59 protein-coding genes and 1 riboswitch (1 of these 60 cut by a window edge) are annotated in these 56,592 nt (G+C 67.5%); of the genes, 55 read left to right on the forward strand and 4 right to left on the reverse strand.

Going from position 1 to position 56,592, the window contains the following annotated elements; genetic code table 11:
- Positions 1–111 precede the first annotated feature (111 nt).
- The 33 genes from rpsL to map all read left to right on the forward strand — a co-directional run bounded on the left by rpsL (position 112) and on the right by map (position 24,423).
- A complete protein-coding gene (gene rpsL, locus O9271_RS10980; protein WP_291263176.1) occupies positions 112–522 on the forward strand; it encodes a 30S ribosomal protein S12 in 411 nt (136 codons plus the stop codon).
- Positions 519–989 carry a 30S ribosomal protein S7 gene (rpsG, locus tag O9271_RS10985; protein WP_291263175.1) on the forward strand — a complete coding sequence of 157 codons (471 nt, stop codon included), beginning with the start codon at positions 519–521 and terminating at the stop codon, positions 987–989. Before rpsL ends, rpsG begins: the two co-directional genes overlap by 4 nt.
- Positions 990–1,267: 278 nt before the next feature.
- Positions 1,268–1,357: riboswitch (cyclic di-GMP riboswitch) on the forward strand.
- A gap of 69 nt (positions 1,358–1,426) precedes the next feature.
- On the forward strand, positions 1,427–2,200 hold the full coding sequence (locus O9271_RS10990) for a hypothetical protein (protein ID WP_298269464.1): 774 nt from the start codon (positions 1,427–1,429) through the stop codon (positions 2,198–2,200).
- Positions 2,201–2,452: 252 nt separating this feature from the next.
- Complete coding sequence (locus tag O9271_RS10995) at positions 2,453–3,769, forward strand: hypothetical protein (protein WP_298269467.1); 1,317 nt, start codon at positions 2,453–2,455, stop codon at positions 3,767–3,769.
- Entirely contained in the window at positions 3,766–5,310 is a 1,545-nt protein-coding gene (locus O9271_RS11000) for a glycosyltransferase (RefSeq protein WP_298269469.1), read from the forward strand. The genes O9271_RS10995 and O9271_RS11000 overlap by 4 nt, the downstream gene beginning before the upstream one ends.
- Positions 5,307–6,503, forward strand: a complete 1,197-nt coding sequence (wecB, locus tag O9271_RS11005) for a UDP-N-acetylglucosamine 2-epimerase (non-hydrolyzing) (RefSeq protein WP_298269471.1) — start codon at positions 5,307–5,309, stop codon at positions 6,501–6,503. Before O9271_RS11000 ends, wecB begins: the two co-directional genes overlap by 4 nt.
- A 259-nt stretch (positions 6,504–6,762) precedes the next feature.
- Positions 6,763–7,563 (forward strand): PEP-CTERM sorting domain-containing protein, encoded by an 801-nt coding sequence (locus O9271_RS11010; RefSeq protein WP_298269473.1) that lies wholly within the window; start codon positions 6,763–6,765, stop codon positions 7,561–7,563.
- A gap of 398 nt (positions 7,564–7,961) precedes the next feature.
- Positions 7,962–10,082: an elongation factor G gene (gene fusA / locus O9271_RS11015; RefSeq protein WP_291266635.1), complete on the forward strand. Its 2,121-nt coding sequence runs from the start codon at positions 7,962–7,964 to the stop codon at positions 10,080–10,082.
- A 39-nt stretch (positions 10,083–10,121) separates the two neighbouring features.
- On the forward strand, positions 10,122–11,324 hold the full coding sequence (gene tuf, locus O9271_RS11020; protein ID WP_291263168.1) for an elongation factor Tu: 1,203 nt from the start codon (positions 10,122–10,124) through the stop codon (positions 11,322–11,324).
- Positions 11,325–11,438: 114 nt separating this feature from the next.
- Positions 11,439–11,747, forward strand: coding sequence for a 30S ribosomal protein S10 (gene rpsJ / locus O9271_RS11025; protein ID WP_012682361.1), 309 nt, complete (start codon positions 11,439–11,441; stop codon positions 11,745–11,747).
- A 185-nt stretch (positions 11,748–11,932) separates the two neighbouring features.
- Complete coding sequence (gene rplC, locus O9271_RS11030) at positions 11,933–12,613, forward strand: 50S ribosomal protein L3 (RefSeq protein WP_298269474.1); 681 nt, start codon at positions 11,933–11,935, stop codon at positions 12,611–12,613.
- Positions 12,614–12,615: 2 nt separating this feature from the next.
- On the forward strand, positions 12,616–13,257 hold the full coding sequence (gene rplD, locus O9271_RS11035; protein ID WP_298269475.1) for a 50S ribosomal protein L4: 642 nt from the start codon (positions 12,616–12,618) through the stop codon (positions 13,255–13,257).
- Between the two features lie 3 nt (positions 13,258–13,260).
- The gene (locus O9271_RS11040; protein WP_291263165.1) at positions 13,261–13,545 is read left to right on the forward strand and encodes a 50S ribosomal protein L23; all 285 of its coding nucleotides are present in this window, start codon (positions 13,261–13,263) and stop codon (positions 13,543–13,545) included.
- 5 nt (positions 13,546–13,550) lie between these two features.
- On the forward strand, positions 13,551–14,381 hold the full coding sequence (rplB, locus tag O9271_RS11045; protein ID WP_298269478.1) for a 50S ribosomal protein L2: 831 nt from the start codon (positions 13,551–13,553) through the stop codon (positions 14,379–14,381).
- Between the two features lie 24 nt (positions 14,382–14,405).
- Entirely contained in the window at positions 14,406–14,702 is a 297-nt protein-coding gene (rpsS, locus tag O9271_RS11050; protein ID WP_291263163.1) for a 30S ribosomal protein S19, read from the forward strand.
- 27 nt (positions 14,703–14,729) lie between these two features.
- A complete protein-coding gene (gene rplV, locus O9271_RS11055) occupies positions 14,730–15,083 on the forward strand; it encodes a 50S ribosomal protein L22 (protein WP_291164293.1) in 354 nt (117 codons plus the stop codon).
- A complete protein-coding gene (rpsC, locus tag O9271_RS11060; RefSeq protein ID WP_291263162.1) occupies positions 15,083–15,742 on the forward strand; it encodes a 30S ribosomal protein S3 in 660 nt (219 codons plus the stop codon). The genes rplV and rpsC overlap by 1 nt, the downstream gene beginning before the upstream one ends.
- Positions 15,743–15,753: 11 nt before the next feature.
- Positions 15,754–16,182, forward strand: a complete 429-nt coding sequence (gene rplP / locus O9271_RS11065) for a 50S ribosomal protein L16 (protein WP_298269480.1) — start codon at positions 15,754–15,756, stop codon at positions 16,180–16,182.
- Positions 16,172–16,375, forward strand: coding sequence for a 50S ribosomal protein L29 (gene rpmC / locus O9271_RS11070; protein ID WP_291263160.1), 204 nt, complete (start codon positions 16,172–16,174; stop codon positions 16,373–16,375). The genes rplP and rpmC overlap by 11 nt, the downstream gene beginning before the upstream one ends.
- A gap of 14 nt (positions 16,376–16,389) precedes the next feature.
- The gene (gene rpsQ, locus O9271_RS11075) at positions 16,390–16,686 is read left to right on the forward strand and encodes a 30S ribosomal protein S17 (RefSeq protein ID WP_291263159.1); all 297 of its coding nucleotides are present in this window, start codon (positions 16,390–16,392) and stop codon (positions 16,684–16,686) included.
- A gap of 12 nt (positions 16,687–16,698) precedes the next feature.
- Positions 16,699–17,067, forward strand: a complete 369-nt coding sequence (gene rplN, locus O9271_RS11080; protein WP_012682372.1) for a 50S ribosomal protein L14 — start codon at positions 16,699–16,701, stop codon at positions 17,065–17,067.
- A 64-nt stretch (positions 17,068–17,131) separates the two neighbouring features.
- Positions 17,132–17,473 (forward strand): 50S ribosomal protein L24, encoded by a 342-nt coding sequence (gene rplX, locus O9271_RS11085; protein WP_343213902.1) that lies wholly within the window; start codon positions 17,132–17,134, stop codon positions 17,471–17,473.
- A 191-nt stretch (positions 17,474–17,664) separates the two neighbouring features.
- A complete protein-coding gene (gene rplE / locus O9271_RS11090; RefSeq protein ID WP_343213903.1) occupies positions 17,665–18,261 on the forward strand; it encodes a 50S ribosomal protein L5 in 597 nt (198 codons plus the stop codon).
- Between the two features lie 15 nt (positions 18,262–18,276).
- Positions 18,277–18,582 (forward strand): 30S ribosomal protein S14, encoded by a 306-nt coding sequence (gene rpsN, locus O9271_RS11095; protein ID WP_298269485.1) that lies wholly within the window; start codon positions 18,277–18,279, stop codon positions 18,580–18,582.
- Between the two features lie 204 nt (positions 18,583–18,786).
- Positions 18,787–19,188: a 30S ribosomal protein S8 gene (rpsH, locus tag O9271_RS11100; protein ID WP_298269488.1), complete on the forward strand. Its 402-nt coding sequence runs from the start codon at positions 18,787–18,789 to the stop codon at positions 19,186–19,188.
- A gap of 14 nt (positions 19,189–19,202) precedes the next feature.
- On the forward strand, positions 19,203–19,742 hold the full coding sequence (gene rplF, locus O9271_RS11105; RefSeq protein ID WP_298269490.1) for a 50S ribosomal protein L6: 540 nt from the start codon (positions 19,203–19,205) through the stop codon (positions 19,740–19,742).
- Complete coding sequence (rplR, locus tag O9271_RS11110; protein ID WP_291263154.1) at positions 19,742–20,098, forward strand: 50S ribosomal protein L18; 357 nt, start codon at positions 19,742–19,744, stop codon at positions 20,096–20,098. Before rplF ends, rplR begins: the two co-directional genes overlap by 1 nt.
- Positions 20,099–20,100: 2 nt before the next feature.
- The gene (rpsE, locus tag O9271_RS18465) at positions 20,101–20,883 is read left to right on the forward strand and encodes a 30S ribosomal protein S5 (RefSeq protein ID WP_343213898.1); all 783 of its coding nucleotides are present in this window, start codon (positions 20,101–20,103) and stop codon (positions 20,881–20,883) included.
- Positions 20,884–20,960: 77 nt separating this feature from the next.
- Entirely contained in the window at positions 20,961–21,137 is a 177-nt protein-coding gene (gene rpmD / locus O9271_RS11120) for a 50S ribosomal protein L30 (RefSeq protein ID WP_343213904.1), read from the forward strand.
- 33 nt (positions 21,138–21,170) lie between these two features.
- Positions 21,171–21,617: a 50S ribosomal protein L15 gene (gene rplO, locus O9271_RS11125; protein ID WP_298269643.1), complete on the forward strand. Its 447-nt coding sequence runs from the start codon at positions 21,171–21,173 to the stop codon at positions 21,615–21,617.
- Positions 21,618–21,634: 17 nt separating this feature from the next.
- Positions 21,635–22,984 (forward strand): preprotein translocase subunit SecY, encoded by a 1,350-nt coding sequence (gene secY, locus O9271_RS11130; RefSeq protein ID WP_298269495.1) that lies wholly within the window; start codon positions 21,635–21,637, stop codon positions 22,982–22,984.
- Between the two features lie 9 nt (positions 22,985–22,993).
- Positions 22,994–23,644, forward strand: a complete 651-nt coding sequence (locus tag O9271_RS11135) for an adenylate kinase (RefSeq protein ID WP_298269497.1) — start codon at positions 22,994–22,996, stop codon at positions 23,642–23,644.
- On the forward strand, positions 23,644–24,423 hold the full coding sequence (map, locus tag O9271_RS11140; protein ID WP_298269500.1) for a type I methionyl aminopeptidase: 780 nt from the start codon (positions 23,644–23,646) through the stop codon (positions 24,421–24,423). Before O9271_RS11135 ends, map begins: the two co-directional genes overlap by 1 nt.
- Positions 24,424–24,444: 21 nt before the next feature.
- Here the strand turns inward: map and ftcD are convergent, their stop codons facing one another.
- The gene (ftcD, locus tag O9271_RS11145; protein ID WP_298269503.1) at positions 24,445–25,977 is read right to left on the reverse strand and encodes a glutamate formimidoyltransferase; all 1,533 of its coding nucleotides are present in this window, start codon (positions 25,975–25,977) and stop codon (positions 24,445–24,447) included.
- A gap of 121 nt (positions 25,978–26,098) precedes the next feature.
- Positions 26,099–26,914: an inositol monophosphatase family protein gene (locus O9271_RS11150; protein ID WP_298269506.1), complete on the reverse strand. Its 816-nt coding sequence runs from the start codon at positions 26,912–26,914 to the stop codon at positions 26,099–26,101.
- 117 nt (positions 26,915–27,031) lie between these two features.
- Here O9271_RS11150 and trpS point away from each other — a divergent pair, with 117 nt between their 5' ends.
- From trpS to O9271_RS11195, 9 genes are all read left to right on the forward strand, one after another.
- A complete protein-coding gene (trpS, locus tag O9271_RS11155) occupies positions 27,032–28,024 on the forward strand; it encodes a tryptophan--tRNA ligase (protein ID WP_298269508.1) in 993 nt (330 codons plus the stop codon).
- 149 nt (positions 28,025–28,173) lie between these two features.
- Positions 28,174–29,475 (forward strand): type IV pilus twitching motility protein PilT, encoded by a 1,302-nt coding sequence (locus O9271_RS11160; RefSeq protein WP_298269511.1) that lies wholly within the window; start codon positions 28,174–28,176, stop codon positions 29,473–29,475.
- A gap of 117 nt (positions 29,476–29,592) precedes the next feature.
- Positions 29,593–30,495 carry a dihydrodipicolinate synthase family protein gene (locus O9271_RS11165; protein WP_298269514.1) on the forward strand — a complete coding sequence of 301 codons (903 nt, stop codon included), beginning with the start codon at positions 29,593–29,595 and terminating at the stop codon, positions 30,493–30,495.
- Positions 30,496–30,622: 127 nt separating this feature from the next.
- Positions 30,623–31,141, forward strand: a complete 519-nt coding sequence (locus O9271_RS11170) for a DUF456 family protein (RefSeq protein ID WP_298269517.1) — start codon at positions 30,623–30,625, stop codon at positions 31,139–31,141.
- 136 nt (positions 31,142–31,277) lie between these two features.
- Positions 31,278–32,564 carry an adenylosuccinate synthase gene (locus O9271_RS11175; RefSeq protein ID WP_298269520.1) on the forward strand — a complete coding sequence of 429 codons (1,287 nt, stop codon included), beginning with the start codon at positions 31,278–31,280 and terminating at the stop codon, positions 32,562–32,564.
- Between the two features lie 27 nt (positions 32,565–32,591).
- Positions 32,592–33,620: a YpdA family putative bacillithiol disulfide reductase gene (locus tag O9271_RS11180; protein WP_298269523.1), complete on the forward strand. Its 1,029-nt coding sequence runs from the start codon at positions 32,592–32,594 to the stop codon at positions 33,618–33,620.
- 55 nt (positions 33,621–33,675) lie between these two features.
- Positions 33,676–35,019, forward strand: a complete 1,344-nt coding sequence (locus tag O9271_RS11185; RefSeq protein WP_298269526.1) for a glycine--tRNA ligase — start codon at positions 33,676–33,678, stop codon at positions 35,017–35,019.
- Positions 35,020–35,369: 350 nt separating this feature from the next.
- Entirely contained in the window at positions 35,370–38,558 is a 3,189-nt protein-coding gene (locus tag O9271_RS11190) for a glycosyl hydrolase (RefSeq protein ID WP_298269529.1), read from the forward strand.
- A 125-nt stretch (positions 38,559–38,683) separates the two neighbouring features.
- On the forward strand, positions 38,684–39,019 hold the full coding sequence (locus O9271_RS11195) for a hypothetical protein (RefSeq protein WP_298269531.1): 336 nt from the start codon (positions 38,684–38,686) through the stop codon (positions 39,017–39,019).
- Between the two features lie 192 nt (positions 39,020–39,211).
- Here O9271_RS11195 and O9271_RS11200 read toward each other — a convergent pair whose 3' ends face one another.
- Entirely contained in the window at positions 39,212–42,058 is a 2,847-nt protein-coding gene (locus O9271_RS11200; protein WP_298269533.1) for a TonB-dependent receptor, read from the reverse strand.
- 77 nt (positions 42,059–42,135) lie between these two features.
- On the reverse strand, positions 42,136–43,320 hold the full coding sequence (locus O9271_RS11205) for a phytase (protein ID WP_298269535.1): 1,185 nt from the start codon (positions 43,318–43,320) through the stop codon (positions 42,136–42,138).
- A 113-nt stretch (positions 43,321–43,433) separates the two neighbouring features.
- On the opposite strand from O9271_RS11205, the gene O9271_RS11210 reads away from it, so the two are divergent.
- From O9271_RS11210 to O9271_RS11270, 13 genes are all read left to right on the forward strand, one after another.
- On the forward strand, positions 43,434–44,144 hold the full coding sequence (locus O9271_RS11210; protein ID WP_298269538.1) for an SDR family oxidoreductase: 711 nt from the start codon (positions 43,434–43,436) through the stop codon (positions 44,142–44,144).
- A gap of 10 nt (positions 44,145–44,154) precedes the next feature.
- Positions 44,155–45,429: a GAF domain-containing protein gene (locus O9271_RS11215; protein ID WP_298269541.1), complete on the forward strand. Its 1,275-nt coding sequence runs from the start codon at positions 44,155–44,157 to the stop codon at positions 45,427–45,429.
- A gap of 67 nt (positions 45,430–45,496) precedes the next feature.
- Complete coding sequence (locus O9271_RS11220) at positions 45,497–45,844, forward strand: hypothetical protein (protein WP_298269544.1); 348 nt, start codon at positions 45,497–45,499, stop codon at positions 45,842–45,844.
- A 7-nt stretch (positions 45,845–45,851) separates the two neighbouring features.
- On the forward strand, positions 45,852–46,199 hold the full coding sequence (locus tag O9271_RS11225) for a hypothetical protein (RefSeq protein ID WP_298269547.1): 348 nt from the start codon (positions 45,852–45,854) through the stop codon (positions 46,197–46,199).
- Between the two features lie 2 nt (positions 46,200–46,201).
- Entirely contained in the window at positions 46,202–47,221 is a 1,020-nt protein-coding gene (locus O9271_RS11230) for a MoxR family ATPase (protein WP_298269645.1), read from the forward strand.
- A gap of 7 nt (positions 47,222–47,228) precedes the next feature.
- Complete coding sequence (locus O9271_RS11235; RefSeq protein WP_298269550.1) at positions 47,229–48,155, forward strand: DUF58 domain-containing protein; 927 nt, start codon at positions 47,229–47,231, stop codon at positions 48,153–48,155.
- 10 nt (positions 48,156–48,165) lie between these two features.
- Positions 48,166–49,542 carry a BatA domain-containing protein gene (locus tag O9271_RS11240; protein WP_298269552.1) on the forward strand — a complete coding sequence of 459 codons (1,377 nt, stop codon included), beginning with the start codon at positions 48,166–48,168 and terminating at the stop codon, positions 49,540–49,542.
- Positions 49,539–51,707 carry a hypothetical protein gene (locus O9271_RS11245; protein ID WP_298269555.1) on the forward strand — a complete coding sequence of 723 codons (2,169 nt, stop codon included), beginning with the start codon at positions 49,539–49,541 and terminating at the stop codon, positions 51,705–51,707. Before O9271_RS11240 ends, O9271_RS11245 begins: the two co-directional genes overlap by 4 nt.
- Before the next feature lie 11 nt (positions 51,708–51,718).
- Positions 51,719–52,342 carry a DUF4159 domain-containing protein gene (locus O9271_RS11250; RefSeq protein ID WP_343213905.1) on the forward strand — a complete coding sequence of 208 codons (624 nt, stop codon included), beginning with the start codon at positions 51,719–51,721 and terminating at the stop codon, positions 52,340–52,342.
- Positions 52,339–53,802, forward strand: coding sequence for a hypothetical protein (locus O9271_RS11255; RefSeq protein WP_298269561.1), 1,464 nt, complete (start codon positions 52,339–52,341; stop codon positions 53,800–53,802). The genes O9271_RS11250 and O9271_RS11255 overlap by 4 nt, the downstream gene beginning before the upstream one ends.
- Positions 53,803–53,869: 67 nt before the next feature.
- Positions 53,870–54,802 carry a histone deacetylase gene (locus O9271_RS11260; protein WP_298269563.1) on the forward strand — a complete coding sequence of 311 codons (933 nt, stop codon included), beginning with the start codon at positions 53,870–53,872 and terminating at the stop codon, positions 54,800–54,802.
- Between the two features lie 9 nt (positions 54,803–54,811).
- On the forward strand, positions 54,812–55,831 hold the full coding sequence (gene corA, locus O9271_RS11265) for a magnesium/cobalt transporter CorA (RefSeq protein ID WP_298269566.1): 1,020 nt from the start codon (positions 54,812–54,814) through the stop codon (positions 55,829–55,831).
- Positions 55,832–55,932: 101 nt separating this feature from the next.
- A protein-coding gene (locus tag O9271_RS11270; RefSeq protein WP_298269568.1) for a serine/threonine-protein kinase crosses the window boundary here: on the forward strand, positions 55,933–56,592 show its 5' portion. It continues 276 nt past the right edge of the window; 660 of the gene's 936 nt are visible here — the first part of the coding sequence; it begins with the start codon at positions 55,933–55,935; its stop codon lies beyond the right edge, outside the window.

Consider the following 56,592-nt stretch of genomic DNA (forward strand, 5'->3'; position numbering starts at 1 on the left):
AAGATTCCGTTCCGTGCCGTCGTCCGTAGCTGCACCTCGGGCAACGATCCACGTAGAAGTCGGAGTACGAACTCCCCGTCGGCCGACCAGCCGTCGGGCCACCAACATCTGATGCCTACGATCAACCAGCTGGTCCGCCGCGCCCGAAAGGACGTGGTGGAGAAGTCCAAGGCGCCCGCGCTCAAGAGTAATCCGTTCAAGCGTGGCGTGTGCACCCGCGTCTACACCACGACGCCCAAGAAGCCCAACTCGGCGCTGCGCAAGGTTGCGCGTGTTCGTCTCACGAACCAGCTCGAAGTCACGGCCTACATCCCCGGCGAAGGCCACAACCTTCAGGAGCACTCCATCGTGCTCGTGCGCGGCGGTCGTGTGAAGGACCTCCCGGGTGTGCGTTACCACATCGTGCGTGGTACGCTCGACGCATCGGGCGTCAACGGCCGTAATCAGAGCCGTTCCAAGTACGGCACCAAGCGTCCCAAGAAGGGTGCGGCGGCTGCCGCCGCCGGAGGTAAGAAGAAGTGAGCCGTCGCAAGAGTGCCGTGAAGCGTACCGTGCTGCCTGATGCACGCTACGACAGCCAGACCGTCTCGAAGTTCATCAACAACTTGATGATCCAGGGCAAGAAGAGCACTGCCGAAGGCATCTTCTACTCGGCCATGGACATCGTCGAGGCGAAGACCAGCCAGCCGGGGGTCGGGGTGTTCAAGCAGGCGCTGAACAACCTCAAGCCGGTGGTCGAGGTGAAGAGCCGCCGCGTCGGTGGTGCCACCTACCAGGTGCCGGTCGAAGTCCGTCAGGACCGGCGGACTGCGCTCGCCATGCGCTGGCTCATCTCGTATTCGCGTGATCGCAACGAGAAGAGCATGCCCGAAAAGCTGGCTGCCGAAGTGCTGGCTGCCGCCCGCGGCGAAGGCAACGCGGTGAAGAAGAAGGAAGACACGCACCGTATGGCCGAAGCCAACAAGGCGTTTGCCCACTACCGCTGGTAAACGGTCGCGACACGCGACAACCAGCCGGCCGGTCGACCGGTCTGCACGCCCCGGATGCCAACGCATCCGGGGCGTTTGCGTTGGCGGATCGACCAAAGGGCCGTGTCACACCCACGGCACCGCCGTAACGCCCCTGACTCGCTTTCCGACGGCGTCCGTGTTTCAATCCCGGCACTCGTTACGGCGCGGGACGGATCGTTTCGGCCGCGGCCTGCGGCGTTGCGCGCACGACGTGCTCGCGTCACCTTTCTGAGAGTACGCGGCACGCCCTCGGGGTGCTCGCGAAAAGGCAAACCCGGCGAAAGTCGGGGACGCAAAGCTTCAGGGCTTCCATGCACTGCACGTGCATTGCCGGCTGGGCTACCGAACGACCATGAGGAGGCGCGCAGACGATGCGTAGAGCGTGGCGGCAGGTGATGAGTCGAGGCAGGCGGCGCATGGGAGTGTCTGCCACTGGCGGTGCCCTGCTGTTGCTCGCCTCCTGTCGGCCCGCCGCCGCGTCACTGGAACTCGCGCCCGGTGCAGGGGCAGCCTCGACCGCCAACGCGATTCTCGCCACTCCGCCGCGCTCGGATGATGCCAGCCGCGTTCGCCTGCTGCGCACTGCCAACCGGCTGCCCAAAGTGGCCTTTCCGCGCCTCCGTGCCGACTGTCTGACCCAGGGGGAAGAGTTCGGAGCGTGGACCGTGCGTTTCGATGGGTACGGCTGCGTGACCGTCACCGGCAACGGCGACCAGGGGGCGCTGGCCATGGGCCCCAAGGCCGCCGCCAAGGACTGGCATACGCACGCACCGCTGGTGCTCGGCCCTACTTACGCCAGGCATCTGCTGCTGCACGCGCGCGTGGAAACCATGGCGCAGCTGCGAGACGGCGCACCCAACCCCTGGGAAGTGGCCTGGGTGATCTGGCAGTACGAAGACGACACCCGCTTCTACTACTTCATCCCCAAGCCCAACGGGTGGGAACTTGGCAAGCGGGACCCATCGTACCCGGGGGGGCAGCGCTTCCTTGCCTCGGGCACGACCGAGCGGTTTCCCATTGGTAGGGTGCACGATGTGACCATCGTGCAGGACGACGACCGCATCGCCGTGTTCGTGGATGGACGGGAGATCGTGCGTACCCGCGACGTCGAGAAGCCCTATCGTCGGGGGCGCATCGGCATCTATGCCGAGGATGCCGCCATCAAGGTGCACGCGGTGCGGGCCCTCTAGCGCGGGGCGTGCCGACGGCGCCGCGCCGTTTTCCGTCGAGCGGTCTCGATCACACGCCACCCGGGCCTCGCCACGGGTGGCGTTGTGCATCCGGTACTCCGCTGGCACACCGGTGACCGGGGGCCCCGTCACGGCGTCTATCGCGAGAGTCACACCACCGGTAAGCTTCACTCCGCCAGCGGTTGCTCTCGGGGTCGCCAACAGGACGTGAGTGGTGCCCGAGGTCGGCCGACGCTTCCCTCACCCGTCACTGTGCTGCTCATCCTTCGTCATCCGCTGCGCCGCCTGTGGTCGCAGCCCTGGTGCGCGCTTTTCGTGCTGATGGTTGGCCTGCTGCTTCCCGCCGCCGCACGTGCTCAGGGGAACGAGCGGCATGCCAGTGCCATGAATGTGGCGTACGCGGCCAAGCAACGGGGCGACACCGCGGCGGCCCGCGAGTACTTCCGGCGCGCCATCGATGCCGACAGCGCTGCGCCATCCCCGTACATCGAGTTGGGCTATCTCGACCTTGCCGGGGGCAACAAGGCGTCGGCGGCACGCTGGTTCGCGCTGGGGGCAGGGCGCGCACCGCAGAACGCCGACGTGCGACGGCAGTTGGGCTACGTTCTGATCGACCTGCGCCGCACCGACGAGGCCATTGCCGCCCTGGAGAGCATCGCGACGACGCCGTCGGGCTTCGTGGACCGCGATCGGCTTGCCCTGGCGTACTTGTACGATGGCGCCGCGCGCAACCGTGATGCCATGACGGCGTTCCGGGCCGCCGCAGCCAGCCGCGACACCGGGGTGGCCAACCCCGCTCGCCGCGCGCTGCGCGTGAAGGGCAACGTGGGGACGGTACTCTTCTCCGAAGGCTACCTCGCTCCGTTCTACCAGTCGCGCTTCGAGAACACCATCGGCTTCGGCTTCATCAGACAGGGGATCGAGAGCGGAAGCGCCTGGGCGCCGGCGGCCTACACGTCGCTGCGTGTCACCCGCGATTCGCGGTCAAGTGGCGCGCAGTCGCGCGTCCTTTCCGACAACGCCGCCATTGCGGCCGGCGGTGTGCGTGTCCGCCCGTGGCATGGACCCGTGTGGCTGTACGCGGAAGCCGGCGGCGCCTACTCGTTGCTTCCCGACGACTCGGTGTCGTGGCGGCGGGACATTCGTACCGGTGCGTATCTCATCGCCCAGGACGACCGGCGGCTCATGCCGACGGCGCGGTGGACGCTGCTCACCGATGTCGTGGCCGACGTGAGCTGGTACGAGCGGTTTGATCGCAACGTCATCGGGTACGCGCAGCTCCGGGAAGGCATTCGCGTGGGCACCCCAGGTACGCTGGCCCTTGATCTGTTCGGGCGCGGGTGGTTGGGATACGACAGCCGCGGCGACTTCTTCAACCGCGCCGCAGAAATCGGGGGCGGTGTGGCAGTACGAGTCGGCCCGAACTTTGTGTTCTTCGGTGAAGGCATCCAGGGGCGCTTCCTGCCCGCGCCGCCCCGGGGCGTCGACCAACAGTATCAGGAGTGGCGCGTCACCGCCGTGTGGGGGTGGCGTGCGCTCAGGCCCGTGCGGGCGGAGGACCGGCCATGACGACACTCGAGATGGGCGTGGTCGCCATTGCCGCGCTGTACCTCATCTTTGCCATCGACGACCTGCTCTTCGACGTCACCTTTTGGCTTGGGGCGATCTTCGGCTGGTGGAAGCGCCCGGTCGTGACGCTGCGCGAGTTGCAGGAGGTGAGCGAGTGGCGCATCGCCATCGTCACGCCGGCGTGGAAGGAAGACGACGTGATTGCGCGCATGCTGCTCTACAACCTGCCGCGTCTCGATTACCAGCGATACGACTACTGGATCGGTACCTACCAGAACGATCCGGATACGCGGCGCGAGGTGGACAAGGTGCGCGCGGTGTATCCGAACGTACGCAAGGTGACCACCGACCACGACGGCCCCACCTCCAAGGCCGACTGCGTGAACACGGTGCTGCGGGCCATCGTGGAGCACGAGCAGCGCGCCGGGCTGCGCTACGACCTCATCGTCTTCCACGATGTCGAGGACCTCGTGCATCCCCTGGAGCTGCGGTTGCTGAACTGGTACTTCCGCGGCGACTCCGTGGACTTTGTGCAGTTGCCGGTCCTCAGTACGCCCCCGTTCTGGTACGACTTCGTGGCCGGCACGTACATCGACGAGTTCGCCGAGCAGTACACGAAGAACATGTTCGTGCGCGAGAAGATCTGGGGCTTTGTTCCCTCGGCAGGCGTGGCCACCTGCGTGCGGCGGTCGGTCATCGACCAGCTGATGGAAGAGCGGAACGGAACGCCCTTCGCGACCAACTCGCTCACCGAGGACTACGACCTGGGGCTTGGCCTCACCGTGCAAGGGCGTCCGACGCGGTACCTGCACCAGTACGTGCAACTCGAGGAGCATGACCGCAACAGCGAGGAGCTGGTTGCCACCTGGGCGCCGTTCCCGCAGACGTTTCGCACGGCGGTGCGTCAGCGCACCCGCTGGATGGCCGGCATCGTGTTTCAGGGATGGGAGCACTGGGGGTGGCCGAAGGGGCTGGCCTGGCTGCTCGCGCACGACCGCCGCGGTCCGCTGGGGTATCTGGTGGTGCTCGCGGGGTACCTGCTGCTGCTGTACTTCGTGCTCTACGAGTGGGTGCGGGTCTTCTACGATCGCTCGCTGCCGGCCGTGCTCGAGGAGCCCTGGTTCGTGTGGCTCTTCTGGATTGGCCTGTTCTTCATGGTCAACCGCCTGCTGCAGCGCGCCATCAGCACCGGCAAGCTCTATGGCTTCGGGCAGGCGCTGCTCGCGATCTTCCGGACGCCGTTCTCCAACCTGGTGAACATGGTGGCCACCTTCCGCGCCGCGAATCAGTACTTCGCGTCACGCCGCGCCGGCATTCCCATGAGCTGGGACAAGACCGAGCATTCGTTGCCGCCTCAGGTGGGCGCCCAGATGCGTCTGGGTGAACGGCTCATCGAGGAGAAGAAGCTCACTACGCAGCAGCTGGTGCTCGCTCTCAAGGAACAGCGTGAGAAGGGCGGTCAGCTGGGGGCCATTCTGGTCAAGCAGGGGGCCGTCTCGCGCGATGATGTGGAGACGATCGTGAGGAGTACCGGCGCATGAGCCGCCCCCAATGGTTGACGCCACTACGGGGCGTGCCGGTCGTGCCGGGCACACCAAGCGTGGCCGTGGTGGTGGGCACCCGTCCGGAAGTCATCAAGATGGCGCCAGTGGTGCGTGCCTTGCGGAGCGCCGAGAGCCGCGTGGCGTGTACCGTGGTGAGTACCGGACAGCATCGCGACCTGCTGGCCCGTGCCTTTCACGATGTGGGGATGGCGCCCGACATCGAGCTGGGGTTGATGACCGACAACCAGTCGCCCAGCGGTTTCGTGGCGCGGTGCATCGCCGCGCTCGACGAGGTTCTTGCGCAGTGCGGGCCCCAGGCAGTGCTGGTGCAGGGCGATACGAGCAGCGCCTGTGCGGGCGCGATGGCGGCCACCTGGCGCGCGATCCCCGTGGGGCACGTGGAAGCCGGATTGCGTTCCTTCAACTTCCAGGAACCGTTCCCTGAGGAGTTTCATCGGCGGGTGGTGGGGGTGGCGGCCCAATGGCACTTTGCGCCAACGCCGGAAAGCCGCGACAACCTGTTGCGCGAGGGAGTGCCGGTGCATCGCATCTTCGTGACGGGCAATACGATCGTGGATGCGGTCCGGCAGATGGACGTGTCGCGTGCGTTCGAGAACCCAGCGATCGATCGAATTCCCCCGGGGCGTCTGGCGCTGGTCACGGCCCACCGGCGCGAGAACCAGGGGGAGTCGATGCGCGACATTGCGCGCGCGGTGAAACGGCTCGTCGCGGCGGTGGCGGACCTGCAGGTTGTGCTGCCGTTGCATCCGAATCCAAACGTGCGTGGTCTCCTCGAGCAGGAACTCGTGGGGGTGGAGCGCGTGCACCTGCTGGAGCCGCTGAGCTACCCCGACCTGCTCAAGGTGCTGTGCGCCAGCACGATCATTCTGTCCGACAGTGGTGGCCTGCAGGAGGAAGCGCCGAGCGTGGGGCGCCCCATCCTCATCCTGCGGGACCGTACCGAGCGGCCGGAGGTGGTGCAGGTGGGGGCGGGCATTCTGGTGGGCACAGACCCCGATCTGATCGTGAAGGAGGCGCTGGCCATTCTGTGCGATCCCGTGGTGTACGAGCGCATGGTGACGGTGCCCAACCCCTTCGGCGATGGTCGGGCGTCGTGGCGGATCGCGGAGATTCTCGCCAGCTCCTTGGTGGACGAGGTGGAGTCGCCGTCGATATCGATGGTGTTGTAGCGCTGGTGCTGTAGCGCTGGTGCTGTAGCGCTGGTGCCATGATCCGGGTGGTGGCCCGGTTCCCGTCGCTGTTGCATGAATGCAGCACCCTGTTGCATTATGTCGGTGTCATGTGCCACACAACCTGATTCCTCTGTCCGTGCGGGGGCTCTTGCGCCCCGCGCAGGCCGTGTCGCTCCCATAGGCGCACTGAGCCGTTGGCACGGCTTGTGCTGGTGAGAGTGGCAGCAGCAGGGATCACAACTACCCGGAACCGACAATGCTTTCCCCCGTCGCTCGCGCCGCCCTGACCGTAGCCCTGGTTGGAAGTTCCGCGTCCCTTGCTGGTGCGCAGACCTTTGCGGATCTGGCGTACAACAGCCCGACCAACCCGAGTTTCCCGACGCAGTGGAACTCCCACCTCTGCCAGTGGGGGGGACAGGCGATCGGGCCGAACTACGCGGGATCGACCTGGACCGGTTTTGCGGCGCTCGACCTCCGCGACTATCTCTTCTCCGGGGGGCAGAGCACGCAGGGGCGCTGCTTCGTGAACGGTCGGAGCTCGGCGACGGGCTTCTATCAGGGCGTTTCGTCGGCCGAGTCGCTCACGGGGTATCAGCAGCAGTATGCGGCCTACAACCCCAGCGCCACGAATGTGGTAGCGGTCGGGTCCGGCACGGCCTCGATTCAGCGGTCGACGGCGTTCACCCTCGAGTCGATGCTGGTGGGCGCCGGGTGGGGCAACGTGTCCAATCTGAACATCACCGGCTGGCGGAGTGGCACACAGGTGTGGTTCCGCGATTTCAGCTTTCTGGGGACCGGCGGCATGACGCAGGCGTTCGGTATGGCGGGGCTGATCGATGAGATCCGCTTCGCGGCCACCTACGATGCCGGCGCCTTTGCCGATCCGTACGATTCGGTGAACGAGCAGCTCGGCTACGGTATCGCCAATCCCACCCCGTACCGGACGTACTTCATCGACAATGTCGCGGTGGCGGTGCCGGAGCCGGCGTCGCTGGCGCTGGTGGCGGTCGGTCTGGCAGGATTGGCGGGCGTGGCGCGCCGTCGCCGGGTCCGCTGAGCGGCCCAACGGGTGGGGCGCGGCCTCGGCCACTGAGCCGGGGGAGCCCAGCGGTACACGGTTGTGGGGCAGCACTCTTGGCGGCTCGGTCCGGGTTGACTTCCAGGACCGAGCCGTTCATGTTGAAAGTCTGTCGGAAACGGCTCCGGAACCTCGGATCAGACGGAATTGATCGCGGGGCCTGGTGCCGCCTCCCGGATAGCCAACTCAACGTCGTGTCTGGAGTCCGCAGTTCTCCGGATGTGGCGCGCCAGGGTCCCCACTCGCGCAGCAGCGGCGAGCGTACCCGGCGACAGCGGATGGATACCGCTCCCTCATGGGAGGTCTGGTCCAGCCGTTTTTTTGCTGGTTCACTTTGTACACTCACTGCGTCGCTCTGGCGGCGCTGACCGAGAACTATGCCGCGTACGACCCCGCTCGAGCATTACCGCAATATCGGCATCATGGCGCACATCGATGCCGGCAAGACGACGACCACCGAGCGCATCCTCTACTACACGGGGAAGTCGCACAAGATCGGTGAAGTCCACGATGGCGCCGCCACGATGGACTGGATGGAGCAGGAGCAGGAGCGCGGCATTACGATCACGTCGGCCGCGACGACCTGTTTCTGGATGCGTCACGGCCAGTCGCACGAAAAGGGGAACGGCCCCGAGTTCCGGATCAACATCATCGACACGCCGGGGCACGTGGACTTCACCGTCGAGGTGGAGCGTTCGCTGCGCGTGCTCGACGGCGCGGTGACGCTGCTCGATTCGGTGGCCGGTGTTGAGCCACAGACCGAAACGGTGTGGCGTCAGGCCGACCGTTATCGCGTGCCGCGCATGATCTTCTCGAACAAGATGGATCGCGTGGGCGCGAACTTCGATCGCTGCCTCGCCATGATCCGTGACCGCCTGAGCAAGCGCGCGTTCCCGCTGCAGCTGCCGGTCGGTTCGGGTGAGACGTTCACGGGGCACATCGACGTGCTCGAGCGCAAGCAGTACATCTTCCACGACGAGACGATGGGCAAGACGTTCTCGGTGGTCGATGTGCCGGCCGAGTTCCGGGACGCGTGTGAAGCGGCGCGCCACGAGGCCATCGAAGCGGCCGTGGAGCACGACGAAGCGCTGATGGAGAAGTATCTGGCGGGCGAGGAGCTCTCGATGGACGAGATCCGTCGCGCGATTCGTCAGGCGACGATCGCGATGGAGTTCGTGCCGGTGCTTTGTGGGGCCTCGTTCAAGAACAAGGGCGTGCAGGCGCTGCTCGACGCGGTGATCGACTATCTGCCGGCGCCGATCGACGTGCCGGCCATCCAGGGACACCTGCCGCATCACGACGAGACGTTCATCGATGCGCCGATCAAGGACGAGGCGCCGTTCGCGGCGCTGGCGTTCAAGATCGCGACCGACCCGTTTGTGGGGAAGCTGACCTTCTTCCGCGTGTACTCGGGCGTGCTCAACTCGGGCAGCTACGTGTACAACAGCACGAAGGACAAGCGCGAGCGCGTGGGTCGTCTGTTGCAGATGCACGCCAACAAGCGTGAGGAGATCGAAGAGGTGCGCGCTGGCGACATTGCCGCGGCGATCGGTCTCAAGGACACGCGCACGGGCGACACGCTGTGCACGGAAGACAACCCGCTCATCCTCGAGGCCATGAAGTTCCCGGCCCCGGTGATCGACGTGGCGATCGAGCCGAAGACGAAGGCGGACCAGGACAAGCTCGCCATCGCGCTGCAGAAGCTGGCCGAAGAGGATCCGACGTTCCGCGTGCGTTCCGACGCCGAGACGGGGCAGACGATCATTGCCGGCATGGGCGAGCTGCACCTCGAGATCATCGTCGATCGCATGATGCGCGAGTTCAAGGTCGACGCGAACGTGGGGCGCCCGCAGGTGGCCTATCGCGAGACGATCAAGAAGCGCGTCGAGAAGATCGAAGGCAAGTTCATCCGTCAGTCGGGTGGTAAGGGTCAGTTCGGCCACGTGGTCATCAACATGGAGCCGTCCGAGCAGGGGCAGGGCTTTGTGTTCGAGGACAAGATCGTGGGCGGTGTCATTCCGCGCGAATACATCGGCCCCGTGGAAGCGGGCATCAAGGAGGCGCTGGAGAACGGTGTGCTGGCCGGCTACCCGGTGGTGGACATCAAGGTTCAGCTGACCTTCGGCTCGTACCACGAAGTCGACTCGTCGGAAATGGCGTTCAAGATTGCCGGCTCGATGGCGTTCAAGGAGGCGGCCCGTCAGGCCAGCCCCTGCCTGCTGGAGCCGGTGATGAAGGTCGAGGTCGTGAGCCCGGAAGCGTACATGGGCGACGTCCTCGGCGACCTCTCCTCGCGTCGCGGCAAGATCGGCGGCATGACGCAGCGTGGTGAGGCGCAGGTCATCTCGGCCACGGTGCCGCTGGCGGAGATGTTCGGCTACTCGACGCGCCTGCGCAGCATGTCGCAGGGGCGCGCGGTCTACTCGATGGAGTTCTCGCACTACGAAGAAGTGCCGAAGTCGAAGGCCGAAGAGATCATCAGCAAGGTGAAGGCGTAAGCCTCACCCCTCATTCACTACCCAAGCACAGACAGAACCATGGGCAAGGCAAAGTTCGAGCGGAACAAGCCGCACGTGAACGTGGGTACGATCGGCCACGTCGACCACGGCAAGACGACCACGACCGCGGCGCTCACGAAGATCTCGGCGGACAAGGGCTACGGCACCAAGTACGTCGCGTACGACGAAGTCGCCAAGGCGTCGGAGTCGCAGGGGCGTCGTGACAGCACGAAGATCCTCACGATCGCCACGTCGCACGTCGAGTACGAGACGGCGAACCGTCACTACGCGCACGTTGACTGCCCGGGTCACGCCGACTACGTGAAGAACATGATCACGGGTGCCGCGCAGATGGACGGCGCGATCCTGGTGGTCTCGGCGGTGGACGGCCCGATGCCGCAGACGCGTGAGCACATCCTGCTGGCGCGCCAGGTGAACGTGCCGAAGGTCGTGGTGTTCCTCAACAAGTGCGACCTCGTGGAAGACGAAGAGCTCCTCGACCTCGTCGAGCTCGAAGTGCGCGAGCTGCTCTCGAAGTACAACTACGACGGTGACGATGCCCCGGTGATCCGTGGCGCGGCCTACCCGGCGATCCAGGGCGAGCAGAAGTGGATCGACAAGATGCAGGAGCTGTACGACGCGCTCGACAGCTACATCCCGGAGCCGGTGCGTGAAGTCGACAAGCCGTTCCTCCTCCCGGTCGAAGACGTGTTCTCGATCACGGGTCGTGGCACGGTGGCGACGGGTCGTATCGAGCGCGGCATCATCAAGGTCGGCGAAGAAGTGCAGGTCGTGGGCTACAACAGCGAGAAGAAGACGACCGTCACGGGCGTCGAAATGTTCCGCAAGCTGCTCGACGAGGGCCAGGCCGGTGACAACGTCGGTCTCCTCCTCCGCGGCATCGCGAAGGAAGACATCGAGCGCGGCATGGTGCTCGCCAAGCCGAACTCGATCAAGCCGCACACGAAGTTCACGGCCGAGGTGTACGTCCTCACGAAGGAAGAGGGTGGCCGCCATACGCCGTTCTTCAAGGGCTACCGCCCGCAGTTCTACTTCCGCACGACGGACGTGACGGGCAACATCGAGCTCCCCGAGGGGATGGAGATGGTGATGCCGGGCGACAACGTGACGATGACGATCGATCTCATCATTCCGATCGCCATGGAAGAGCAGCTGCGCTTCGCCATCCGCGAGGGTGGCCGTACGGTCGGCGCCGGCGTCGTGACCAAGATCCTCGCCTAACACTGCGAACCGATCGGTTCCGGGTTTTGGGTTCGGGTTCCGAGTACTGAGTGACTCGGAACCCGCAACTCGAACTCACGACCCGCGACTGATTCGTTCCGAACCGAGATACAGATGGCTGGCCGCATTCGCATTCGCCTCAAGGCATTTGACCACGCCGTGATCGACCAGGCTTCGGCGGACATCGTCCGCACGGCCGAGAAGACCGGCGCGTCGGTATCGGGCCCGATCCCGCTGCCCACGAAGACGCAGCGTTGGACGGTGCTCCGTTCGCCGCACGTCGACAAGAAGTCGCGTGAACAGTTCGAACTGAAGACGCACAAGCGCGTGATCGACATCCTCGATTCGCGGGCCGGCACGGTGGACGCGCTGACGAAGCTCGATCTTCCGGCGGGCGTGGACGTCGAAATCAAGGTCGAGTAGTCGACCGGCGGGACGCAGGATGCAGGACGCAGGACGCAGGACGCAGGACAGCGAGAGTTCACGTCGCGGCAGGGCCTCTTCGGGGGCGGCGACGCGTACTGATGGTGCTGCACAGGGCGGCACCATCCACAGTCCAACGGTGATCCATGGGGGATCACCGCGACTCGTACGGAGTGAGTTCATTCATGATCGGCATCATCGGCAAGAAGCTGGGGATGACCCAGCTGTTCAACGAGCAGGGGCAGCAAGTGCCCTGCACCGTGGTGGAGGCCACGCCCAACCCCGTCACGAAGGTGATGACGGCGTCGGAGGCGGGCTTTGCCGCCGTGGAGCTCGGATATGGCGCGCAGCGGACGGCGCGCCCCAACAAGAAGGGTGAGCGCACGCCCAAGGGCGATCGCGCTACGAAGGCGGAGCTGGGCCACGCGAAGAAGGCCGGCCTCGAGGCCGCGCCTGCCGTGCTCAAGAGCTTCCGCCTCGACGACGCGCCGGCGAACGGCGACGTTCCCGCGTACAGCGTGGGCGACGTGATCAAGGTGGACATCTTCACCCCCGGTGAGCGGGTGAAGGTCACCGGCACGTCGAAGGGTCGCGGGTTCCAGGGTGTCGTGAAGCGCCACGGTTTCGGTGGCGGTCCGAACACCCACGGTAACACCAAGCACCGCAAGCCCGGCTCCATTGGCGCGGGCACCGACCCGTCGCGCGTCATCAAGGGCAAGAAGATGCCCGGCCAGTACGGCAACAAGCAGCACACGGCGATCAGCATCCGCGTGGAGAAGGTGGATGCCGAGCGTAACCTCATTTATCTGCGCGGCAGCGTGGCGGGGCCGACGAACGGCATCGTCTTCGTGCGGAAGCAGGGCTGATCATGACGACGGAAACCAAGACCTTCGAGGCGCCGGTGTACTCGGCGCAGGGGAAGCAGGGCGGCATGCGCCAGCTCCCCGAGGGCACGTTCGACGGCATCGTGAACGTGCCGGTCATGCACCAGGCGGTGAAGGCGTACCTCGCCAACCAGCGTCAGGGCACGGCCAAGACCAAGACGCGCGGGGAAGTCACCGGCGGCAACCAGAAGCCGTGGAAGCAGAAGGGCACCGGTCGCGCCCGTCAGGGCTCGACGCGCGCGCCGAACTGGCCGGGCGGTGGCACGGTGTTCGGCCCGCAGCCGCGCAGCTACACGCAGATCGTCCCGAAGCAGGTGCGGCAGCTGGCTCGCAAGAGCGCGCTGAACGCTCGCGCCCGTGAGCAGGCCGTACTCCTCGTTGACGCGCTGTCGTTCAGCGCGCCGAAGACCAAGGCCATGACGCAGCTGCTCGCGTCGCTCGGGGTGGCCGAGAAGAAGGTGCTGCTCCTCACCGACGGCGTGAAGTCGAACGTGTACCTGAGCGCCCGCAACCTCGGTCGCGTGATGGTTCTGCCGTACTCCGACGCCAGCACGTACCACATTCTCTGGTCGGATGTGGTCGTGATCGAGTCGGCCGCGCTCACCCACAACTCCGCGGAGGGCTAAGCGATGAGTCTCTATCGTACCATCGTGCGCCCGATTGTCACGGAGCGCACCTCGGCCGCGTACCAGGATCGCGGCGAGTACACGTTCGAAGTGGCGCCGAGCGCCACGAAGCACGCCATCAAGGCGGCCGTCGAGCAGCTGTTCGGCGTGAAGGTCACTGGCGTGTGGACGTCGAATGCGCGCGGGAAGGCGCGCCGCGTCGGCCAGTCGATCGGTCGCCGCCCCCACACCAAGAAGGCGATCGTGAAGCTGCGTGACGGCGACACCATCGCGATCTTCGAGGGCTGAGACCAATGGGTATCCGTCAGTTCAAGCCGGTCACGAAGGGCACGCGCTTCCGCTCGGTCTCCGATTTCGCCGAGATCACGCGCAGCACGCCCGAGAAGTCGCTGGTCGAGCCGCTCAAGAAGTCGGGCGGGCGCGACAACCACGGCCACATCTCGATGCGGCGCATCGGTGGCGGCCACAAGCGCATGTATCGCGTCATCGATTTCAAGCGCGACAAGCACGGGGTGCCGGCGACCGTCGCGCACATCGAGTACGATCCGAACCGCTCGGCGCGCATCGCGCTGCTCGAGTACGCGGACGGTGAGAAGCGGTATATCCTGCACCCGAAGGGGCTGAAGCAGGGGGATACGGTGGTGTCGGGTCCGGGCAGCGACGTGCGCACGGGCAACGCGATGCCGCTGAAGGAAGTGCCGCTCGGCACGTCGGTGCACAACATCGAGCTGAAGATCGGCAAGGGCGGCCAGATGGCGCGCTCGGCCGGGACCTTCGCCCAGGTCGTGGCGAAGGAAGGCGATTACGTCACGCTGCGCCTGGCCTCCACGGAGATGCGCCTCGTGCACGGCAACTGCGCGGCGACGATCGGTGAAGTGGGCAACGCCGAACACGAGCTGCAGTCGCACGGCAAGGCAGGCAAGAGCCGTTGGCTCGGCAAGCGCCCGAAGGTGCGTGGTGAAGTCATGAACCCGGTGGATCACCCGCATGGTGGCCGCACGCGCGGCGGCCGGAACGTGGTGAGCCCGTGGGGCAAGAAGGAAGGCGTCAAGACGCGCAACAAGAAGAAGGCGTCGACGCGTCTCATCGTGCGCGGCCGCAAGCGCGGCCGGGCCACGCAGTAACCGCCAGGCGAGACGAGAACCGATATGTCGAGAAGCATCAAGAAGGGTCCGTTCGTCAGCGAGCGCCTGGAGGCGAAGGTGGTTGCGATGAACGCCAAGAGCGAGAAGAAGGTCGTGAAGACCTGGTCGCGCGCGAGCACGATTCTGCCGGAGTTCGTGGGGCACACGTTCGCGGTGCACAACGGGAACAAGTTCATCCCGGTGTACGTGACGGAAAACATGGTGGGCCACAAGCTGGGCGAGTTTTCGCCAACGCGTCTGTTCCGCGGTCACGCGGGGCAGAAGACGGACGCGAAGAAGTCCGGCAAGGGAGGCAAGTAATCCATGGCCAAGACCATGAAGGCCGGCATCGAGGCGCGGGCCATCCAGCGCACCACGCGGCAGTCGCCGTACAAGATGCGCCTGGTGATCGACCAGATCCGGGGTCAGCGCGTGAACGACGCGCTGGCACTGCTGAAGTTTTCGAAGAAGCACGCGGCTGAGCAGATCGAGAAGACGCTCAACAGTGCCGTGGCGAACGCGGAACAAGCGGCCCGTGCCGCCAACACGTCGCTCGATGTCGACGCGCTGGTGATCACGAAGGCCATCGTGAACGAGGGGCCGAAGCTCAAGCGTTGGACGCCGGCGGCCATGGGCCGTGCGACGCCGATGCTGAAGCGGACGAGCCACGTGGAGATCGTCGTGACGGAGGCGGTGCGCTAATGGGACAAAAGACCAATCCGATCGGCTTCCGCCTCGGCGTCACGAAGAACTGGCGTTCGACGTGGTATGCCAAGAAGGAGATGCCGGCGCTGTTGAAGGAAGACGCGCTGCTGCGCAAGTACCTGAAGGCGCGTCTGGACAACGCGGCGATTGCCGACGTGACGATCGAGCGCAAGCCGGGGAAGGTCGTGGTGACCGTCCACACGGGGCGTCCGGGCGTGGTGATCGGGAAGAAGGGCGCGGAAGTCGACAAGCTGCGTGACGAGCTCGCTCAGCTGACGGGGAAGGAAGTCGGCATCAACGTCGAAGAGATCAAGCGCCCCGAGGTGGAGGCGCAGCTGGTCGCCGACAACATCGCCGCGCAGCTGTCGCAGCGCATTTCGTTCCGCCGCGCCCTCAAGCGCGCGGTGCAGAGCGCGATGCGCATGGGTGCGCTGGGGATCAAGGTGAAGGCCGGCGGCCGCCTCGGTGGCGCCGAGATCGCGCGCGTGGAAGGGTACATGGAGGGCCGGGTGCCCCTTCACACGCTGCGCGCCGACATCGACTACGCGACGAGCACCGCGAAGACCACCTACGGCACCATTGGTGTGAAGGTGTGGATCTTCAAGGGCGAGATCGTGGAAGATCGTCGCGGCAAGACCTACTCGACCGGCAACTGAGGAACTGAGAGATGCTGAGTCCGAAGCGGGTCAAGTTCCGCAAGATGTTCAAGGGCCGCACGACCGGCCTGGCGTACCGGGGGAGCGATCTCTCGTTCGGCACGTTCGGCCTCCAGGCGCTGGAGCCGGGGTGGGTGACGAGCCGGCAGATCGAAGCGTGCCGCGTTGCGATGACGCGTCACATCAAGCGTGGTGGCAAGGTTTGGATCCGCATTTTCCCGGACAAGCCGATCACGAAGAAGCCGGCGGAAACCCGCATGGGCAAGGGCAAGGGATCGCCGGAGTTGTGGGTGGCGGTGGTGAAGCCGGGCCGAGTGATGTTCGAGATCGAGGGGGTGACACGGGAACTCGCCGAGACGGCGATGGCCCTGGCCGCCGCGAAGCTCGGCGTGAAGACCAAGTTCGTCGCACGCGAGGAGGCGGTGACCAATGAAGGCTGAAGAGATCCGCGGACTGGCTGACGACGAGCTCGTGTCCCGCATTGCGGAGCTGGAGGAGGAGCGTTTCCGCCTCCGTTTCCGCAGTGGCACCGAAGCGCTGGAAGAGCCGCTGCGGTTGCGCAGCATCCGCAGGGACATCGCGCGCCTCAAGACGGTGCAGCGCGAGCGCCAGCTCGCCGGCCGTGGCCGCTAACCGAGATACGACTGATGGCTGAGACGAAGAACGCGAGCGCCGCGCAGAACGGCGCCCCCGACCGCACGGCGCGCAAGGTGCGCGTCGGACTGGTGGTGAGCGACAAGATGGAGAAGACGGTGGTCGTGCGAATCGACCGCCGCATGCCGCACCCGCAGTACGGCAAGATGGTGACGAAGACCCGCAAGCTGAAGGCTCACGACGAGGAGAACTCGGCGAAGGTCGGCGACACGGTGCGCATCATGGAGACCCGGCCCTTGTCGAAGGACAAGCGGTGGCGCGTGGTCGAGATCGTCGAACGCGCGCGCTAAGGGGAGACGACGATGATTCAGCAGGAATCGGTAGTGAAGGTGGCGGACAACAGCGGTGCGAAGCGTGCCCTGGTGATCCGCGTGCTGGGCGGGACGCGCCGGCGGTATGCGGGGTTGGGTGACCGCGTGATCGTGGCGGTGAAGGATGCCCTGCCGAACGGCACGGTGAAGAAGTCCGATGTGGCGAAGGCCGTGGTGGTGCGCACGGTCAAGGAGACGCGCCGCAAGGACGGTTCGTATATCCGCTTCGACGAGAACGCGGTCGTGATCATCAACGACAACGGCGAGCCGAAGGCGACGCGTATCTTCGGCCCCGTGGCGCGCGAGCTTCGCGAGAAGCGCTACATGAAGATCGTCTCGCTGGCGCCCGAGGTGCTCTGAGATGCGGAAGAACGTGTACTACAAGACGGATCGCGGGCAGCGCCTCGGCGCCGCGCGTCACGCCCTGAAGGCGTCGCGCGAAGCGATCCACGTCACCAAGGGTGACACCGTCCGCGTGATGCGCGGCGACGACAAGGGGAAGGAGGGGAAGGTTCTCCAGGTGTACCCCAAGACGGGCCGCATCAAGGTGGAAGGGATCAATATCGTGAAGAAGCACCGCAAGGCGCGCACGGCGGAGGAGACGAGCGGCATCGTGGAGATGCCGGCGCCCTTCCATGCGTCGAACGTCATGCTGCTCGATTCGAAGACCGGCAAGCCGACTCGGGTTCGCGCCCGGCTCGACAAGGACGGCACGAAGGAGCGCATCGGCGTGAAGAGCGGTGAAGTCATTCCCCGCGCGCGCTGACGGAGTAACTGGACATGGCGACGAAGGAAAAGGGCGCAGCCAAGGGTGGCGCCAAGGGTGGAGCGAAGGGCGGGGCCAAGGTCGGCGGCGCGAAGGGCGGCGCCGGTCAGAAGGGCGGCAAGGCCGGCAAGCAGGCGGGTCAGGGACGCGCGGCGGTCGACTTCACGAAGCGTGATCATGCGGGCGCCGGTTTGCCGGTGGCCGCGCCGCGACTGAAGGCGTACTACGAGCAGACCGTGCGTGCGCAGCTGGCCACGCAGTTCGGGTTCACGAACCCGCACCAGATCCCGACGCTCACCAAGATCGTGATCAACTGCGGCGTGGGTGAGGCCGTAAAGCAGCCGAAGCTGCTCGACGTGGTGGTGGAAGAGCTCGCGCTGATCACCGGCCAGAAGCCGGTGCGCCGCAAGGCGAAGAAGTCGGTGGCGAACTTCGGCCTGCGTGAAGGGCAGGAGATCGGCGCCTCCGTGACCATGCGTGGCGCGCGCATGTGGGAGTTCCTCGACCGCTTCGTGACGGTGGCGTGCCCGCGTATCCGCGACTTCCGCGGTCTGGGCACGAAGTCGTTCGACGGCCGTGGCAACTACACGCTCGGCATCAAGGAGCAGCTGATCTTCCCGGAGATCAACTACGACATGGTCGAGCAGGTGCACGGCATGGACATCACGTTTGTGACGACGGCCGAGAAGGATGCGCACGCATTTGCGCTGCTGCACCAGCTGGGCATGCCGTTCCGTGGCGACGACAAGCCGGTGACGCCGAAAGTGGCGCAGCCGAGCGCGGCCTAACCGAGACGAGAGCAGATGGCGAAGACGAGCAAGCTGGCCCGCAACGCCCAGCGCAAGGAGCTGGTGGAGCGGTTTGCCCAGAAGCGCGCGGCCCTGAAGGCCGTGATCAGCAGCCCCAAGAGCACGCCGGAGGAGGTGCAGGCCGCGGTAAACGCGCTGCACAAGATGCCGCGGAATTCGTCGGCAACGCGTGTGCGTAACCGCTGCAGCATGAGCGGCCGCCCCCGCGCCTACCTGCGGCACTTCGGGCTGAGCCGCATTGCGCTCCGGGACATGGCCCTCAATGGCCTGATCCCCGGCGTGCGCAAGGCGAGCTGGTAACAGCAGAACGGCGGTGGCGTCCCCTTGGGGGCGTCGCCGACCTGCTGGTTCAATTCGAGCTGTGGGCTTGGCGTACGGGCCAGGCGGGGTGAGATTGCAAGGCTCCCCCCGCGGGGCGCGGCGCGCCGTTCCCGGAGCTCGCCCATTCTTTCACTTCCTACCGGTCCGCCTCGGCGGCGGATACCCTAGGAGACATATCAGAGCATGAGCCTGAACGACCCTATTGCCGACATGCTGACGCGGCTTCGCAACGCGTGTGCCTCCCGGCACCGCCGCGTCGACATGCCGGTCTCGAAGATCAAGATCGAGATCGCGCGCATCCTCAAGGAAAACTCCTTCGTGCAGGACTACCGCGTGGTCGAGCTCGAGGATGGCAAGAGCGTGCTGCGGGTGATTCTCAAGTACGCGCACGGTGGCCAGTCGGTCATTCGGCAGGCCAAGCGGATTTCGACGCCCGGTCTGCGGAAGTACGTGGGCGTGTCGGAAATCCCCCGCGTCCGCAACGGCCTCGGCATGGCCATCCTGAGCACGTCGAAGGGCATCATGTCCGACCGTGATGCGCGCACTGCCAATACCGGCGGTGAACTCCTCGCCCTCGTCTGGTAAGGAGACGCATACACATGTCGCGTATTGGTAAGCGCCCGATTCCGGTTCCGGCCGGCGTGACCGTGGCGATCTCCGGCAGCCACATCACGGTGAAGGGGCCGAAGGGCGAACTCGCCCGCGTGCTCCCGGCCGAGATGATCGTGGCGCACGAAGGTGCAGAGATGCAGGTGAAGCGTCCGTCGGATGAGGAGCGCCACAAGGCGCTGCACGGTCTGACGCGCACGCTGGTGGCCAACATGGTCGAAGGCGTGACGACGGGGTTCAAGAAGGTCCTCGAGATCACAGGCGTCGGCTACAAGGCCGAGATCAAGCCCTACGGCGCGCTGCTGTCGCTGGGGTTCTCGCACCAGATCGAGTACAAGGCGCCGGCTGGCGTGTCGATCACCGCACCGAATCCCACCACGGTGGTGATCGAAGGTGCGAGCAAGGAGCTCGTGGGCCAGGTGGCCGCCGAGATCCGCAGCTTCCGCAAGCCCGAGCCCTACAAGGGCAAGGGCGTCAAGTACCAGGGCGAAGTCATCCGGCGCAAGGCCGGTAAGGCCGGAGGCAAGTAATGGCGAAGATCGCGATCCCGCGTACGAACGCGGAGAAGCGCAAGCGTCGGCATCTGCGCGTGCGCAAGGCAGTGAACGGGACGCCGGAGCGTCCGCGCCTGGTAGTATTCCGTTCGCTCAAGCACATCTACGCCCAGATCGTGGACGACGTCGCGCAGCGTACGCTGCTGACCGTCGGCGACGAGAAGCTGAGCGGTACGAAGTCCGAGCGCGCCTTGGCGGTAGGCAAGGCGGCGGCGGAGAAGGCGAAGGCGGCGGGTATTTCGAAGGTGGTCTTCGATCGCGCCGGTTACCAGTACCATGGCCGCGTGAAGGCCGTTGCCGAAGGCGCCCGAGAGGGCGGCCTGGAGTTCTGATCATGGCAGACGCACAGAATCAGGGTGGCGCTCCGGCGCGTGGTGGACGTGGCCCCGGCGGCGGCGCAGGCCGTGGCCGTGGTGGCCCGGGCGGTGGTCGTGGGCGCGGCGGTCCGGGCGGTGGCCCGGGCGGCGGCCGTGGCCGTGGCCCCGGTGGCGAAGGTGGCGGTCAGGGCGGCCGGGACGGCCGTGGCCGTGGCCCCGATCGCGGCGGCCCGCAGCAGGAGCGCGAGCAGAGCGATCTGGTCGAGAACGTGATTGCGATCAACCGCGTGGCGAAGGTCGTGAAGGGTGGCCGCCGGTTCTCGTTCAACGCGCTTGTCGCCGTGGGCGATGGCCAGGGCAAGGTGGGCTATGCCACCGGCAAGGCGAACGAAGTGTCCGAGGCGGTCCGCAAGGCCGTGGAGGCCGCGCGTCGCAGCATGGTGGCCGTGCCGCTCACCGGCTCGACGATCCCGCACGAGGTGGTCGGCAAGCATGGCGCCGGTAAGGTGCTCATGAAGCCGGCCGCTCCCGGTGCCGGCGTGATTGCCGGTGGTGCGGTGCGCGCGGTGCTTGAGTGCGCCGGCATCCACGATATCCTCACCAAGTCGCTCGGCTCGACCAATCCGCACAACATGGTGCGGGCGGCGATCGACGGGTTGACGCACCTCATCACCGTCGAGCAGGCGGCGAAGGAGCGCGGCATCGAGGTCTCGCAGATCGGGTACAAGTCGCGGGCGAAGTCGAAGACGGAAACGGTGAGCACCAGCAAGGCGGCCGTGGTGGCCGCGGAGGTGGCATAATGCCGCGTACGTTTGTGTGGCATCCGTCCAAGGGCCCGGCCAAGACGCCGAAGCTCGAGAAGCCGACGGATGGCAAGGTGCAGATCACGCAGGTGCGCAGTGCCATCGGCCACTCGTGGCGCATGCGCGCCACGCTGGCGGCGCTGGGCCTGCGCCATCATCAGGCGACGGTTGTGCAGCAGGATTCCGCCTCGCTGCGTGGCCAGCTCAAGAAGGTGCGTCACCTGGTTCAGGTGACGCCGGTGGAGGGGTAATCCATGGCGAATGACGCCGAGAAGACCGAGCAGATCGGTCTGCACAACCTGAAGCCGGCGCCGGGCTCGCACCGCTCGCGTCGCCGGGTGGGTCGTGGTCCGGGCTCCGGCCTGGGCAAGACCTCCGGCAAGGGTCACAAGGGCTCCATGGCGCGTTCCGGCCATGGCGGTCCCGGTGGCGGCAAGCCGCATTTCGAAGGCGGCCAGATGCCGATCACGCGTCGCATTCCGAAGCGCGGCTTCACCAATCCATTTCGTGAAGAGGCGCAGCTGGTGCGCCTCACGGATCTGGCGCGGGTGGCCGGTGACGAAGTGACGACGGAAACGCTGGTGGCTGCCGGCCTCATGCGCGAGGGCCAGGGGCCCGCGAAGCTGCTCGCCAACGGTGAAGTTTCGCGTGCGGTGACGGTGAAGGGCGTGAAGGTCAGCGCCTCCGCCAAGGCGAAGATCGAGGCGGCCGGCGGCCGCGTCGAAGGCTGACGGAGAGCATTCAGCGCATGGCAGACCAGAACAACGCGGCGGCGAACGCTGTCGCCAACATCTACCGGACGCCTGAGCTGTGGGCGAAGATCACCTTCACGTTCCTGTGCATGGTGATCTATCGCGCCGGCTCGCATATCACGGCGCCCGGGATCGACGTCCAGGCGCTGACCGACTACTTCACCCGCCAACAGGGCGGGGGGCTTCTCGGCCTCTACGACATGTTCGTGGGTGGTGGTCTCTCACGTGCCACCGTGTTTGCGCTCGGCATCATGCCCTACATCTCGGCGAGCATCTTCGTCCAGATCGCCGGGGCCGTGCTGCCGAACGTGGACAAGATGCAGAAGGATGAAGAGGGGCGGAAAAAGCTGACGCAGTACACCCGCTACCTCACCGTGGTGCTGGCGCTCATCCAGGCATACGGCTTCGCGCTGTTCACGGCGTCGTTGCCGGCAGCGGTGTCGCGGCCCGGCCCGTGGTTCACCGTGCAGATGATGCTCTTCCTCACCACGGGCGCGATCTTCGTGATGTGGCTGGGCGAGCAGATCACCGAGCGTGGTTTGGGCAACGGTGCCTCGCTGATCATCTTCTTTTCGATCGTCGAGCGCATGTGGCCGTCCATCTTCCAGTCCTTCAACTTCGTCACGACCGGAGCGGTGTCGCCGCTCACGCTGGTGGTGTTGGCGATCGTCATGGTGGCGGTGGTGGCGGGCGTGGTGGCGATCACCGTGGCGGCCCGCCGGGTGCTCATCCAAATCCCGCAGCGCACGATGGCGCGGGGCCGACAGCGTGAGGCGGCGCGCAACTTCATTCCGTTGCGCATCAACACCGCCGGCGTCATGCCGATCATCTTCGCCCAGTCGGTGATTGTCATCCCCGGCGCGCTGGCCCAGTTCAGCGGCAACGCGAAGCTGCAGGAGATCGCGGAGTACTTCAATCCGCAGGGCCCGAATCCGTGGCTCTACTTCGTGCTGTCGGCCGTGCTCATCATGCTGTTCACGTACTTCTACACGTCCATCATCTTCAATCCGGTCGACCTGGCCGAGAACCTGAAGAAGCAGGGCGGATTTGTGCCGGGGATCAAGCCGGGCGCGAAGACGGCGGAGTACATCGAGCAGGTCGTGGAGCGCATCACGCTGCCGGGCGCGATATTCCTTACGGTCATCGCCCTCATGCCGATCGTGATCGCCCGCCTCGTGAACGTGCCCTTCGCCTTTGGTGGCACGTCGCTGCTGATCGTGGTTGGTGTGGCGCTCGATACCATGTCGCAGATGCAGCAGCACCTGCTGCTCCGCAAGTACGACGGCTTCATGAAGAAGGGTCGTGTCAAGTTCCGCGGTCGTCAGGCGACCCAGGGCGGCTTCTAAACTCCTCCAATGATCATCGTCCTGCTTGGACCTCCAGGCGCGGGCAAGGGAACACAAGGCGAGCGGCTAGCCGCTCGCCTTGACGTTCCCAAGATCGCGACTGGCGATGTCCTCCGCGCCGCGGTCCGTGACGGCACTCCACTTGGTCTCGAAGCCAAGGCAGCCATGGATCGCGGCGATCTCGTCCCCGATGCGGTCATCATGGGGATCATGAAGGAAGCGCTCGCGTCGCCCATGGCGGCGAAGGGAGCCATCCTCGACGGCGTCGTACGCACCACGCCGCAGGCCGAGGGGTTGGCGGAAACGCTCGCCACCCTCGGGCGGACGCTCGACGCGGTCTTGCTCTTCGAGGTGGATGAAGAGGAGCTGGTGCGTCGGCTCAGCGGCCGCACCACCTGCGACGTATGCCAGCGTCCGTTCTTCGGGCGTGAGCCCGGCGAAGCCTGTGGGGTGGACGGGGACGCGCCCCAGGGGACCCTCGTGCGTCGCAGGGACGACGAACCCGAGGCCATTCGCAAGCGCATGCAGGTCTATCGCGACCAGACGGCGCCCGTCATCGACTGGTACTCGGCCCAGGGCGCCAACATGGTGCGCGTCGACGCCATCGGTTCGCTCGAGGATGTCGAAGCGCGTGTGCACGCGGCGCTCGGACTGACGTGATGGCGTTTGGGAACAGCGCGCCGGCGACGTTGCTCAAGTCGCCGCGCGAGATCGACATCATGGCGCGGGGCGGGGCAATTTTGCACGCCACGCTCATGCAGGCCAAGGCACACGTGCGAGCCGGGATCTCCACCCTCGAGCTCGACCAGGTCGTGGAGAGCTTCATCCGCTCGCACGCCGGCGCCGAACCCGCGTTCAAGGGGTTGTACGGATTCCCAGGGAGCGCGTGCATCTCCATCAACGAGGAGATCGTGCACGGGATTCCCTCGCGCAGGCGGCTCCTCAACGAGGGGGACATCGTGACGGTCGATGTCGGCGTGAAGCTCGAGGGGATGTACACCGACGCGGCGATCACCATTCCGGTGGGGCAGATCGACGCGGAGACGCAGCGGCTGCTGGATGTGACGCAGCGGTCGCTGGAGGCAGGCATCGCCGCCGCCACGCCGGACAATCACGTGGGCGATATCGGCGCCGCCGTGCAGACGGTGGTGGAGGCGGCGGGCTTTGGGGTCGTGCGCGAGCTCGTCGGACACGCCGTGGGCTTCTCACCGCACGAGGAGCTGCAGATCCCCAACTACGGGAAGCCGAAGCGCGGGAAGAAGCTCAGCGTGGGGCTCACGATCGCCATCGAACCGATGGTCAACGTGGGGACCGCGAAGACGCGCACGCTCAGCGACAAGTGGACCGTGGTGACCGCCGATGGCAAGCGTTCGGCGCACTTCGAGCACACGGTGGCGATCACCGAGAACGGACCGCGCATTCTGACGCTGCCGGGCTGACGATCTCCCGCCCCGATGGGGTTACCGGGGAGACATGGCCCGCTCCGCCGCCGCCTCGGCAATACGGGCATGCATTGCCGCGGCATCGAGCAACTTGCGAGCTTCACTGGCCAGCGCGGCACCGCGCTCGGCGCCGGCCTGGTCGAGTGAGGCCACATTGATGCGCACGTTGAGCACGGCGCCCTTGCACGCGGCTTCGGCGAGCAACGCGCCCACGCAGGCGTCGCTGACTGCGTTACTGTTGCCCCGCTCGGCAAGGGCGGCGGCAAGCGCTCCCACCTCCACGGCGGTCCGGGCCGTTTCCAACGGCACTTCGGCGGCCCCAATGAGCGCTTCGCGAACGGCGGACGCGCGGGCGGCCTGCTGGTCGTCGGACTCCTTGGGGAGCTGGTACGCGCTGCGGACGGCTTCGTATGACTGCGCATCGCGTTCCACGAGGGCATTGAGCGTGCGCCGCAGCGACGTGGCCAGGAGCGCGAGCTGCTTCATCTCCTCCTCCACGGCCGCGTACTTCTTCTTGCCAATGGTCAGCCCGGCGACCATCTGCGCCAGCGCGGCGCCCAGTGCCCCCGCGTGCGCGGCCACACTCCCGCCGCCGGGCGTGGGCGTGGGGCCGGCCACGCTCGACATGAAGCCGTCCACGGTTTCGCCGCCGCTCATGACTTCCCGCACTTTCGTTTCGAGCAGCATGCCCTTGTGGAAGCTGCGCAGCTGGATGTGCCGGGCGCCCGCGTCGAGGATGACGCGCTCGGGCACCAACCCGACGATCTCGCTCCACGTGGGCGCCACGCCGTAGGCTGCCGCTTCGGTCTTTACGAAATCGAAGACCCGATGCAACGGCGTCTTCTCCGTATCCACGAGATTCATGCTCACCTGGGCCTGGCCGTCCACTTCCATGCCCAGTCCCTTCACGTAGCGCAACCCGCCGCTGGAGCCGCGAATGGCCTTCGCGACTTCCTTGGCAACGGGGAGGTTGCTCCGGTCGCCCAGGTACACGTTGTACGCCACGAGGAAGGGACGGGCTCCGACGGCCGTGGCGCCGGCGGTGGGGTGCAACTGCGCCTCGCCATAGTCGGGCCGGCGGGCCGGGTTGGCGCGCACGTCGTCACGCAGCCCCTCGAACTCCCCCCGACGCACGTCGGCGAGATTCTCGCGCGTGGGCGTGGTGGCCGCGCGCTCGTACAGGTACACCGGAATGCCCAGTTCACGCGCGGCCCGCTCCCCCAACGCGCGTGCCAGCGCAATGCAATCGTCCATCGTGGCGCCATCGAGCGGAATGAACGGCACGACATCGGTCGCCCCGATGCGAGGATGCTCCCCCTGATGACGGGTGAGATCGATGCGATCGCGCGCTTCGCGCATGGCCGCCAGCGCTGCCGGTACCGCCGCCTCGAGCGTCGCGACGAACGTGATGACGGTGCGGTGGTGTGACGGATCGCTGGACACATCGAGTACGTGCGCACCGCTGGTGGTGGCAATGGCATCGCGGATGGCCGCGATGACGGTGGGATCACGGCCTTCGGAGAAGTTGGGGACGCACTCGACGAGGGGCATGGGGCTGGCTCAGTGGTTGTCGTGGCGAAACCGCATGCGCGGAGTCGCGCCGGAGCGGAGGAGCGGAGGAGCGGAGTCGTGGCGGAGCGGCGAGGTCGCGGGAGGTGTCAGGCCACACCCATCAGTTCGCGGGCGCCCTGGTCCGGTCGTTGAGGATATCGAGAAACCAGTCGTGCAACACGCCATTGGACGCCACGACGGGGCCGCCGATGAGGCGCGCATCGTGGCCATCCAGGTCGGTGACCCTGCCGCCCGCTTCGCGCACGAGGAGCACACCGGCGGCCAGGTCCCATGGGTTGAGCCACAGTTCCCAAAAGCCGTCGAAGCGACCGTTGGCCACGTCGGTGAGATCCAGCGCGGCGCTGCCGGCGCGTCGCATGCCGGCGGTCACCGGCATGAGGCGACGCATCATGCCAAGGTAGCGCTCGGCGTACGACACATCGCGAAAGGGGAAGCCGGTGCCGATAAGGGCGCGCGCGGGGTCCACGATGCTGGACACATGCATGGGCTGCCCGTTGACGTGGGCTCCGGTACCCGCCGCGGCCGTGTAGATACCGCCGCGCGCGACGTCATGAATGACGGCCGCCTGCGGTACGCCGTCGAGGGCAATGCAGATGGAGACGCCGTAGCTGGGGAAGCCATGAAGGAAGTTGGTGGTGCCGTCGAGCGGGTCGACGATGGCCACCAGTCCGGTCTCGGGATCGGCGTCGTTGCTCAACTCCTCCCCCACCACGCGCAAGTCGGGTACCTGCGACAGCAGGACGTCGCGAATGCGCTCCTCGGCCCCCAGGTCCACGTGGCTCACGAAGTCGGTGGCGCTCTTGGCCTCCCACGCAATGGCTCGGTGGGTGCGCGCCTCATGGGCGATGAAATCGGCGGCCACCTGCGCGGCGGCGGTGGCGGCAGCAAGCCAGAGGTGACGGTCGGCGGAGGACATGCGTGGAAACTGGCGAGGGGCGCCACGAAACTGCAGGAGGCAGACGGCCGCGCCGCCCCCACACCGCCGTCCGCCATTGCTGTTGGCCGCCTCGGCGGTGTTGGCTACGTTACCTCCATGGCACGCATCTTCTCCGGCATCCAGCCCTCGGGCGAACTCCACATCGGCAACTATCTCGGTGCCGTCAAGAACTGGGTGAAGCTCCAGGGGGAGCACCCCGGCGCCATTTACTGCGTGGTGGATTATCACGCCATCACGGGGGCCTACGATCCGGCCGTGCTGCGGGCGCGGCGCTGGGGCATGGCCAAGAGCCTGCTGGCGTCCGGCATTGATCCGGCGCAGGCGATCCTCTTCATGCAGAGCGACGTGCCCGAGCACACCGAGCTGTCGTGGATCTTCACCACGATCACGCCGCTGGGGGACCTCGAGCGCCAGACGCAGTTCAAGGACAAGTCCTCAAAGCTGGAAAGCATCCCGGCCGGTGTGCTCATGTATCCGGTGCTGCAGGCGGCCGACATTCTCCTGTACCGCGCCGACAGCGTACCGGTGGGCGAGGATCAGATCCAGCACCTGGAGCTCGCGCGCGACACATCGCGCAAGTTCAACGCCAAGTTCGACGTGGCATACTTCCCCGAACCCAAACCGCTGCTCACCCCCACGCGGCGCATCCTTGGACTCGACGGCAACGCCAAGATGTCGAAGTCGATGGGGAACACCATCGGGCTGCTGGAGAGTGACGACGAGATCTGGCAGAAGCTGCGGCCGGCGATGACCGACCCGCAGCGGGTGCGAAAGAGCGACCCGGGGCGCCCGGAGGTGTGCAATATCTTCCAGCTGCACAAGGCGTTCAATGCGGAGCACACCGTGGCGCAGGTGGCCGACCAGTGCAGCACCGCGGGGTGGGGGTGCATGGACTGCAAGAAGGTGCTGCTGGAGGGGATGGTGCAGGAGCTGACGCCCATCCGTCGGCGGAGCGCCGAGCTCGACGCCGAGCCGTCGCGGGTGCTGGACGCGCTGGCGGACGGCGGGCGCGCCGCGCGGGCGATTGCCCAGCAGACGATGGGAGAAGTGCGGGAAATCATGGGGCTGAGCGGGCTGCCGGCCACGTAAATCCCGGCGCGTGTGACGGCGGGGCCACCGGCGTGACACCGGCGTGACACCGGCCCCCTGTCACGTTGCCGGAACTCTTGCAGGGTCGTCCCGGAACCGGGAGCACGTGAGCCGCGTGCGTCCGTTTCCTTCGAGCCGACCAAGAGACCGTGGCAATCGAACGCATCATCAAGGCAGCCGTCGAACGTGGGGCATCCGACGTGCACATCAAGGCGGGCGACGTCGTGCGCGCCCGCATTGACGGGCGGTTGGTGGTGCTGACGAAGCAGGCGCTCACGGCCGAGCAGACGCGAGCCATCGCGCTGCACCTCGTGAGCAACGATGCCGACCGCGCGACGATCGACACGCTGCGCGACTTCGACTGCTCCTGGGCGGCCCCCGGGGTGGGCCGGTTCCGCGTGAACATTCTGCGGCAGCGGGCGTCGCACTCGATCGTGATGCGCGTAATTCCCGAGAGGGTCCCTACCATGCAGTCACTGGCGTTGCCCTCGGTGCTGGCGCGTATTGCGCACACGGAGCGTGGCATGGTGCTGGTGACGGGCGTGACCGGATCCGGCAAGTCGAGCACGATGGCGGCGCTGGTGAACGAGATCAATGCGAGCCACGAGAAACACATTCTCACGCTCGAGAACCCAATCGAATTCCTCCACAACGACATCAAGAGCTCGGTGACGCAGCGCGAGGTGGGGATCGACACCGACACGTTCCGCATGGGACTGCGCGCCGCGCTCCGGCAGGATCCCGATGTGATCCTCATCGGCGAAATGCGCGATACCGAGACGATCGACACGGCGATGAAGGCGGCGGAAACGGGGCACCTGTTGATCTCCACGTTGCACACCCCCGACGCCGTGACCACGGTGATGCGCATCGTGGCGATGTTCCCGCCAGAGGAGCAGCTGGTGGTGCGCATGCGTCTGGCGGAATCGCTGCACGCGGTGGTGTCGCAGCGCCTGTTGCCGCGCAAGAGCGGACAGGGGCGTGTGGTGGCCGCCGAGGTGATGATCAACACCAGCACCATTCGCGACCTCATCGCCGAGGGGCGCATTGCCGAGATCCGCGACTACATCGCCGACGGGTCGCAGTACGGCATGCAGACCTTCGACCAGCACCTCACGGAGCTGGTGCACAGCGGCGTGGTGGATTTCGAGGTGGCCAGGGGCGCGGCGACCAACCCCGCCGACTTCGAGCTGTCGTTCCGCATGGGGCGGAGCCGCAAGACGCCCATCGCCGGGCAGACCATCAAGCCGACGGCCATGCCGGGGCTGTCGGCCACCACGCGACCGGCGGTGCCGGCGCCGGCGCCACTGGGCGCCAACCCGCTCGGCACCGGGCAGCGGCTGCCCCCGCTCGCCACGCGTCCAAGCGGTCACGGCATGGTGACGAGCCCCAACCCCCTGCAGAGCGACGCGATCTTCGGCAGCGGATTCGAGAATCTTTTCGGGCAGTAGCACGCGGGCCGGGCACGGGCAGGGCGTACGCAGGGGGACGAGGGCTGGGGAGCCGGGCGCCGGAGAATGCGCACGGCAGGCCTCGCGCGGGTGGGGAGGCTGCGGCAACTTTGATGCATGCCCAACCTCTCCGTCGCCCAGCTGGGCGGGCTCATGGTGCCCGCCATTTCCACGTTCACGCCGAGCGGTGAACTCGATGGCGCTGCCTTTCAGCGCAATCTCGATGCGCACCTGGCCTTCGGTATGGATGGCGTGCTGGTGGGGGGATCGAGTGGCGAGTCCGCCCTGCTCGAGAACGACGATCGGCGACAGCTGCTGGCGTGGGCGCGCGAGCGCATCCCGCAGGACAAGTGGCTCATTGCCGGCATCGGCAGCGAAAGCACGCGTCTCACGATCCAGCGTGCGCGCGATGCCCGCGAGGCCGGGGCCGACGCGGTGCTGGTGATCTCCCCGCATTACTTCCTCAAGCGCATGACGGAGCGTGCCCTGCTGGCGCACTTCCACACCGTGGCGGACACGAGTCCGTTGCCGGTGATGCTGTACAACATGCCGGCGTATTCGCACCTCGTGCTGAGCCCGGCGTTCGTGCACGAGATGGCGCAGCATCCGAACGTGATCGGGATGAAGGACAGCGCCGGCAACCTCCCGGTGCTGCAGCAGTATCTCGAGGCGCAGGGCGACCAGTTCAAGGTCATCACGGGGAGTGGCGGAACCGTGGTTCCGGCGCTGACGGCTGGCGTGTCCGGGGCCATCCTGGCGATTGCCTTGTATGCCGGGCCGGCGGTGCGTCGCATGGTGGACACGTTCCGCGCCGGTGATCACGGGGCGGCCGCGGCCATGCAGAGTACGCTCACACCGCTGGCCACCGACATTGCCGGCGCCATGGGGCCGGCGGGAATCAAGGCGGCCATGGACCTCGTGGGGCTGCATGGCGGTCCCACGCGGGCACCGCTGCTGCCGGTGAGCGCGGAGGAGCTGGAGACCGTGCGGGAGCGGCTGGCGGGGGCGGGGCTGCTGTAGCCGCTGCGCTCATCACCTGAAAGTGGCACGTACGACTCACCACGCGAGTGATGCGTCGTGCGTTCGAGTATTGCGTGGTGCGTCCGCTCGCCGAAACCATGGCCCGCCCGGTGTCGTACGGAGGGGCATGATCGCCCTCACCCTGCTGGCCGTGGCGCTGGTCGTCGGTCTCCTGCTCGTCCCGCTGGGATTGCCGGGGCTGTGGGTCATGCTGGCTGCCACCTGCGGGTATTGGCTGGCGGTCCCCGGTGGCAGCGTGGGTGTGCTGACGGTGATCGTTGTGGCCACCCTGGTGATTGCCGCCGAGGTGGTGGAGTTCGCCGTGGCCGGGCGCTATGCGCGGCAGTACGGCGGTTCCCGCCGTGCCTCGTGGGGCGCCATTCTCGGCGGCCTCGTGGGGGCGGTGGTGGGGGTGCCGGTGCCGGTGGTCGGGTCCATGGTGGGCGCCTTCGCCGGCGCCTTTGGTGGTGCCCTGGTGGCCGAGCTCACGGTGCCACGCGAACGGCGTGGCGTCCCGGTGCAGGTGGCGAAGGGGGCGTTGATCGGTCGCGTGGTCGCAGCCGCCCTCAAGGTGGGGTTTGGGGTGGCCATTCTCTTTCTGGTCGGTGCTGCCGGTCTGGTGGGCCGGATGGCGGCGTCGGGCTGAGGGCCACACCGTCGAGTGTGCCCGACCTTCGGTGTGGCGCGCACTCCGGTGAGGATCTAGATTCTCTCCACGCCCTGCGGATCGTCCGCGGGGCGTTTTTTGTGCGCGGCCGCCGAGGCCGCCGGAGACCGATCGCATGTTCGATTCGAAGACGCGCACCGTGGTGGTCGTTGGGGCGCAGTGGGGCGACGAGGGTAAGGGCAAGCTGGTCGACGTGCTGGCTGAGCAGGCCGACTGGGTGGTGCGCTACCAGGGCGGCGCCAACGCCGGGCATACGGTGCATATCGGCGACACGTCGTTCATCCTGCACCAGATCCCGAGCGGCATCCTGCACCCGGGTGTGCGCTGTGCGATCGGCAACGGCGTGGTCATGGACCCCGAGACGCTCTTCACGGAAATCGACGAGCTGGTGGCCGACGGCGTGGACGTTGAGGGGCGCCTTTATGTAAGTGAACGGGCGCATCTGGTGATGCCGTATCACAAGCTGGTGGACAAGGCCAGTGCCGCCAGCAAGGCCATTGGTACGACGGGTCGCGGCATCGGTCCCGCCTACGAGGACAAGGTGGCGCGCCGCGGCGTCCGCGTGCTCGACCTGCGCAACGCGGACCGTCTCCGGGAACTGGTGAGCGCCGGCGTGGAGCGCGCCAACGCGCAGCTCGAGCGCAGCGGCGCCGAGGTGCGGGCCAGTGTGGAGCATACCATGCACGTGCTCGAAGCGCTGGCGCCGCGGCTGCTGGGGCTGGCCGACGATGTGGGGCTGTGCGTGCACCGCGCCATCAAGAGCGGCGCCGCCGTGCTGCTGGAAGGCGCGCAGGGGTCGCTGCTCGACATCGATCACGGCACGTATCCGTTCGTCACGTCGAGCAACACGACGGTGGGCGGCGCGGCGACCGGGGTGGGGATCTCGCCCATGGCGCTCAACGCCGCGTTGGGTGTGGTGAAGGCGTACACCACTCGCGTGGGCAACGGACCGCTCCCCACGGAGCTCGAGGAGCCGTTGCACAGCCACGTACGTCAGCTTGGACATGAGTTCGGCGCCACCACGGGACGTCCACGTCGCTGTGGCTGGTTCGACGGCGTCGTGGTCAAGTACGCGGCCCGTGTGAACGGCCTGACGGGGTTGGCCATCACCAAGCTCGACGTCCTCGATTCGCTGGACCAGCTGGCCGTGTGTACGGGCTACAAGGTGGGCGATGACGTGTACACCGAGTTCCCGGCGGATCTCGCGTTGCTCGAGCGGGCCGCGCCGATCTACGAGTGGTTCCCGGGATGGAAGCAAAGCACGCAGGACGCACGCTCGCTGAGCGACCTGCCGCCGGCGGCCCGGGCGTATCTCGACCGGCTGGAACAGCTGTGCGAGGCGCCCATCGCGTACGTGAGCGTGGGGACGCGGCGCGACCAGATCATTGCGCTCGAGCGCTGAGGCGTTTCAGCCAACCACCGGGTGACCGTGGAGACCACGACCGTAGACCTTGCCGTCGTCGGCGCTGGCCCCTGCGGGTTGGCGGCGGCAATCGCCGCGCAGCGCGCAGGGCTGTCGGCTGTCGTGTTCGATCGCGGCTGTCTCGTGAACGGGATCGCCGGCTACCCCACGTACATGACGTTCTTCTCCACGGCGGAGCGCATCGCCATCGGTGGGGTGCCGTTCATCGTGGCCACAGAGAAGCCCACGCGTCGCGATGCGCTGGCCTATTACCGTGGGGTGGCCGACGTGTACGGGCTGGACGTGCGGCAGTACGAGACGGTGCAGACCATGCGTCAGGTACGTGTGGACCCGCGTCCCGGGCCGTCGGAGTCGGAGCGGGCGGCGCGGTGGCTGCTGCGCAGCGAGAAGCGTTCCGGGGTGGTGCGCGAAACGGCGGCCCATGCGGTGGTGATCGCCACGGGCTACTTCGGACGCCCCAACCGCCTGGGGGTGCCGGGAGAATCGCTGTCGCACGTGCGACACGGCTACCTCGAGGGGCACGCCGCCTGGCGGGAGCCCGTGGTAATCGTGGGGGGCGCCAACAGTGCGGTGGACGCGGCGCTGGACATGTACCGCGCCGGCGCACAGGTAACGATGGTGCACGTCGCCGAGGGGCTCGATGCAAATGTGAAGCCGTGGGTGCGTCCGGAGATCGAGGCGCGCCTGCGGGAGGGCGCCATCACGGCGCGCTTCGGCTCACGCGTGGTCGCCATCGAGCTGGAGACCGTGGTGATCGAGGGGCCCGCCGGCACCGAGCGGCTGCCCGCGACGCAGGTATACACCATGACCGGCTACCTGCCGGAGACGGGGCTGCTCGAACAGATCGGTGTGCCCATCGATGCGCTCAGCGGTATCCCCGCGCACGACCCGATCACCATGGCCACACCGCTCCCGGGCGTCTACCTTGCGGGAGTCATCGCGAGCGGCAACCAGGCCAATCGCATCTTCATCGAAAACGGCCGCGATCATGGCGACGCCATCGTGGCCCATCTGCTCCGCCATTCGCTGCGCTGACGCCCGGCATCCAGCCGGGTCATCCGGTGCAGCGCGACCCTGAACACCGAGTGCCATGAGTCATCCCGATGTGATGGACAAGCTGGTGTCGCTGTGCAAGCGACGGGGCTTCATCTTCCAGTCGTCCGAGATCTACGGCGGCACGGGATCGGTGTGGGACTATGGCCCGCTGGGCGTGGAGCTCAAGAAGAACATCAAGGATCGCTGGTGGCACGCGATGGTGCGGTCGCGCGACGATATCGAGGGGCTCGACGCGGCCATCCTCATGCATCCGCGCACCTGGGAAGCGAGCGGGCATGTGGCCGGTTTCGTGGACCCGCTCGTGGACTGCAAGACGTGCAAGGGCCGTTTTCGCGCCGACAAGCTGGAAGATGCGCGCTGCCCGCAGAAGCCGAGCAAGCAGCCGGGCCAGCACGACGCCTGCCAGCTCACCGAGGCGCGGCAGTTCAATCTGATGTTCAAGACGCACATGGGCGCGCTGGAGGAGAGCGCGAGCATCGTGTACCTGCGGCCGGAAACGGCGCAGGGGATCTTCGTGAACTTCCTGAACGTGCAGCAGAGCATGCGCCAGAAGGTGCCGTTCGGCATCGCGCAGATCGGCAAGGCGTTCCGCAACGAGATCACGCCGGGGAACTTCATTTTTCGCACGCGCGAGTTCGAGCAGATGGAGATGCAGTTCTTCGTCGAACCCGGCACGGACATGGAGTGGTTCGAGACGTGGAAGGCGCTGCGCATGCAGTGGCACCTCGACCTTGGCCTCTCGCCCGACCGTCTCAAGTTCCACCAGCACACGGCGGGTGAACTGGCGCACTACGCGCGCGCGGCGTTCGACGTGACCTTCGACTTTGGCGGCACGCTGGGCTACCAGGAAATCGAAGGTGTGCACAACCGCAGCGACTTCGACCTGACGCAGCACCAGCAGTTCTCGAGCAAGAAGCTCGAGTACTTCGACCAGGTGAACAACAAGCGCTACGTGCCGTACGTGATCGAAACGTCGGTGGGCGCCGATCGCGTGACACTGGCTGCCCTGGTGAATGCCTACCGCGAAGAGGTGGTGGAAGGCGAGGCCGAAGGGCGCGTGGTGCTGGGGCTGCACCCGTCGATTGCGCCGATCAAGGCGGCCATCTTCCCGCTCACCAAGAAGGACGGGCAGCCGGAGATGGCGAAGAGGCTGCTGGACGATCTGCGCGGGGCGTTCACCGTGGACTACGACGAAACGGGCTCGATCGGTAAGCGCTACCGGCGTCAGGACGAAGTGGGCACGCCGTTCTGCATCACGGTGGACGGGCAGAGCACGGGCGACCACACGGTCACGGTGCGCGACCGCGATACGCTGGCGCAGGACCGGGTGGACGCGTCGCAGCTTCGGGCGTACCTGGCGGGCAAGCTTCTCGGCTAACCGAAAGACGCGGGGGAACGACGCGCGATCGACTACGCGCTGGCGCCCACGCGTTGGCGCCCACGCGTTGGCACGGACGCGGGGGGACGCGGGCACCCGCGTCGGCAACCACGTGGGGCAGCAACGGGCGACGGGCTCGCTTTGGGCTTTGGGCGGTCGATCTAGGCGGTCGGGGTCGGGGTCGGGGTCGGGGTCGGGGGACGCGCGGGGCGCGCGGCTGTCGGGGTCGGGGTCGGGGTCGGGGGACGCGCGGGGCGCGCGGCTGTCGGGGTCGGGGTCGGGGCAGCGAGATCTCCTCCCAATCCGTAGCTTTGGGGTGCGATTTCCCTCCCCCCGAACCCTCACGCGTCATGTTCCCAGTGCGTACCCTCGCGCTGCTGTCGCTTCCGGCGGCCGCGCTGCTTCAGCCGCCGGCCCGCCCCGCCAGCCGCTCTGCGGCTCCTCCGGTGGCGCTGGCGCCGGTCACGCTCGATTCGGCTTTCCTCAAGAACTTCCGCTGGCGCAACATCGGCCCCGATCGCGGCGGGCGTTCCATTGCCGCCAGCGGGGTCAAGGGGCGCAAGAACGAAGCGTACTTCGGGGCTACGGGCGGCGGGTTGTGGAAGACCACCGACGGCGGCGAGACGTGGACGCCGGTAACCGACGGGCAGATCACCAGCGCCTCGGTGGGCGCCGTGGCGGTGAGTGAGAGCCACCCCGACGTGGTCTACATCGGCACGGGCGAGAGCGCGATCCGCGGCAACATCATGCCCGGGGACGGCATCTACAAGAGCACCGATGCCGGCAAGCGCTGGAAGCATGTGGGGTTCCGCACCGCCGACGCGATCTCCAAGATCCGCGTGCACCCCACCAACCCCGACATCGTCTACGCCGCGGTGTTCGGCAAGTACAGCGTGCCGAGCGAGGAGCGCGGCGTGTACAAGAGCACCGATGGCGGGGCCACCTGGAAGCGCGTGCTCTTCCGCGACGCGAAGAGCGGTGCCGTGGATATCGCGATCGATCGTACCAATCCGCAGGTGCTGTACGCGGCCATCTGGGAAGCCTACCGCAAGGAGTACCAGATGTCCTCCGGTGGGCCGGGCTCGGGGCTGTTCAAGAGCACCGACGGTGGAGAGACGTGGACCGAGATCACGCGTGCCACGGGGCTCCCCAGCGGACTCGTGGGCAAGATTGGCGTGGCGCTCACCGCCGCGAAGCCTGGTCGCGTCTATGCGCTCATCGAAAACGAGAATGGCGGTCTCTTCAAGAGCGATGACGCCGGGGCCACGTGGACCTTCGTGAACGGCGATCGCAACATCCGGCAGCGTGCATTCTACTACACGCACCTGTTCGCCGATCACCAGAACGCCGACCTCGTGTACCTCCAGAACGTGTCGTTCTTCCGCTCGAGTGATGCCGGCAAGACGCTCGTGAGCATCGGCGCCGGCAGTCATGGCGACTGGCACGACCTGTGGATCAACCCGGACGACCCGACGCATCTCGTTGCCGGGAACGACGGGGGCGGTACGGTGACCTTCGACACCGGGAAGAAGTACAGCGAGCAGGATTTCCCCACCGAGCAGTGGTACCACGTGATCACCACCAAGCACGTGCCGTTCCATGTGTGTGGCTCGCAGCAGGACAACAGCACGCTGTGCACGCCGATGAACTGGAATCTCGGCCGGCAGAATGCGGCGCCCGGTCAGGAAGCGCAGGGCGGCATGGCGGTGTCGTATCAGGTCGGTGGTGGTGAGCCGGGCTACATCGCCCCCGACCCGCTCGACCTCGATGTGTTCTTCTCCGGTACCAACAACGGCGGCTACGTCGACAAGTTCAATCGCAAGACCGGGCTCTCGCGCGAGGTGAATCCGTACCCCTGGTTCTATTCGGGCGAACCGTCGAAGGAAATCCGGGAACGCTGGCAGTGGACCTTCCCCATCCTGTTCTCGCAGGTGGACCCCAAGCTGCTGTTCGTGTCGTCGCAGCGCCTGTGGGCCACGCGTGACGGTGGCCGTACCTGGAAGAACCTCAGCCCTGATCTCACGCGCCACGCCCCGGAAACGCAGGAGAAGTCGGGCGGCCCGATCACCGGTGACATGAATGGCCCCGAGGTGTATGGCACGATCTTCTCGGTGGGGCCGAGCAAGAAGGATGTGAATACCATCTGGACCGGGTCCGACGACGGCCTCGTGCACGTGACCCGCGACTTCGGCCGCACATGGACGAATGTCACGCCCAAGGCGATGCCCGAGTTCGGCCGCGTGTCGCAGATCGACGCGTCGAACTTCGACAATGGCACGGCGTACCTGTCGGTGCGCCGTCCACTGCTCAACGATCGGGCACCGTACATCTTCAAGACCACCGATTACGGCAAGACGTGGACGAAGATCGTGATGGGGCTGGGCGCCGAGGACTATGTGCACGCGGTGCGTGAAGACCCCACGCGCCGCGGGCTGCTGTATGCGGCGACGCAGCATGGCGTGTACATCTCGTACGACGACGGCGCGCAGTGGCAGAGCCTCAAGCTCAACATGCCCGACGTCCCGGTGGCCGATCTCATCGTGGAGCGCGACGAACTCGTCATCGGCACGCACGGGCGCGGCTTCTGGGTGCTCGACAACGTGACGCCGCTGCGGCAGGCCACGCCGCAGGTCCTCGCCGCGCGCTCGCATCTGTTCACCCCGGCCGTTGGGCTGCGCTCGTCCCCCGGCGTGGCGCTCAGCTGGACGCTCGCCGAAAAGCCCAAGCGTGGCATGCTCGCCGTGCTCGACTCCACCGGGGCGGTGTTGCGCGAGTTCACCGGCGACACCGCCGCGCCGGCCAGCGGCGCGGCCGCGGGCGGTCGCCGTCGCGGGACCTCGAGCAGCTTCCCCCTCCAGGTGGGGCTCACGCGCTTCACCTTCGATCTGCGCGCCACGGGCATTGAAAGCTTCCCCGGGATGATTCTCTGGGGAGCGGGCACCGCCGGACCCGCGCTTCCCCCAGGACGCTACACCGTGCGGCTCACCACCGACGGGCAGGAACTCAAGGCGCCGCTGGTCATCCGTCGCAGCCCGCTCGTGCCCGAGGTGTCCGACGCCGACCTGCGGGCGCAGTATGCGTTCGGCAAGCAGGTGCGCGACAAGACCAATGAGGCGCAGCGCGCGGTCATCGAGATTCGTAACGTGAAGGCGCAGCTGGACGATCGCTACAAGCGGGCGAACGACGATGCGCAGCTCAAGGCCAAAGGGGAAACGCTCCGCTCCAACGCCTTTGCGGTGGAACAGAACGTCTACCAGGTCAAGAACCAGTCAGGGCAGGATCCGCTCAACTTCCCCATCAAGGTGAACAACCGGCTCGCCAACCTGCTGTCGATGGCTGAGCGTGGCGACGGTCCGCCGGGCACGTACATGCCGGAGATCCTGTCGATCCTGTCGAAGGAACTCGGCGGCTACCAGGCGACGCTGGAGAAGGTGTGGAAGGCCGACCTCCCGGCGGTGAACGCGGAACTCGCGCGCCTCAAGCTGCCCGCCATCAATCCCAAGTGCACGGTGGTGGCGGGATGCTCGGCGACACCGTGATGCGGCGCGCGGCTCGAGGGGGGCGCTCCCGGGCGCGTATCGTGACGGCAATGCTCAGTACCGCGGCACTGGGCGTTGCCCTCTCGGGATGCGGACCCAGTCTGCGCGGGAAGGTGGTGACTGCCATGAGCGAGTGCGTTGCCGTGCGCAATCCGCTCTTTGTGGCGGGTCGTCCCAACGAGGCCTTGGCCACGAAGCTGCCGGCCGCTGTCGATTCGCTCGCCGACGAAACGGCGTATGCGTTCGGGTTCATCGTGTATCAGGAAGCGGCCAACGCGGCGGAGACCCAGGCTGAGCTTACCTGTGCGTTGGAGCTCGCATCGCACTATGTCGACGCTGATGTTCGGGTATGGCTGACCGACTACTCGCGCCATCCCAACGAGCCGGTGGCGGCGCTCGCCAAGCAGCTGTACGAGGCGCAACTGGTACGCATCGGCAGGGCCGTGCCTGCGAGCCCGTGAGAAAAGGCCGGTCGGTGCGTGAATCGAGCCACGGCGTTCGTACGGATGCCGTGGAAACGGAAGTCGTGGCGTAACATCGGCGGCGTCACGCCACGCGGTCGGCAGCACACCAACGGGGCGTCGCGATCACTCGCGACGCCCCGTTGGGCTTTCGATCAACGCCGGTCCAGGCGGCGTCTCATCGACCAGGCATCAGCGCTCGATGCGGATGCCGAGCATGCCCCACGGCTTGTAGAACTCGAAGCTGGGGTCGTCGCCGCCACCGCCGCGGTTCGGGCGATCGCCCACGTACGCGCGCAGCGGCGTGTTGGAAAGGTTGATGAACTCGCCGAAGATCTTCATCCCCTGGCGCAGCTGGTAGCTGCCGGACGCGTCCACCTGGAAACGGGCCTTGGTACGGGTGTCCGCCTCCGGGGAGACGGCACTGATGGTGGAGACGAAGGAGCCGGCATAGTTGCCGCCCAGGCGGAGTGACAGCGGGCCCCGGTCGAAGAAGAGGCCAATGTTGCCTGCCTGCGGCGCCTGCTCGGGGATGGGCGCATTCACCCCGTCGCGCCCGCGGCCGGGGATGTCGGCCGACGACTGCGTGTAGGTGTAGTTCGCGTTGATGCCGAACGACTTGAGCCACCCCGGCAGGAACGTGAAGTTTTGCTGCCACGCCACTTCGAAGCCGTAGAGCGTGGCGGTTGGTCCGTTCACCGGCTGGATGATCTGCGTGGCATCGGGCCCCACGGCGTCTTCGTTGGTGCGGGCCCGGGCCGTGGCGAAGATGAAGTTGTCGAGCGACTTGGCAAAGGCGCCCACGGCGATGAAGCCGACGTTCGTGAAGTAGTGCTCGACCATGAGGTCGTAGTTGATGGCGGTCGTGGCCTTGAGATCGGGGTTGCCAACGGACGCCGTCTGCTGACCGGCCTGCACGTTCACGTAGGGCACCATGTCCCCGAACTGCGGGCGCACGAGCGCCGTGGTGACCGCGGCCTTCACGTTGGTGTACTCGCCCAATCGATACGTGGCGTTGAGCGAGGGGAACACATTCACGTAGCTCCCGTTGGCCGTGGTCGCCCGGATGGGCTCGACCAGGGCGTTACCGGCGCTATTGAGTCGCACGAGGTTGCCGGTGTTCTGCACCTCGGTGGCTTCCACGCGCACGCCCGGCACGAGGCGCAACGCGCCGGCATCGAGCGTGGCCATGAGGTAGCCGGCGTAGACATCTTCGCGCACCGCGAAGGAGCCACCGGCCGTCGCTGTCTGGGACGACAGCTGATTGAGCGTGAAGGCGTTGGGATTGGCGGTGATGAAGTCGCGCATGCGCCGCGGGTCGAAGGTGCGACCGAAGGCGTAGTCACCGTCGAAGAGGTTGCGCCCTGTGGTTTCCGTGGTGAGCAGCCCCATGAGCGTGGCGCCCGTCGCGTTGAGCGAGTTGGCACCGAGCGCATTCGTGTAGTTGAAGACGTTCACCGCGTTGGATCGGTCCTTGAGGCGCGCCGACAGACCGCCCTTGATGGCGCCGCTGAAGGCACCGAACTGCACGGGGATGGAGCCGTTGATCTTGGCCGAGAGATCCTCGTCGCGCGTGTCGCGCACTTCGTTGGCCAGGCTGTTGAAGCCGAAGCGCGCGGGATCATCGAGCGAACCGGTCACCACATACGCCCGCGGACGATCGGCGTCAGCGAAGTTGTAGGCGAGCGACATGTTGCTCTGGCGGAAGCCCATGGTGAGCGCCCCCGGGCGGTTCTCGGTCGCGCGGGAGAAGCCCACGGCCCAGTCGAGGGCCTTGCCATCGCTGCTGTAGTGCTCACCCCCCAGCTGCGCCGTATAGATGTCCTGCAGCACTTCGCGCAGGCGGATGTCGCGGTCGAACTGCGAACCCGTGGTGACGCCCGAGTCGGCGCTCACCTGCGTCCAGCGTGATCCGCCGCCTCCGCGGAAGCGGAAGCGGGCGCGCGCGCGGATTTCGTCGTCGTTGAACTGATTCCACGAGCCGCGCAGGAACAGCTTGCCGCTGTTCGGCAGCAGGTAGTCGAGCGTGCCATTCACGCCCGTCCGCAGGCGATCGACCTGCGGGTAATCGCGATACTCGAACAGGTTGGGCGCGTCGAGTGACGTGAGCGAAGCGCCCACGCCGCAGTTGCGGGTCTGCGAGCACCAGTCGCCTTCGACGTTCTGCGAGGCGCGGTCGTTGCGGTAGTAGGTGCCACCGAACATGGCCCCGAACTTCTGGCTCTTGCCGAAACGCTTGCCGGCGTTGGCGCCGATGTTCATGAGCGCACCACCGCCGAGCTGGTTCTGACCGCCGGCGGCCGTGAAGTTGAGCAGTGGCCGGTTGGCCTGCGCGGTGCGCGTCACGATGTTCACATTGCCGCCGATGGCGTCGGCGTCCATGTCGGGCGTGAGCGTCTTGGATACCTGGATCTGGCTGGCCTGATCGGAGGGCACGATGTCCATGGGCAGCTGCCGGCTGTTCTGCTCTGGCGTGGCGAGGCGCAGGCCGTTGATGGACATGCCGTTGAAGTTCGGGCTTGTGCCACGGATCTGCACGAACCGCCCCTCACCCTGGTCGCGCAGCACGGCAATGCCGGGCACGCGGGCAAGCGCTTCGGCCATGTTGGGATCGGGGAGGCGCCCCACCAGTTCGTTGTCGATGACGCTGGAGATGGTGGAGGCCGTGCGCTGCTGGTTGAGCGCCGAGGCCTGACCCACCACCTGCCCGCGCACTTCGATGGCGGTGAGCGACGTGACCGCTTCGCTCAGCTTCACGTCCAGCGTGGCGGTGCGCCCATCGCTCACCGTGACGGTCTTCGACGTGGGCTGGTAGCCGATGTAGCGGAAGGTGAGCGTCCGGCTGCCGGCGGGCACATTGAGCGCACGGTACTGCCCGCGGTCGGTCGACGTGCGAATGCTGGTGCCGTCCACGAGGACGAGCACGCCGGAGAGCGGGCGGCCGCTGGGGTCGGTAACCGTGCCGGTGACCACGCCCTGAGCGCTGAGCGCCGAGCTGGTGCACACAAGGCCAATGGCAACGCGAAGGAGGAAGCGCATGGGATCGAAAAGAGGAGGGGAGCCGGCACGACGCGCCGACTCCCCCACGATCCGTCATCCAGATCACAACTCAGCCGTTACCTCGTAACAACCGTGTCTCGACGTGCGATGCGGGCCTTTATGTCCCGCCAGTCGAAAAAGTGGAAAGTGCGATCGGTGGACATCATGACCAGCAGCCCCTCCGGGAAGCGCGGTCCGAGCGGCGTGGCGGTGACCTCCAGTCCATCGGTCTCCTTGGCGCTCACGGGGATGATGGCGAGCAGCTGGTGGGTGTACGGCGCCCCTGCGCTCCCCTCGCGGCTGAACACCCGCAGTCGCTGCCCCTGCTGGTCGGAGATGAGCAGGTAGCCGGTACTGTCGCTGGTGGGGTAAATGCCAATCCCCTCGTGATCGCTCACGAACCCGGATGTTCCGAAGAGCGCCAGCTCCTCGTTCGCCCCGGGGGCGTCGGGATCGGCCCGGTACTGCCGCACCCCCACGGTTTCGTCGCTGTAGTACACGAAGCCCAGTGTGCGATCCACGGCAATCGCCTCGATTTCCTTCTTGCCGCTGTATCGGCCGAAGGCGCGCACCTTGGTACCCTGCACGATCCCCTTGGCGTTGGCCACCAGCCGATACTGCCAGAGGTAGCCGTCGATGGGGCCGGCCTTGCCACCCACGATGGCGAAGACGGCGCCGTCACTCGCGCGCCGGTGCAACGCGACGCCCATGGGAGCCCGGGTGACATCGCCGTCGAAGACGCGAATGCCGCCCCCGTCGATGGGGGTCATGTCGGGAAGGCGATACACGCGCAGCGCCTGCTTCCCGCGCTCCGTCATGACGGCGATCGATATGGTGTCCCGGCCCATGACGAAGCCGTCCACGATGTCGACGTTATTGGGGCGCATGAGCGGACGGCGCGTGCGCGCGCTGTCGATGGTGCCGTCGAGGCGGAAAACATACAGGCCCCCCGTGCTGTCGCCCTTGTCGGTGCCCACCACGAGCGACTGCTCGGGTGCCGCCGGATCGATCCAGATGGCCGGGTCGTCGGAGTCGTTGAGCACGGTCTGGGTGACGACGGCCGCCTGTAGCGTGTCGTTGGTAGCAGCAGCTGCGCCGCTGGTGCTCCCCGTGGCGGAGTCGGCGGAAGGTGGGCGCGTTTCCCCGCAGGCCGTGCCAAGCAGCAGCGCCGACAGGGCAGCCAGGGACCTCGTGGTCAGGCGCCGGTGAGGGGTACGCGGGGTGGCCGCGACCGTGCGGGGGCAAACGGGAGTGGAGGGCATACGGAATAGTCGATGGCCACAGGGCAGGGTGGGGGTACCGGATTGTCACGAATCGGTAATGCCAGCGCCGGGCAACGGCTGCCGGGGGTCCCGGTTCATCCCTAACTTGCGGGATGACCCAGAACCTGCTCCGACCGGTCGCGCTGGTGACCGGCGCCTCGCGAGGCATCGGCCGCGCCATTGCCGCGCGGCTTGCCCCGACGCATGACCTGGTACTCACCGCACGTGATGCGGCGCGCCTGGGCGACGTTGCCGCCACCTGCGAAGCGGTCGGAGCCCGGGTGCGCACAATGGCGGTGGACGTCCGCGATGGGGCCGCCGCCGGCGCGGCCTTTGCCGGCCTCGAGATCGACGTGCTGGTGAACAATGCCGGGGTGGCCGTGCTCACGCCGTTCCTCGACATGACAGCTGAGGAGTGGCACCGTCAGGTGGACGTGAACGTGAACGCGCTGTATCACGTGACGCGTGCCGTGCTCCCCGGCATGGTGCAGCGTGGCCGTGGGCACGTGTGCATCATTGGCAGCACGGCCGGGCGCAACACCTTCACTGGCGGCAGCTGCTACGCGGGCACGAAGCATTTCGTGATGGGCTTCGCCGAGTCGCTCATGCTGGAGGTGCGCGATGCCGGCGTGGGGGTGAGTGTGATCACGCCGGGCTCGGTGGCCACCGAGCTGTTCCCCGAAGGCACCAACACCGCGTGGATGCTCGAGCCGGAGAACGTGGCCGACGCCGTGCTGTTTGCCGTCACCACCCCTCCGCATATGCTGGTGCATCGGCTCGAAGTGCGGCCGCTCTCGCCCAAGCGTCCCCGCGACAGCTTCTGAGCACCGCCTGATGAGTGAAGCGCGCGAACTGCTGGCGGTACGGGAAATCGCCCACGCCTTTCTGCTGGCCGACCATCCGGGCGATGTGCAGCAGTTCGCCCTCAATCGCGTCACCCCGCTGCTGGGGGCGACCTTTTCGCTGGTGATGCAGCTGAGCGACGACGGCGAACTGCTGCGTCCCGTGGCGCAGCACGAGTGGCCCGCCACCTACCGGCAGTGGATCGGCGCCCTGCGGGTGCGGGTGGGCGATGGGCCAAGTGGCGTGGCCGTAGCCGAGCGACGGCTCGTGGAAGTGGTGGATCTGTTGGCCGACCCCGAGCTGGCGCCGTGGCACGATGTGGCGCGCGAGCTGGGCTTTCGCAGCATCCTGGCGGCCCCGCTGGAAACGGCAGACGGTCCCCTTGGCGTGGTGGCCTTCTACTTCGCCGATGCCACGCATGTCACGGATGAGCAACGTGCGCTGGTGCGATTGGTGGCCGATCAGCTGGCTGCCGCGACCGACAAGTCACGTCGTGCCGATGCACTGCGGCGGGCCAACGCCGCGCTGGCTGAAGCCAATGCGGAACTCGAGCAGCGGGCGCGGCAGTGGCAGGACGCGCAGCGCGCCCGTGATGCTTCCGAATCGGTGGTGGTCGATGCGCTGCTTGCCCTGACCGATGCGGCCGACACCCGACCGCCCGCGGTGCGGTTGCAGGCGGTGCATCAGCTGGCGCGCGCGGCGCGCGAATATGGCGAGGCAACGCAACCGGCCTTCGCCCTGACTCTTGCCGATGTGGACCCACGCGACGCCCTGCAGCGGGCTGCCGCCACGTGGCGCGCGCGCGCGCCCATGGTGCCCGTGCAGGTGGACGAGCCAACCGTGCTGCTGCCCACCATGCGCACCGATCCGGCCTTACTGGAACGCACGCTCGAGCTGGCCATTGGACTGGGCGTGGCGGGGGCGTCGCTCGATGGCGGTCAGGTGCGGACAGGGATCCGCCTGGGGCGCGGCTTTCTGGCAGTGCAGGTGGCCTGGGACGGACGTCCCGTCTTCGAGGAGCCGGCGGCGGCACCTGACCCGTCGCGGGCTGCTATACTTCGCATTCGCGCCGACGCGCTGCGGTGGGAGGCGAACGACGTGTATGCCGATGCGCGCCGCTGGATCACGGCGGTGGACCTGCCGCTCGCCCGGGCGCTGGCCAGTCGGCAGGGTGGCGAGCTGCGGGTGGAGCTGGTCGATACGGCGGAGGCGACGCGCGACCTGCTGCTGGTCTTCCCCGTGGTCGCTGAGCCACACCAGCCGTAGCGCGTCCGCGCTCGCCGCGCCACCGATTGCCGTCCTGCCGTAGACACTCCCCTGAACCACGGTCCTCATGTCGTCACAACATCAGCAGTCCAACCGCAAGGTGATGGACACGCTCACCTCGCTTTCGGTGGCCGAGGCGCTGGCCGCTGCCGCACAGTTCTTTGGCCGTCACGGCGGTGTCTATACGGCGTTCGTGGAGAAGCAGGGGCCCAACCACGTGACGTTGCGGGGGCAGGGCGGCGAGGAGATCGCCATTGGCGCACGCGACACCGCTGCCGGGACGGCCGTGACCGGGTCGAGCTATCTGTTCGACCAGCAGGTGGCCCGATTCCTCGAGTCGTTGCCGCCGGCACCGCCGGTGGCGGACGCTCCCGCGGCATCGGGAGAGGAAACGGTCTCCCCCCCTACTGCGTAAGAGGCGCATGAGTCAGAGCGATCAGACGACCGGCCAGTTCGCGAACCAGCTCCGCGTGCGTCCCGAGGTGTTGCATATCGCGCCGGCGGGCGCCGCTGCCACCTGGGTGGTGCGGGTGCAGGCGGCGGAGGCGTGGGATGCGGTACGGGTGGCGTGCGCCCCGCAGAACACGGTGCGGGAGCTCAAGCGGGCGGCCATGGCCAACCTGCTTCCGGATATCGCGGAAATCGATGCCTACCTCGTGAAGCTGCATGGCGCCGAGGTGACGCAGGAGTCGGTGACGCTGCAGGCGGCGGGCGCGAAGGATGCGTCCACGTTCTTCCTCACCTCGCGACGCCGCCGGCCACTCAAGTGACCATGATCGTGGAGCCGGGCGCCGGCGAGGCGCGCAGCGTGTCGTCGCTGATTGCCGCGGTGCAACGGCTGCGCGGCGAAATCGGCAAGCGCGTGGTGGGGCAACAGGCGGTCGTCGACGAGATTCTCATGGCGCTCGTGGCTGGCGGACACGCGCTGCTGGTGGGTGTGCCGGGGCTGGCCAAGACGCTCATGATCAAGTCGCTGGCCGATGCCATGCAGCTGGAGTTCCGCCGCATCCAGTTCACCCCGGATCTGGTGCCCAGCGACATCACGGGTACGGAGATCCTCGAGGAGAGTGGAGGTGGGCAGCGCGCGTTTCGTTTCGTGCGCGGGCCCGTGTTTGCGAACATCGTGCTGGCCGACGAGATCAATCGTGCGCCGCCACGTACCCAGGCGGCGTTGCTGGAGGCGATGCAGGAGCACAGTGTGACCGCGGCCGGGCAGACCATGCGCCTGCCGGAGCCCTTCTTCGTGCTCGCGACCCAGAACCCGATCGAGCAGGAAGGCACGTATCCGCTGCCGGAGGCGCAGCTCGATCGGTTCCTCTTCGACATTCGGGTGGGCTACCCCACCGAGGCCGACGAGGTGGCCATCCTGCGCACCACCACGGGCGCTCGCGGCGCACCGATCGACGCGGTCTTCACCGCCGATGACGCGCTGGCGCTGCAACGGGCCGTACGGGCGCTGCCGTGCAGCGAGCTGTTGCTGCACTACGCCGCTCGGCTCGTGCGTGCATCGCGCCCGCAGGAGGGGAATGCGCCGGCGCTGGTGCGGCAGTACGTGCGCTGGGGAGCGGGGCCGCGTGCCGGTCAGGCGCTCATTCTGGGGGCCAAGGCCTGCGCGCTGCTGGGCGGACGTGCGGCGGTGTCGCCCGCGGACATTCAGCGCGTGGCGATGCCGGTGCTGCGGCATCGCCTGCTCCCCAACTTCGCAGCGGAAGCGGACGGCGTGGCGGCGGAGTCGTTGATCGACGCGTTGCTGGCGCACGTGCCGGTGCCGTCGAGCGCCACGGCCCCCTGATCGGCTGATGTCGGCATACGGCCCCCTGCTCGACGCGTTGCGCGGCGTGCGCTGGCCGGCGCGCCGTGCGGTGGGGAATGCGCCCCCCGGCGCGCACCGCTCGACGCAGAAGGGCACGGCCGGGGAGTTCACCGAGTATCGCCTGTATCGACAGGGCGACGATCCCCGGGCCCTCGACTGGCGATTGCTGGCGCGCAGCGATCGCGCGTTCGTGCGCCTCAGCGATGACCGGGTGCTGCTGTCCACATGGATCGTGGTGGACGCGAGCGCGAGCATGGCGTTTCCCGAGGAGGCCGCGGCGCACAGCAAGTTCGCGCAGGCGCGACTGGTGGCCGTGGCGTTGGCGGCCATTGCCCATGCCTCGAGCGATCCGGTGGGCTTGCTGGTGCTGCACGCGCAGGGCGTGCAGCGCGTGCCGCCGCGCACGCGCCGTGGCACGGTGCAGGAGCTTGCCCGCGTGCTGGATGGTGTGCGCCCGGGTGGCTCTGCGCCGCTGGCGCCGTCGCTGGCCCAGTTGCCGGTGCACGCCCGGGTGGTGCTGCTCACCGACTGTCTGGGCGACGCCGATGCGCTACTCCGGACGGTGGCGGCGCACACGGTGGCGGGGGCACAGGTGGAGTGCGTCCATATCGTGGCCGACGCCGAGCTGACGCCGCCATCGGCCACGTTTCTCGTGCACGACCCGGAACAGCCGCGTGATGAACGCGTACTGTCGGCGGCCGGCCGCGCCGCGTACCGTGAGCGCTTCGACGACTTCCGGCGCGACATGAGCACGCGCTGGCGTGCGGCAGGGGCGGGCTACACCGAGGTCCGGACCGGCGACGACGCGGCACGTGCCGCGCGTGCGGTGGTGATGGGCACGGCGCTGTCGGGTACGCGGCAACCAGCTGAGGGGCTCCCGACGCCCGCGCTGCCGGCATCGGCCAGGCGCTGACGTGCTCACGGTGGCGTTCCCGTGGATCCTTGGCGCGGCGGTGGCGGCGTCGTGTGGCATCACGCTGCTCCATTTTCTGTCGGTGCGCACCCCGCCGGCGCTGGCGCTCCCGACCGCACGATTCGTGACCACCGGCAACGCCCGCGCCGTGGCCCGACAGCCGCGACTCAACGATGTGCTGTTGCTGCTGCTGCGCGTGCTTGCGCTACTGTGTGCGGGGGCGGCGCTGTCGGGTGTGCGCTGGCAGCAGTCGTCGGCGTCGATGCTGCGCCTCGTGGTGGCCGACGACGCCCAGTGGGGCAATCGCCCCTGGCGTGATTCCGTGGCGCGCACTCTGGCCCGCGCCGACGCCATGGTGGAGGTGCATGGCGCGCCTGGTGTGGCCGACGACCCCGGCGCGGCACTCGTGGCGGCCACGCAGCATGCCGCGCGGGCCGTGGCGCGCCACCCGGCGCTGACGGCCGTGGAACTCACGCTGCTGCTGCCATCTTCGGCAGCAACGACGCAGGGGTACACGGCGTGGCGCCCATATTGGCCCGGAGCCGTGCGCGTGCTGCTCAGCGCGCCTCCGCCACGAGCCGCGCGCGACACTACAACGGGTGCCTCGGCTTCAGCGCGCGCCGCCGTGCGGGTGCGAGGCGGGACGCGCGATGATGCCGTGACGGCGGCCGTTGGGCGGTGGGCGCCGGTGGGAGCGCTTCAGGATGTCGTGATCGAGCGTGCGCCGACGGCAGATCGTGCGGTGAGTGCCGACACCGCCGCCGCACCTGTCGGGCCCTTCGTGCACTGGCCCGCCGACGGTGTCCCGCGCGGGTGGGTCCCGCGTGCGCCCGCCGACAGTGTCGGCGCGCTGGCTGCGGCAGGTGGAGTGCTGGTGGGGCCCTTCGTGCGTCGAGCCACGCCGGGGCCACAGCTGGCGGCGCGCATCGATTCGGGAGGTCGCGCTGCCGTGCCGGTGCAGGTGGTGGCGTGGTGGAGTGACGGCCTGCCGGCAGCGGTGGAAGAGCGCGGCGAGGCAAGGCCGGTGGCGGGATGCCTTCGCACCGTGGCGGTGTCGGTGCCGCGTGGCAGTGATCTGCTCCTGTCGCCCGGCGCGCGCCCGTTGATGAACGCCCTGGTCGCGCCCTGCGGTGGTGTTCGAGTGGCTTCGGCATTGGCGATCGCGCCAGACATGGTGCGCCCGATTGCGGTGCCGTCGGACTCCGCAGTCGCTGCGGTATCTGCAGGAAACGACGAGCGGCTGGCGCCCGCCGCCGCCTTTCGGAACGCGCAATCGCGGTGGCAGCGGGGGAGCGATCCGTGGTGGTTGGCCCCGGCATTGCTGGCGTTGGCGCTCCTGGCACTGGCAGCGGAGTGGCTGTTGCGCGACCGGGAGGCGGTGTCGTGAGCACGGCGCTCGGTCCGGTTTCGGAGCCCGCTGCTGCCACGCTGATTGGGCGCATCAGGGCGGTGCAGACGGCCTTGCGCACCGTGCAGGTGGGGCGACAACTGCTGTTGGCGGGTGCTGCCGCCTGCGCTGTGCTGTTGATGGCGCGCGTGCTGATGGCCGAGCTGGCTGGGCGCGGCGATGGTGGCACGGCCGCGGCCTGGTGGTGGACGGCGGCCGCGGCGCTGGTGGCGGCGGTGGCCACTTGGTGGCGTACGCGCGCGCCGGTGCCTGATCTCGCCCGTACTGCGCTCTGGGTGGAGGAGCAGGGCGCGGCCTCACGCGGTCAGGCGCCGGACTTTGCGTTGACGACGGCGGTGGAGCTGCTCGAGGCGCGCGCAGAGCTCCCGCTCTCGCTGGCCGCCGCCGCCGCGCGCGCTCTCGACACCGCGCCAACGGTGCCCGGGCTGGCCGCCGCGCGCCGGCGCGCGTGGCTTGCCCCCGCGGCCTTCGGGGTCGGGGGGGCGCTGCTGCTGCTGCTGGGTCGCGAACGCCCCACAATCGCAGATCGTACCGCGGTCCCGGGTACCGCCGGCTCGGCGGCCGCGCCCGCGAGCGCCGCGCCAATGCCGTTGGGGACGTGGCGAGTGCGTGTGCGTCCGCCTGCGTACGCCGCGCTGGCGGTGCAGCCCTACGACGATCCCGCCACGGTGTCGGCGCTCGCCGGCAGCGTGGTGGAGGTGCAGGGCAGCGGCGATGCCCCAATCGTGCACCGCGCCGTCGTTCCGGTTGCCGGGGATGACAGCGCCGGGCGCCGCGGTGGCCCCATGGCGGTGGTGGTGAGTGAGGGCGAATGGCGCACCTCGATCGTGGCCAACGGCGGAGCGCAGAGTCTGCGGATCGAACGTGGTGGACGCGCCCGACTGCTCATTGTCGAAGGGCGCGCCGATTCCGTTCCGCGCGTGTCGCTCGAATTGCCGGCGCGCGACAGCGTCTTTCGTGAGGCGCGTGGCCTGTTGGCGCTCGCCGCGACGACGCATGACGACATCGGCCTCGCCCGCGCGCACTTCGAGCTGCTGGTGACATCGGGAGAGGGCGAACGCTTCACCGTACGCACGGTCCTGCTGGCCGCACAACAGTGGAACGGGCGGGCCGGCGTGCGCGATGCGCGGCTGCGGACCACGCTCGATCTGCGGGCGCTGGCGCTGCAGCCCGGCGACGTGGTGCACCTGCGAGCGGTGGCGCGCGACGCCCACCCCAGTGCCGATCGCGAATACGGCAGCAGCGAAACGCGCGCGTTTCGTATTGCGCGCATCGCCGAGTACGACTCGGTGGCGGTGGAGCCGGCGCCGCCACCGGAAGTGGACAAGTCTCTGCTGAGTCAGCGCATGCTGCTGCTGCTCACGGAGAAACTCGACAAGGCGCAGCGGCGTCTTGCGCGCCCGGCGGTGTTGCGTGAATCGCAGAAGCTGGCGCGTGATCAGGCCCGCCTGCGCCTCGCGGTCGGGGACGTGGTGTTCCAGCGGCTGAGCGGAGAGTCCGCCGCGGAACATGCGCATTCGGCCGGCGATGGTCACGATCACGGTGTGGATCTGCAAGGGGGGAAGCTGTCGGTCAGCACGTCGAGCACGACGGGCATGCTCGAGGAAGGCAATGATTCACCGGTGATCGCCATCAATCAGCCGCTGCTGGAGGCGTACAACGCCATGTGGGATGCAGGGCGCTCGCTCGAGCAGGGAGATCCGCACGGTGCCATTCCGCCCATGAAGCGCGCGCTCGAGGCGATCGAGCGCTCGCGCGCGGCATCGCGGCTGTACCTGCGCGGCAAACCGCCGCAAGTGATCGTGGACTTGGCCAAGGTACGACTGACGGGCAAGGACACCGGGCACGTCACACAGCGGAGTCGTCGGGCACCGCTGTCGGTGCGTGATGCCGAGCGCGATGCGCGTCTCGTTCGCGCGGCCTCGCTCGTCGCTGTTGACGGCAGTGCCGCGCGCGACACGGTGGCGTTGCTGCGCGTGGACGCGCTGGCAGACGCCCCCGCCTTTGCGGCGGCGCTCGGGGCCGTGCTCGACGTGCTCGAACGTGGCGGGGACGCGACGGCGGTGGTCGTGCAGGCACGCCGTGTCTTGGGCAACGTATCGCGCACCCGCGCGACCGTGTGGTCGGGGGGCGTGACACCGTGAGCGTGGCGGAAATGGGGACCGCTGGCGCGCCGTTCGTGTTCGCCACGGCGCAGTACGAGTCGGGTGACTGGGACTCCGCCCCGCTCGTACCCGCCAACATCATCGATTCGGTGGCCCGCTACACCGCGTTGGCCGTGCGTCCGCAGGGGGTGATTGTCCCGCTGTCGAGCGAGGCGGTCTTCCAGTACCCGCTGCTGTATCTCACGGGACATCTGCCCGTGCGGTTCACCAGCCGGGAGCGGGAAGTGCTGGGCAAGTATCTCGATCGTGGCGGCCTGCTGTTCGTGGACGACCACAACCACGACGTGGACGGCGCCTTCAACAAGACGGCGCGCGAGGAGATCCGGCGTGTGGCGGGGCCCCTGCTGCCGCTCCCCAACACCCATGAGCTGTATCGCTGCTTCTTCGTGTTCGAGAACGGGCCCCCCACCACATCGCACGAGATGAACGGCTGGGGAGACAACCTCGTGCACGAACAGCTCGACGCCGTGGTGAAGAACGGACGCATTCGGGTGCTCTTCTCCAACAAGGACTACAGCTCGGAGTGGAGCTTTCACCCCGACAACAAGCGATTCCTGTCGGTGGACAACACGCGGTTCGGGGTGAACCTCGTGGTGTACGCGCTCACGCGATGACCCGCCTTCTCGTGGAACGGCTGTGTCGCCTCGTAGGCGTGCTGGCGCTGCTGGTGGCCTTGGTCGTGCACTGGCGTGCCGCCCGTGCCGCCCGTGCCGGCGAGGCAGCCGTGCCAACGCGACGGGTCGTGCGACTTGCCGAGGGCGCAGGGCCGGATAGCACGGCGCGCGCGCTGGTTGCCGTACGCGAGGCGCTGCTGGCCGGCGCACCGGCGGCGGGGGCCGCTGACGGCGCAACAGATGCGCCCGACATGGCTACCCCGTTGCGCGACATCCTCCCGTCGCGCGATACCCTCGCCCTGCCGCTGGCGACGGTACCCGCCGCCGCCGTGCGCGCCGGACTTGGCAGTGTGCGGGCGAGCGGTGTGCCGCTGGTGTGGCTGGATGGCACCATGGCCCGCGGTGTGGCGGCGTCGGTGACCCGTGCGGCGGTACCTGGCGCGCCGCTCGATGTGCGGGTGGCGGTATCCGCGGGTACGTCACTGACGCTCGCCGACGCGGGTGGTGTGCTCGACTCGGTATCTACCGCGCAGCTCGTGACGACCTGGCGGCTGCGCAGCGCGGCCGCTCCGCTACGTGTTCGGCAGGGGCGCAGCGCCATGTCCCTGCCGGTGCCTGATTCGGGCGCGGCGCGCCGTCTGCTGGTGCTGGCCGAACCGGGGTGGGAGGGGAAGTTCGTGGTGGCGGCGCTCGAGGAAGCGGGTTGGGAGGTGGATGGGACGCTGCGCGTATCGCCCACAGGGCGCGTGACGATCGGGGAACCGGCACGGCTCGACACGGCGCGCTATGCGGCTGTGGTCGTGACCGACAGCATGCCCGTGGACGGCGCGGCGCTGTCGCAATTCGTGGCGCGTGGCGGCGGACTGCTGTTGGGCGGTGATGCGCTGCGCATTCCCGGGCTCGCCGCCCTGCGTCCGGCTCGGGCGACGGAGCTTCGGGGCGCCATTGCCGGTGGGTTGCTCACCGCCAGCCCACGCAGTGGCCTCGAGGCCTGGGAGCTTGCCATGACCGCTGACGCGCTCGTGCTGGAAACGGATCAGAGCGATCACGGGCATGATGAACCGGCGTTGGTGGCGCGTCGGGTGGGAGCTGGGCGGGTGGTCGCCATGCCGTACCGCGAAAGCTGGCGGTGGCGCATGCAGGGGAGTGACGACGGCATGGCGGCGCATCGGGCGTGGTGGCAGGGGGCCGTTGCCCTGGCGGTCCCGGCTGTGGGTAGCGCGATGCCCGTGGCGCCGGACCGGTACCCGGGTGATCGTGCGCCGTATGCGGACCTCGTGTCGCGCGTGGGCCGCGCCGCGCCGGCGCTTCGCGAGCCGCCGGGGGGCGACCCCGGAGGTGACGATGGGCGCGGTGTGGGCGACATTCCTTTCGTGCTGCGTCCCTGGGTGCTGCTGCTCACGACGCTGCTGGCGCTGCTGGCGGAGTGGGGCTCGCGGCGACTGCGCGGTGCCCGATGAGGTCGGTGCGTCGTGCCGCCCCGTGGTCAATGAGCGGCTGTTCACGCCTTCACCCCCTGAGTGAGCCATGAGCGAGCGCGTTGCGCTGATTTCTCATCCTGATTGCGGCCGGCACGATACCGGGTGGGAACACCCGGAGCATGTCGGTCGACTGGTCGCCATCCCGCGGGCGCTCAAGTACGACGTGGCGCTCTTCGAGGCGCTGCTGCACGTGGAAGGACGGCACGCGAGCGAGGATGAGCTCGCGCTGGCGCACGACCGCGACTACATCGCGCGCGTGCGCGACACGGTTGCCGCGGGCGGTGGGCGGCTCGATCCCGACACGGTGGTGAGTGAGGGCTCCTGGGATGCCATCACCGCGGGCGCGGGGTGTGTGCTGGACGGCGTGGACATGGCGTTCGATGGCCGTGCGCGGCGCAGCTTCTCGGCGGTTCGTCCGCCGGGACACCATGCGCTGCGGGATCGCGCCATGGGCTTCTGTCTGTTCGGCAATGTGGCCATTGCCGCGCACTATGCCATTGCCAGGCATGGATGCGAGCGGGTGCTGATCATCGATTGGGATGTGCACCACGGGAACGGCACGCAGGCGCTGGTGGAGCAGGAGCCGCGCATCCATTTCGTGAGCATGCATCAGTGGCCGTGGTACCCTGGCACGGGTGCGGCAGACGACCGTGGCCCACACGAGACCGTGTGGAACGTGCCCATGCCCCCGTCGCTGCCGCCGGCGCGATACATCGAGGCGCTGCTGTCGGCGGTCGATGCGGCCGCCGAGGGATTCACGCCTGACCTCATCCTGCTCAGCGCGGGCTTCGACTGTCTCGAGGGTGACCCCCTGGGCGCCTTCACGCTTACGCTGGACGATGTGGACACACTCACGCGGGCGCTCGTGGAACGCGCCGAGCGGTGGTGTGGCGGGCGCCTGGTGAGCGCCCTGGAAGGAGGGTATGCGCCCGACGCCGTCGCCAAGGCGGTGCTGGTGCATCTGCGGGCACTGGCCTGAGCATCGCCCATGACGCGTATCGTTCCCACGTCCGTGCCCGGTCAAGTCGATCCGGCCCCGCGTACCATCCACAGGTCGAAGCAGGGTGAGGTGGTGCTCGATTGCCATCCACGCGACGTCCCGGCGCTGCTGGCAGCGGGCGGGCCGCTGTGGATGGACATCGACAGCACCGTGCAGTCGCAGCATGCCCTGTTGGAGCAGCTGTTCCGGTTTCACCCGCTGGCCATCGAGGACACGCTCAACCCCGCGTCCCGAGTCAAGCTGGAGGAATACCCGGGGTTCGTGTACATCGTCATTCGCGCCGTGCAGCTGGCCGCGGATACCGACGATCCGTACGACCTCGAAACCAAGGACCTGCACTGCTTCCTGGGACCGTCGTATCTCGTCACGGTGCATGCGGGTGCCATGGCCCCGGTGGATACGGTGTGGGAGATCATGCGCCGATCGCCCGAGCTGCTCGATCGTGGCGTGGAGCGTACACTGCACGCCGTGCTCGACACGGCCATCGACGGCTACTTCCCCATCCTCGACCAGATCGACGACTTCATCGACGGGCTGGAGGAGCGTGTCTTCGCGCGCTTCGACCAGGAGGCGCTGCGCGACCTGTTCCAGGTGAAGCGGCTGGTGCTGTCGTTGCGGCGCTATCTCGGGCCGTCGCGCGAAGTGCTGAATGTGCTCACGAACCGCCCGAGCACGCTGGTGGCCCAGGAGGTGCAGATCTACTTCCGTGACACGTATGATCACGTGCTGCGCATCAACGATGCGCTGGACACCTATCGCGACCTTCTGAGCAGCACGATGGACGCGTATCTCACCCAAGTGTCCAACCGCCTGGGTGCCACCACCAAGGGATTGAGCGTGGTGGCGACCATGTCACTGCCCTTCGTGGTGGTGAGCGGCATGTGGGGAATGAACTTCAGCCGTATGCCCATGGCCCAGTGGCCGAACGGATTCTGGGTCCTGCTGCTGGTGCAACTGGGGCTTGGTCTGTTGCTCCTCATGCTGCTGCGTCGTCGTAACTTGTTGTAGATTGGTCGGCTCCCCTTCTCTCCGTCTTCCGCTCCCCGATGTTCTGCCCTGACTGCGGCACCTGGAACCGCGCTGCGGCGCCGCGGTGCACGCGCTGCAGCGTGCCGTTGCCAGAGGTGTCGGCGCCCCCACTCGATATTCCCGATGAGGAGCTGAGGGAGCTGCGCACCGCCACGGGCAACCGGTATACGGTGGTGAAGCGGTTGGGCAGCGGCGGCATGGCGCATGTGTATCTGGCGCGCCACGCGGTGCTGGGGCGTCCGCTGGTCATCAAGGTGTTGCATCGCACGCTGTCGCGGGAACCGGAAATGCGGGAACGATTCCGGCGCGAGGCGGAGGCGGCGTCGCGGCTCGTGCACCCGTACATCTGCGCGATCGCCGACATGGGCACTTCGGGGGAGCTCGAGTACGTGGCCATGCCGTACTACGCCGGCGGTTCGCTGGCCGACCTGCTGTCACGACGCAAGACGGTGTCGGCCACGACGGCCGCCTCGGTGGCTTCGCAGGTGGCCACGGCACTGGACTACGCGCACCGGCAAGGGGTGGTGCACCGCGACATCAAGCCGGACAACATCCTCTTCGACGAGGATGGCAATGTGGCGCTCACCGACTTCGGCATTGCCACGGCCCGCTTTCATGGTCGCCTCACGGCCAGCGGGCGTGCCATGGGCACGCCGCACTACATGAGCCCCGAACAGGCCATGGGGCGGCTGGTGGACGGACGCAGCGATCTGTATGCCGTGGGGTTGCTGCTGTACGAG

The sequence above is a fragment of the Gemmatimonas sp. genome, assembly GCF_027531815.1.
Classification (GTDB): domain Bacteria; phylum Gemmatimonadota; class Gemmatimonadetes; order Gemmatimonadales; family Gemmatimonadaceae; genus Gemmatimonas.

Excerpts from the sequence above, each read along its gene's own strand:
- O9271_RS11210 (WP_298269538.1), top strand. The coding sequence starts at position 43,434 with ATGACCCAGAACCTGCTCCGACCGGTCGCGCTGGTGACCGGCGCCTCG.
- rplC (WP_298269474.1), top strand. The coding sequence starts at position 11,933 with ATGATCGGCATCATCGGCAAGAAGCTGGGGATGACCCAGCTGTTCAAC.
- rpsS (WP_291263163.1), top strand. The coding sequence starts at position 14,406 with ATGTCGAGAAGCATCAAGAAGGGTCCGTTCGTCAGCGAGCGCCTGGAG.
- O9271_RS11205 (WP_298269535.1), bottom strand. The coding sequence starts at position 43,320 with ATGCCCTCCACTCCCGTTTGCCCCCGCACGGTCGCGGCCACCCCGCGT.
- O9271_RS11250 (WP_343213905.1), top strand. The coding sequence starts at position 51,719 with ATGGGGACCGCTGGCGCGCCGTTCGTGTTCGCCACGGCGCAGTACGAG.
- trpS (WP_298269508.1), top strand. The coding sequence starts at position 27,032 with ATGGCACGCATCTTCTCCGGCATCCAGCCCTCGGGCGAACTCCACATC.
- O9271_RS11010 (WP_298269473.1), top strand. The coding sequence starts at position 6,763 with ATGCTTTCCCCCGTCGCTCGCGCCGCCCTGACCGTAGCCCTGGTTGGA.
- O9271_RS11040 (WP_291263165.1), top strand. The coding sequence starts at position 13,261 with ATGAGTCTCTATCGTACCATCGTGCGCCCGATTGTCACGGAGCGCACC.
- O9271_RS10990 (WP_298269464.1), top strand. The coding sequence starts at position 1,427 with ATGGGAGTGTCTGCCACTGGCGGTGCCCTGCTGTTGCTCGCCTCCTGT.
- rplP (WP_298269480.1), top strand. The coding sequence starts at position 15,754 with ATGCTGAGTCCGAAGCGGGTCAAGTTCCGCAAGATGTTCAAGGGCCGC.
- O9271_RS11135 (WP_298269497.1), top strand. The coding sequence starts at position 22,994 with ATGATCATCGTCCTGCTTGGACCTCCAGGCGCGGGCAAGGGAACACAA.
- rplR (WP_291263154.1), top strand. The coding sequence starts at position 19,742 with ATGGCGAAGATCGCGATCCCGCGTACGAACGCGGAGAAGCGCAAGCGT.
- rpsE (WP_343213898.1), top strand. The coding sequence starts at position 20,101 with ATGGCAGACGCACAGAATCAGGGTGGCGCTCCGGCGCGTGGTGGACGT.
- rpsL (WP_291263176.1), top strand. The coding sequence starts at position 112 with ATGCCTACGATCAACCAGCTGGTCCGCCGCGCCCGAAAGGACGTGGTG.
- rpsH (WP_298269488.1), top strand. The coding sequence starts at position 18,787 with ATGAGCCTGAACGACCCTATTGCCGACATGCTGACGCGGCTTCGCAAC.
- rpmC (WP_291263160.1), top strand. The coding sequence starts at position 16,172 with ATGAAGGCTGAAGAGATCCGCGGACTGGCTGACGACGAGCTCGTGTCC.
- rpsC (WP_291263162.1), top strand. The coding sequence starts at position 15,083 with ATGGGACAAAAGACCAATCCGATCGGCTTCCGCCTCGGCGTCACGAAG.
- O9271_RS11195 (WP_298269531.1), top strand. The coding sequence starts at position 38,684 with ATGAGCGAGTGCGTTGCCGTGCGCAATCCGCTCTTTGTGGCGGGTCGT.
- O9271_RS11175 (WP_298269520.1), top strand. The coding sequence starts at position 31,278 with ATGTTCGATTCGAAGACGCGCACCGTGGTGGTCGTTGGGGCGCAGTGG.
- O9271_RS11255 (WP_298269561.1), top strand. The coding sequence starts at position 52,339 with ATGACCCGCCTTCTCGTGGAACGGCTGTGTCGCCTCGTAGGCGTGCTG.
- O9271_RS11220 (WP_298269544.1), top strand. The coding sequence starts at position 45,497 with ATGTCGTCACAACATCAGCAGTCCAACCGCAAGGTGATGGACACGCTC.
- O9271_RS11235 (WP_298269550.1), top strand. The coding sequence starts at position 47,229 with ATGTCGGCATACGGCCCCCTGCTCGACGCGTTGCGCGGCGTGCGCTGG.
- tuf (WP_291263168.1), top strand. The coding sequence starts at position 10,122 with ATGGGCAAGGCAAAGTTCGAGCGGAACAAGCCGCACGTGAACGTGGGT.
- O9271_RS11260 (WP_298269563.1), top strand. The coding sequence starts at position 53,870 with ATGAGCGAGCGCGTTGCGCTGATTTCTCATCCTGATTGCGGCCGGCAC.
- rplN (WP_012682372.1), top strand. The coding sequence starts at position 16,699 with ATGATTCAGCAGGAATCGGTAGTGAAGGTGGCGGACAACAGCGGTGCG.
- rplF (WP_298269490.1), top strand. The coding sequence starts at position 19,203 with ATGTCGCGTATTGGTAAGCGCCCGATTCCGGTTCCGGCCGGCGTGACC.
- rplD (WP_298269475.1), top strand. The coding sequence starts at position 12,616 with ATGACGACGGAAACCAAGACCTTCGAGGCGCCGGTGTACTCGGCGCAG.
- map (WP_298269500.1), top strand. The coding sequence starts at position 23,644 with ATGGCGTTTGGGAACAGCGCGCCGGCGACGTTGCTCAAGTCGCCGCGC.
- rpsN (WP_298269485.1), top strand. The coding sequence starts at position 18,277 with ATGGCGAAGACGAGCAAGCTGGCCCGCAACGCCCAGCGCAAGGAGCTG.
- O9271_RS11000 (WP_298269469.1), top strand. The coding sequence starts at position 3,766 with ATGACGACACTCGAGATGGGCGTGGTCGCCATTGCCGCGCTGTACCTC.
- rplB (WP_298269478.1), top strand. The coding sequence starts at position 13,551 with ATGGGTATCCGTCAGTTCAAGCCGGTCACGAAGGGCACGCGCTTCCGC.
- O9271_RS11165 (WP_298269514.1), top strand. The coding sequence starts at position 29,593 with ATGCCCAACCTCTCCGTCGCCCAGCTGGGCGGGCTCATGGTGCCCGCC.
- O9271_RS11230 (WP_298269645.1), top strand. The coding sequence starts at position 46,202 with ATGATCGTGGAGCCGGGCGCCGGCGAGGCGCGCAGCGTGTCGTCGCTG.
- corA (WP_298269566.1), top strand. The coding sequence starts at position 54,812 with ATGACGCGTATCGTTCCCACGTCCGTGCCCGGTCAAGTCGATCCGGCC.
- O9271_RS11190 (WP_298269529.1), top strand. The coding sequence starts at position 35,370 with ATGTTCCCAGTGCGTACCCTCGCGCTGCTGTCGCTTCCGGCGGCCGCG.
- fusA (WP_291266635.1), top strand. The coding sequence starts at position 7,962 with ATGCCGCGTACGACCCCGCTCGAGCATTACCGCAATATCGGCATCATG.
- rpsJ (WP_012682361.1), top strand. The coding sequence starts at position 11,439 with ATGGCTGGCCGCATTCGCATTCGCCTCAAGGCATTTGACCACGCCGTG.
- O9271_RS11215 (WP_298269541.1), top strand. The coding sequence starts at position 44,155 with ATGAGTGAAGCGCGCGAACTGCTGGCGGTACGGGAAATCGCCCACGCC.
- O9271_RS11200 (WP_298269533.1), bottom strand. The coding sequence starts at position 42,058 with ATGCGCTTCCTCCTTCGCGTTGCCATTGGCCTTGTGTGCACCAGCTCG.
- O9271_RS11170 (WP_298269517.1), top strand. The coding sequence starts at position 30,623 with ATGATCGCCCTCACCCTGCTGGCCGTGGCGCTGGTCGTCGGTCTCCTG.
- rpsQ (WP_291263159.1), top strand. The coding sequence starts at position 16,390 with ATGGCTGAGACGAAGAACGCGAGCGCCGCGCAGAACGGCGCCCCCGAC.
- ftcD (WP_298269503.1), bottom strand. The coding sequence starts at position 25,977 with ATGCCCCTCGTCGAGTGCGTCCCCAACTTCTCCGAAGGCCGTGATCCC.
- O9271_RS11225 (WP_298269547.1), top strand. The coding sequence starts at position 45,852 with ATGAGTCAGAGCGATCAGACGACCGGCCAGTTCGCGAACCAGCTCCGC.
- wecB (WP_298269471.1), top strand. The coding sequence starts at position 5,307 with ATGAGCCGCCCCCAATGGTTGACGCCACTACGGGGCGTGCCGGTCGTG.
- O9271_RS11150 (WP_298269506.1), bottom strand. The coding sequence starts at position 26,914 with ATGTCCTCCGCCGACCGTCACCTCTGGCTTGCTGCCGCCACCGCCGCC.
- secY (WP_298269495.1), top strand. The coding sequence starts at position 21,635 with ATGGCAGACCAGAACAACGCGGCGGCGAACGCTGTCGCCAACATCTAC.
- O9271_RS11185 (WP_298269526.1), top strand. The coding sequence starts at position 33,676 with ATGAGTCATCCCGATGTGATGGACAAGCTGGTGTCGCTGTGCAAGCGA.